Origin of the sequence: Kitasatospora sp. NPDC047058 (assembly GCF_040643935.1) — a bacterium.
In the GTDB taxonomy this organism is placed as follows: Bacteria; Actinomycetota; Actinomycetes; order Streptomycetales; family Streptomycetaceae; genus Kitasatospora.
This window is the reverse complement of record NZ_JBEYVJ010000004.1, coordinates 1-57671: the sequence shown is the minus strand read 5'-3', so window position 1 is coordinate 57671 and position 57671 is coordinate 1. Positions and strand designations below refer to the sequence as shown.

The window sequence follows — 57671 nt, the reverse complement described above, 5'->3', positions numbered from 1 at the left end:
AGGGCTACGAGTTCGTCTACACCCCGCACGCCACCAAGGGGAAGCTCTTCGAGAAGAGCGGCCACCTGGACTGGTACGCGGACGGTATGTACCCGCCCATGCAGCTCGACGAGGGCGTGGACTACTACCTGAAGCCCATGAACTGCCCGATGCACAACCTGATCTTCGACGCGCGCGGCCGCTCGTACCGTGAACTCCCGCTGCGCCTCTTCGAGTTCGGGACGGTGTACCGCTACGAGAAGTCCGGCGTCGTGCACGGCCTGACCCGCGCCCGCGGCTTCACCCAGGACGACGCGCACATCTACTGCACCCGCGAGCAGATGGCGGAGGAGCTCGACTCGACGCTGACCTTCGTGCTCAACCTGCTGCGCGACTACGGTCTGACCGACTTCTACCTGGAGCTCTCCACCAAGGACCCGGTCAAGTACGTCGGCAGCGACGAGACCTGGGAGGAGGCCACCGCGGTCCTCGCCGCCGTGGCCGAGAAGCAGGGCCTGCCGCTGGTGCCGGACCCGGGCGGCGCGGCCTTCTACGGCCCCAAGATCTCGGTGCAGGCGAAGGACGCCATCGGCCGTACCTGGCAGATGAGCACCATCCAGCTCGACTTCAACCTGCCCGAGCGGTTCGACCTGGAGTACACCGCGGCGGACGGCTCGCGCCAGCGGCCGGTCATGATCCACCGTGCGCTGTTCGGCTCGATCGAGCGGTTCTTCGCGGTGCTGCTGGAGCACTACGCCGGCGCCATGCCGCCGTGGCTCGCCCCGGTCACCGTGACCGGTATCCCGATCACCGACGAGCACGTGCCGTACCTGCTGGAGGTCGCGGCCGAGCTGAAGAAGCGCGGGATCCGCGTCGAGGTGGACACCTCGGACGACCGGATGCAGAAGAAGATCAGGAACGCGCAGAAGGCCAAGACGCCGTTCATGCTGATCGCGGGCAACGACGACGTCGAGGCGGGCGCGGTCTCCTTCCGCTACCGCAACGGCGAGCAGAAGAACGGCGTGCCGGTGGCCGAGGCGGTCGCCGAGATCGTGGACGCCGTGGAGCGCCGCATCCAGGTGTGACGCCGTAGACGACGGCGGGTGCGGGGCAGTCTCCTCAGGGAGTCTGCCCCGCACTGCTTTGCAAGCCACGCCGGGCGAATATGCTGATCAGCATGACGACTGAGCCGGAACTGCAGCGGGGCGTCGGCGAGCCGGACGGCTTCCGCCGCCTGTGGACCCCCCATCGGATGGCGTACATCCAGGGCGAGAACAAGCCCACCGGCCCGGCTCCGGACGACGGTTGCCCGTTCTGCTCGATCCCGTCGCTGAGCGACGAGGACGGGCTGGTCGTCGCGCGCGGCGGCGCGGTGTTCGCGGTGCTCAACCTCTACCCGTACAACGGCGGCCACCTGATGGTCGTCCCGTACCGGCACGTCGCCGACTACACCGAGCTAGACGAGGCGGAGACCGCCGAACTGGCGGTGTTCACCAAGAACGCGATGACGGCGCTGCGGGCGGCCTCGGGGGCGCACGGCTTCAACATCGGGATGAACCAGGGTGCGGCGGCCGGTGCCGGGATCGCGGCGCACCTGCACCAGCACGTGGTGCCGCGCTGGGGCGGGGACACCAACTTCATGCCGGTGGTCGGCCACACCAAGGTGCTGCCGCAGCTGCTGGCGGACACCCGGAAGATGCTCGCCGAGGCCTGGCCGCAGGACTGAGCGGATGCGGAAGGGCCGCCGCCGGGGATTTCCGGCGGCGGCCCTTCCGCGTTCCCGGCTCAGCCGGCGTCGTACTGGTCGACCCTGAACGGGCGGCTGCCCTGCACCTCGGACTTGATGATCGAGGCGCGGTTCTTGAAGAAGCGCTCGGTGTCGAGGTCGTGCTCCTGGAGGAACTCCAGCGTGGCGGTGTGCACCGCGCTGAGCACCGGGTTGGCGACGTTGAGCGCGTTGTCGGTCATGGAGCGGGAGTTCCACGGCGGCGCGGCCCAGGCGTGCCGGAAGCCGAAGGGCTCGGGCAGGCCGAGGCCGCCGCCGAGCCAGGCGAGCAGGCCGGGCATCCGCTGGAACGGTGCGCGGACGGCCTGGCGGACCACCTCGTCGTTGTCGATCAGGGGGAGCTGGACGGTCTGCTCCTCCCAGAAGCGCACGGGCTTGGGGACCGTCTTCTCCTTCGGCTTGGGCTTGTCGAAGAAGACCCCGTTGACCGGTCCGAGCGCGTAGCCGGCCACCGTGATGTTCATGGTGTGGGCGAGCAGCACGACGGTGACGGTGAAGGTGATGACCAGCTTGCCGTCGTGGGTGACGAACTGGGTGGCGAGGTAGTGCCGGGGGCCGCCGGCGAAGGTCTGCTTGTCGGCGATGCTCTGGACGGCGAACTCGCGCATCCGGTCGCCGTCCATGTCGGCGCCGTCCGGGCGGCCGATCTCGTCGGCGCCCTCGCCGACCTCCAGCACCACCCACTGCTTGACGGCGACGCCGGGGATCCCGCTGTTGGCGACGTCGCTGATGCCGAGGCCCTTGAGGTGGCCGGAGATCTTGCGGACGAGGTCCCAGGGGTGGAAGGCGCGGTAGTCGGCGTGGCCGTCGGCCGGGCGCAGGTTGTCGACCAGCCGCCACTCGCCCCAGCGGCGACCGACGCCGAGGATGCCCTTGCGGCCGGCGTAGTGCTGGATGTTGGTCTCCTGCTCGGACTCCAGGCGGCCGAGCTTGGCGCGCAGGTCGGCGGCCTTCTTGTCCAGGTCGTCGCGGGGGACGGCCCTGGGGACGGTGGCGGCGACGGCGTTGCCCTCGACCAGGGCCGTCCAGCGGGCGCGCAGGTCCTGGGCGGAGGCGAGCACGATGCGCTTGGCGAGGTACCAGCCGATGACCGGGGCGAGCATGACCAGGCGCAGGTAGATGCCGAGCAGGCCGGCGGCGGGCGGTCGGACGGCGAGCAGCAGGGCGACGGCGACGGCGGCGATGAGCACCAGCGTGCCGTAGAAGGGGGCGTTCTTCGGGTTGTCCCGCTTGAGCCAGGCGCGGAGCTGGAAGGCGCCGAGCCAGAGCAGGGTGCCGGGCAGGAAGAGGAGGCCGGTGATGACGGTGACGGTGGTGAGCCGGCGGTCGCGGGCGGTCCGGAGGTCCTCGGCGGCGAGGCAGTGTTCGACGATCTGGCGGGTGTCGATGCCGAAGGACGGGACGAGCGGTTTGCGGTCGCCGCCGAGGGCGCGTCCGATCACGGCGCGGCTGAAGGCCTCGCCGAGGTTGGGGCGGAAGAGCGCGAACCGGCCCTTCTTCTCGCCGGCGTCGGTGACCGCGGTGACGAACTCGCCGATCTCGCCGTCGCGGTAGGCGGCCGAGGAGAGCGCCTGGGTGACGGCGGTCTGCGGGCCGGCGTCGGTCCGGGGTATCTGCGCACCCGGAGTCATGTCGAGTGTGGTCACGGTGGCGTCCCCTCCTCCCCTTGTCAGCGGCAGGTTACCGTGCCCCGGTAGTGCTGCGCCGATGATCGTCTGAAGTACCGTCACGTTCGGGCCACGTCGGGCTCGTGGGGCATGATGCCCGCCTTTCGCACCGGTGATGCCCCGGTCGGAGGGCCGGTGGGGCGCAATGGGGCACGATGGGCGCATGGAGCGATCCGAGGGAGCTGCGATGCGGGATCCGGTGCTGGTCTTCGACGGGGACTGTGCCTTCTGTACGACGTGCGCGGGCTGGGCGGAGCGGTACCTGCGGCAGACGCTGGCCTCGGGGGGCTGGGACGCGGTGCCGTTCCAGTTCGCGGACCTGGCGGAGCTGGACGCGCTGGCCGGCGGGCGCGGTGAGGTGTCCCGGGAGCGGGCCGGGCGCGAGGTGCTGTGGGTGACGCCGGCGGGCCGGGTGTACGGCGGCGCGCAGGCGGTGGCGCGGCTGCTGATGCGTTCGGGCGGGGTGTGGGCGTACCTGGGCGGGCTGCTGGCGCTGGCGCCGGTGCGGCCGGTGGCGGGCGTGGCGTACCGCTGGGTGGCGGTGAACCGGCACCGGATGCCGGGCGGGACGCCGGCCTGTTCGCTGCCGCGGGCTCAGCGGCCGGCGTCGTCGGTGTAGCGGGCGGCGAGTGCGGCGGGCATGGGTTCGTGGCGTACGTGGGCGCGGGTGAACTCGGCGGTGCCGTGGGTGAGTGAGCGCAGGTCGACGGGGTAGCGGATGAGTTCGAGTTCGGGGACCTCGGCGCGCAGCAGGGTGAGCGCGGGGCCGCCGGTCTCGGTGCCGAGGACGCGGCCGCGGCGGGCGGAGAGGTCGGTGAGGACGGCGCCGAGGTAGTCGTCGGGGAGCAGGACGCTGACGGCGGCGACGGGTTCGAGCAGCCGGATGACGGCGTGTCCGGCGGCGTCGCGCAGGGCGAGGGCGGCGGCGGTCTGGAAGGCGGAGTCGGAGGAGTCGACGGAGTGCGCCTTGCCGTCGGTGAGGGTGACCCGGACGTCGACGAGCGGGTGGCCGGTGGAGACGCCCTTGGCGAGCTGGGCGCGGACGCCCTTCTCGACGGAGGGGATGAAGTGCTTGGGGACGGCGCCGCCGACGACGTGTTCCTGGAACTCGAAGCCGGAGCCGGCCGGAAGGGGTTCGACCTCGAGGTCGCAGATGGCGTACTGGCCGTGGCCGCCGGACTGTTTGACCAGGCGGCCGTGGCCGGCGGCGGCGGTGCCGAAGGTCTCGCGGAGGGCGACCCTGGGTTCGACGGTGTCGACGTGGACGCCGTGCCGGCCGCGGAGGCGGTCGAGGACGACCTCGGCGTGGGCCTCGCCGGTGCACCAGAGGACCAGCTGGTGGGTGTCGGGGTTCTGTTCCAGGCGGAGGGCCGGGTCCTCGGCGACGAGCCGGGCGAGGGCCTGGGAGAGCTTGTCGTCGTCGGCCTTGCTGTGGGCCTCGACGGCGATCGGCAGCAGGGCCTCGGGCAGGGTCCAGGCGTCGAGCTTGACCGGGTGGCCGGGTTCGTGGACGGTGTCGCCGGCGCGGGCGCTGGTGAGCTTGGCGGCGCAGACGAGGTCCCCGGCGACGGCGTGCGGGACGGCGCGCTGGAGTTTGCCGAAGGGGCTGGTGAGGCCGGTGACGCGTTCGTCGCCGTCCTGGTCGGCGGGGTGTTCGGGGCCGGTGAGGTGGATCCGGGTGTCGGGGCGCAGGGTGCCGGCGTAGACGCGCAGCAGGCTGATCCGGCCGACGTAGGCGTCGCCGGTGACGCGGACGACCTGGGCGGCGAGCGGGGCGTCCGGGTCGCAGTCGGGGGCGGGGCGGGTGCGTTCGGTGGGGTCGGGGAACGTGGTGGTGATCAGGTCGAGGAGTTCGGTGGCGCCGAGGCCGGTCTCGCTGGTGGGGACGGCGGGGTGGAGCGTGCAGGCGAGGACTTCGCGCTTCATGCCGGCTTCGAGGGCGTCGGTGTCGAGGGGATCGCCGGAGAGGTAGCGCTCCATGAGGGTGTCGTCCTGGCCGGAGATGGCCTCGACGAGGCTCTCCCGGGCGGGGCCGGTGTCGGGGAGGGGGTCGGCCTGGCCGTAGGTGTGGCCGGTGAGGAGGTCGACGCTGCCGTCGGGGCGGCCGTCGTGGCGGACGGGCAGGAAGAGCGGGCGCAGGGTGTCCGGTCCGAGGTCGAAGGCGTCGTGGCAGGCGGTGAGGATGTCGTCGAAGCTGCTGCGGGCGATGTCGAGCTTGGCGACGGCGATGGCGCGCGGGATGCCTTCGGCGGTGCATTCGCGCCAGAGGGCGCGGGTGGGGGCGGTGACCGGGTCGGTGGCGGAGACGACGAAGACGGCGGCGTCGGCGGCGTGCAGGGCGGCCCGGAGGTCGGCGGTGAAGTCGGGGTGGCCGGGCGGGTCGAGCAGGTTGACCTTGATGCCGTTCCATTCGAGGGGGAGCAGCGAGAGCTGGACGGAGCGCTGCTGCTGGTGCTCGATGTCCTCGTGGTCGGAGACGGTGTTGCCGTCGGTGACGCGGCCGGCGCGGCCGACGGCGCCGGCGGCGTGGGCGAGTGATTCGGCGAGGGTGGTCTTGCCCACGCCGCTGCAGCCGATGAGGACGACGTTGCGCAGTTGGCCGGGGCCGGTGACGGTGGGCGCCTGGCCGGCTCGTGCGGTGCTGCGGTCGGGCATCGGGGTCTCCTCCCGTGGCGCCGGGGCTGACGTGAAAAGTCTAGGTGCGGTGTCCGCGGGGCGCCGGGTCGCGGCGCGCGGGGCGGCGGTCCCGGTGACCGTGCGTGTGCGTCCGTGCGCCGGGGGTGCCGGGCGGGCCGGGGGCCGGGGGCGGTGGGCGGTGCGGTGCGCCGGAGCGTGTCGTCGGCGTGGCTACGATGGGTGCGCCGGTTGGGCTGATCCAGTCGGCCGTCTGCCGCGCACGCCCGCCGCAGGCGGGTACCAGGGAGATCGGAGCGGTCGGGAAGGCCATGCTCAACAAATACGCGCGTGCCTTCTTCACACGTGTCCTGACCCCGTTCGCCGCGTTCCTGATCCGGCTGGGGGTGAGCCCGGACGCGGTGACGCTGATCGGTACCGCCGGTTCGGTGGCGGGTGCGCTGGTGTTCTTCCCGCGCGGGGAGTTCTTCTGGGGCACCATCACGATCACGCTGTTCATCTTCTCGGACCTGGTGGACGGGAACATGGCGCGGCAGCTGGGCCGGACGAGCAAGTGGGGTGCGTTCCTGGACTCCACGCTGGACCGGGTGGCGGACGCGGCGATCTTCGGCGGCCTGGCCATGTGGTACGCGGGGAAGGGCGACAACAACCTGCTCTGCGCGGTGGCGGTGTTCTGCCTGGCGAGCGGTCTGGTGGTGTCGTACACCAAGGCGCGGGCGGAGAGCCAGGGGCTGCCGTGCGACGTGTCGGGGCTGGTGGAGCGGGCCGAGCGGCTGGTGATCAGCCTGGTGGCGGCCGGGGTGGCCGGTCTGTCCACGTTCGGTGTGCCGTACGTGGAGTGGCTGCTGCCGGTGGCGCTGTGGCTGGTCGCGGCGGGCAGCCTGGTGACGGTGTTCCAGCGGATGCTGACGGTGCGCCGGGAGGCGTTCGAGGCCGACCGAGTGGCGGCCGGGAGCTGAAGGGGGCGGGCCTGCGGTGAAGGACCGACTGGTGTACTCGGCGTACGCGCTGGGCTGGGCGGTGCTGAGGCACCTGCCCGAGCCGGCCGCGCGCGGCCTGTTCGACGGGCTCGCCGACTTCGCGTGGCGCAAGCGCGGCAAGCGGGTGCTGCAGTTGGAGGCGAACCTGCTGCGGGTGTGCCCGGGGGTGGAGGAGGCCCGGCTGCGGGAGCTGTCGCGGGCCGGGATGCGTTCGTACCTGCGGTACTGGATGGAGTCGTTCCGGCTGCCGGTGTGGAGCCGGGAGCGGGTGGCCCGGGACGTCCGGGTGGAGGGCTTCGAGCACCTGCGGGAGGCGATGGAGTCCGGTCGCGGCGCGGTGATAACGCTGCCGCACATGGGCAACTGGGACCTCGCGGGCGCCTGGGTGGCGTTGGAGGGGTACCCGTTCACGACGGTCGCCGAGCGGCTGAAGCCGGAGCGGCTGTTCGACCGGTTCGTGGCGTTCCGCGAGAGCCTCGGCATGGAGGTGCTGGCGCTGACCGGCAGCGGGGTCAGTGTGGTCGGCACGCTGGCGCGGCGGCTCCGGGAGGGGCGGCTGGTCTGCCTGGTGGGTGACCGGGACCTCTCGGAGGCCGGGATCGAGGTGTCCTTCTTCGGCGAGGCGACGCGGATGCCGGCCGGTCCGGCGGCGCTGTGCCAGCGGACCGGGGCGGCGCTGCTGCCGGTGACGCTCTGGTACGACGGGCCGGTGATGCGGGCGCGGATCCACCCGGAGGTCCCGGTGCCGGCGGAGGGGGACCGGCAGGAGCGGACCCGGGTGATGGTGCAGGAGCTGGCGGGGGTCTGGGAGCTGGGCATCCGGGAGCACCCGGAGGACTGGCACATGCTGCAGCGGTTCTGGCTCGCCGACCTGCCGGTGCGTGCCACGGTGGAGGCAGCGGCCGGGCGTCCGGCGGCCCGCCCCGCGGCGGCCGCGGAGCCGGCCGGCGAGCCCGCCGCCGAGGCCTCCGGGTCCTGATCACGCCGTCCGACCGGCACCCGTCCCGAGAAAACGTGAGGAACCAGTGAAGATCGGCATCGTCTGCCCGTACGACTGGGACGTGCCCGGCGGGGTGCAGTTCCACATCCGGGACCTCGCCGAGCACCTGATCGGCCTGGGCCACGAGGTGTCGGTGCTGGCGCCGGCGGAGGACGACGAGGCGCTGCCGCCGTACGTGGTCTCGGCCGGCCGGGCGGTGGCCGTCCCGTACAACGGGTCGGTGGCGCGGCTGAGCTTCGGCATCCTGTCGGCGGCGCGGGTGCGGCGGTGGCTGAACGACGGCCGCTTCGACATCCTGCACGTGCACGAGCCGGCCTCGCCGAGCCTGTCGATGCTGGCCGCCTGGTCGGCGACCGGGCCGATGGTCGGCACCTTCCACACCTCGAACCCGCGCTCGCGGGCGATGATCGCGGCCTCGCCGATCCTGCAGCCGGGGCTGGAGAAGATGCGGGCGCGGATCGCGGTGAGCGAGTACGCCCGGCGGACCCTCGTCGAGCACCTCGGCGGGGACGCGGTGGTGATCCCCAACGGCGTGGACGTCGGCTTCTTCGCCGAGGCCGAGCCGGACCCGCGGTGGACCGGCCGTGCGGCCGCGGGGGAGCCCGGCACGATCGGCTTCATCGGCCGGATCAACGAGCCGCGCAAGGGCCTGCCGACGCTGCTGGCGGCGATGCCGGCGATCCTGGCGGAGCGGCCGGGGGTGCGGCTGCTGGTGGCCGGCAAGGGGGACGAGGAGGAGGCCGTCGCCGGGCTGGCGCCGGAGGTCCGCGCGCAGGTGGAGTTCCTCGGCATGGTCAGCGACCGGGAGAAGGCCCGGCTGCTGCGCAGCGTCGACCTGTACGTGGCGCCGAACACCGGCGGCGAGAGCTTCGGGATCATCCTGGTCGAGGCGATGTCGGCGGGGGCGCCGGTGCTGGCCAGCGACCTGGACGCGTTCAAGCAGGTGCTGGACGGCGGTGACGCGGGCGAGCTGTTCCCGGTGGAGGACGCGGAGGCGCTGGCGAAGGCGGCGCTGCGGCTGCTGGGCGACCCCGGCCGGCTGGAGGAGCTGCGCAAGGCGGCGTCCCGGCACGTCCGGCGGTTCGACTGGTCGACGGTCGGCGCGGACATCCTGGCGGTGTACGAGACGGTGACGGCGGGCGCGGCGGCGGTGGTCGGGGAGGACGGGCGCGGCGGTCGGCGCGGCCGGTTCGGGCTGGCCCGGGACTGAGGTCCGCCGCCGGGCGGGAATCCGGGGCGGCCGCGCGGGGTTGGGGTTGTCCCGGAGCGTACCGATCACCCCGACCCCTGGAGGCAACGATGCCGCAGATCTCCGTCGACTACTCGCCCGAGCTGTCCGGCGCGTTCGACCGCCGCGAGCTGGGCCTGGCCATCAACCGGCTCGCCGTGAAGATCATCGACGCCAGGCCCGAGGCCTGCAAGACCATCTTCCGGGAGGTGCAGGGCCTCGTGGTGGGCGAGAGCGAGGGCCCGGACACCCAGGTGTACGTGGAGTTCCAGATCTTCCCGGGCCGCACCCCGGAGGCCAAGGCGGCGCTGAGCGACGCCGTGCAGGCGCTGCTGGCGGAGAAGGTGGCCCCGGTGCCCGGCACCCGGCTGTTCACGGCGGTGAACATCGCGGACATCGACCGGGACAGCTACCGCAGCGCGACCATCGGCGGCTGAACGGCGGGCACCCGGTAGCGTAGCGCCCCGTGACTACCTGGATCTGGGCCGGCGTGGCCGTGGTGCTGTTCGGCATGTACCTGAGTTGGACGGCCGGCCGGCTGGACCGGCTGCACGCCCGGATCGACGCCGCCCGTGCGGCGCTGGACGCGCAGCTGGTCCGCCGGGCGTCGGTGGCGGTCGAGCTGGCCACCTCCTCCCTGCTGGACCCGGCGGCCTCGCTGCTGCTGCTGGACGCCGCGCACGCGGCCCGGCAGGCCGAGGACGAGCAGCGCGAGGTCGCGGAGAGCCAGCTCAGCATGGCGCTGCGCGCGGTGCTGGCCGAGCCGGAGCAGGTGGCCGCGCTGGTCGCGGAGCCGGGCGGCGAGGAGGCGGTGCGGGACCTCACCGCGGCGGTGCGCCGGGTGCCGATGGCCCGGCGGTTCCACAACGACGCGGTGCGGGCGGCCCGGGCGGTGCGGGAGCACCGGCTGGTGCGCTACTTCCGGCTGGCGGGCAAGGCGCCGTTCCCGATGGCGTTCGAGATGGATGACGCGCCGCCGCCGGCGCTCACGCCGGAGGGCGCTCCGGCGTAGACGAACGATGGTCCGGATACGGCCCGTTTGTCGTATCCCGCTGATCGGTCTGGACTGGATGGCGCATGAAGTGGCCCGTTTTTCTGCCTAACATAGGGCGATAGCACTGGTTCATCTTCGAGTGAGGTCTCACGTGTCCACCAGCCCCACCACCGCAGACCAGCCGCAGATCGGTACCGCCCGCGTGAAGCGTGGCATGGCCGAGCAGCTCAAGGGCGGTGTGATCATGGACGTGGTCAACGCCGAGCAGGCGAAGATCGCCGAGGACGCCGGCGCTGTCGCCGTCATGGCCCTCGAGCGGGTCCCGGCGGACATCCGCAAGGACGGCGGCGTCGCCCGCATGTCGGACCCGAACATGATCGAGGAGATCATCGAGGCGGTCTCGATCCCGGTCATGGCCAAGTCCCGGATCGGCCACTTCGTCGAGGCCCAGGTCCTGCAGTCGCTCGGCGTCGACTACATCGACGAGTCCGAGGTGCTGACCCCGGCGGACGAGGTCAACCACTCCGACAAGTGGGCGTTCACCACCCCCTTCGTCTGCGGCGCCACCAACCTGGGCGAGGCCCTGCGCCGCATCGCCGAGGGTGCGGCCATGATCCGCTCCAAGGGTGAGGCCGGCACCGGCAACGTCGTCGAGGCCGTCCGCCACCTGCGCCAGATCAAGAACGAGATCGGCCACCTGCGCGCGCTGGACCACAACGAGCTGTACGCCGCCGCCAAGGAGCTGCGCGCCCCGTACGAGCTGGTCAAGGAGGTCGCCGAGCTCGGCAAGCTGCCGGTCGTGCTGTTCTCCGCCGGTGGTGTGGCCACCCCGGCCGACGCCGCGCTGATGCGCCAGCTGGGCGCCGAGGGCGTCTTCGTCGGCTCCGGCATCTTCAAGTCGGGCGACCCGGCCAAGCGTGCCGCCGCGATCGTGAAGGCCACCACCTTCTTCGACGACCCGAAGATCATCGCGGACGCCTCCCGCAACCTGGGCGAGGCCATGGTCGGCATCAACTGCGACACCCTGCCCGAGACCGAGCGTTACGCCAACCGCGGCTGGTAGTCCCTGCCCGGCGGCCCGCTGCGTGGTGTGATCATCAGCGCGGCGGGCCGCTGCGCGTCGTCCGTACGAGAGTCTGAAGAGGTAGCAGAGTGTCCACTCCAGTCATCGGCGTCCTCGCCCTGCAGGGTGACGTCCGCGAGCACCTGGTCGCGCTGGCCGAGGCCGACGCGCTGGCCCGCCCGGTCCGCCGTGCCGAGGAGCTGGCCGAGGTCGACGCGCTGGTCATCCCCGGCGGGGAGTCGACCACCATGTCCAAGCTGGCGCTGCTGTTCGGCGTCATGGACCCGCTGCGCGAGCGGGTCGCCGCCGGCATGCCGGTGTACGGCACCTGCGCGGGCATGATCATGCTGGCCGACAAGATCCTGGACGGCCGGGACGACCAGGAGACCGTCGGCGGCATCGACATGACCGTGCGCCGCAACGCCTTCGGCCGCCAGAACGAGTCCTTCGAGTCCGGCATCGCCTTCAAGGGCCTGGACGACGCGCCGGTGCACGGCGTGTTCATCCGCGCCCCCTGGGTCGAGGCCGTGGGCGCGGGCGTCGAGGTGCTGGCCGAGCTGCCCGCCGCCGACGGGCCGGAGAGCCGGATCGTCGCCGTCCGCCAGGGCAACCTGCTGGCCACCTCGTTCCACCCCGAGCTGACCGGTGACCACCGGGTGCACGCCTACTTCGTGCGGATGGTCGAGGAGCACCTGGCCGCCTGAACGGCGCGGTGCTGACCGTGTGCGCTCCGGCGGTGACGACACCGGTAAGATCTCTTCTGTTCAATTTCCATTGGCGACGTAAAGGAGCTGGCGATGTCCGGCCACTCTAAGTGGGCTACCACCAAGCACAAGAAGGCCGTGATCGACGCCAAGCGCGGCAAGCTCTTCGCCAAGATGATCAAGAACATCGAGGTGGCGGCGCGCACCGGCGGTCCCGACCCGGCCGGCAACCCGACGCTCTACGACGCCATCCAGAAGGCGAAGAAGAGCTCGGTCCCGATCGACAACATCAACCGCGCCGTCAAGCGCGGTGGCGGCCTGGAGGCCGGCGGCGCCGACTACCAGACCATCATGTACGAGGGCTACGGCCCGAACGGCGTCGCGGTGCTCATCGAGTGCCTCACCGACAACCGCAACCGCGCCGCCTCCGACGTGCGCGTCGCGATGACCCGCAACGGCGGCTCGATGGCCGACCCGGGCTCGGTGTCGTACCTGTTCACCCGCAAGGGCGTCGTCATCGTCCCCAAGAGCGACGGCGTGGACGAGGACAAGCTGTTCGAGGTCGTCCTCGACCAGGAGCCCGAGGAGATCAACGACCTCGGCGACACCTTCGAGATCGTCTCCGAGGCGTCCAAGATGGTCGCCGTCCGCACCGCGCTGGTGGACGCCGGTGTCGACTACGACTCGGCCGAGGCCAACTTCCTCCCGAGCATGCAGGTCGAGCTGGACGTCGACGGCGCCCGCAAGATCCTGAAGCTGATCGACGCCCTCGAGGACAGCGACGACGTGCAGAACGTCTTCGCCAACTTCGACATCAGCGACGAGGTCGGTGCGCAGCTCGACGCCGAGTGACCGTTCGCACTCCCCGGCCCGGTGGTCCCGCGACCACCGGGCCGGTGTCGTCTGCGGCGTTGTCGGACCCGGGCGGTAGCCTTCGCAGGTCGCCGGGTCGGCGGCCCGCGGGCGAGTGGCGACCCCGCCGTGAGCCGAAGGGACGCGCCGGTGCCGAAAGGGAGAGAGCGAGGAGGCCCCGAGGTACGAGGGGCCTTGGAGCGACGACCGTCGGCACCGGGCCCGGAGCGGCCCGGAGGCGAACGGCGACTATCAGAGAGACGGGGCGTGACGTGCGGGTACTGGGTGTGGACCCGGGGCTGACCAGGTGCGGGATCGGCGTGGTCGACGGTGCGCCCGGGCGGCCGCTGCGGATGGTCGGGGTCGGCGTGGTGCGCACCCCCGCCGAGGCGGAGATCGGGCCGCGGCTGCTCCTGGTCGAGCAGGGCATCGAGGGCTGGCTCGACGAGCACCGGCCGGACCTGGTCGCCGTCGAGCGGGTCTTCGCCCAGCACAACGTCCGGACGGTGATGGGCACCGCCCAGGCCAGCGCGGTCGCGATGCTCTGCGCGACGCGGCGCGGCATACCCGTCACCCTGCACACCCCCAGCGAGGTCAAGGCCGCCGTCACCGGCTCCGGCCGGGCCGACAAGGCCCAGGTCACCGCCATGGTGCAGCGGCTGCTGCGGCTCGACGCCCCGCCCAAGCCGGCCGACGCCGCCGACGCGCTGGCGCTGGCCATCTGCCACATCTGGCGCGGTGGCGCGACGAACCGCATCGAGGCGGCCGTCCGCGCGGCCCGCGCCACCCCCCTGAAAGGAAGCAACCGGTGATCGCCTTCGTGCAGGGTCCCGTCGCGGCCGTCTCGGCCGGTGTCGCCGTCGTCGAGGTCGGCGGGGTGGGCATGGCCGTGCAGTGCACGCCGAACACGCTGGCCGGGCTGCGACCGGGTGAGCCCGTCCGGCTCGCGACCTCGCTCGTGGTCCGGGAGGACTCGCTCACCCTCTTCGGCTTCGCGGACGACGACGAGCGGGCCGTCTTCGAGATCCTCCAGGCCGCGCCGGGCGTCGGCCCGAAGCTGGCGCAGGCCATCCTCGGCGTGCACAGCCCCGACGAGCTGCGCGCCGCCGTGGCCGCCGGGAACGAGAAGGCGCTGGTGGCCGTGCCCGGCATCGGCAAGGCCAAGGCGGCCAAGCTGCTGCTGGAGTACAAGGACAAGCTGGGCGCCCCGCACGGCGCGGTGCCGGCGCAGAAGCCGGTCGCGGCCGGCCCGGCGCCGTGGAGCGAGCAGCTGCACTCGGCGCTGACCGGCCTCGGTTACGCTCCGCGCGAGGCGGACGAGGCGGTCGTGGCCGTCACCCCGGAGGCGGAGGCCCAGCAGTCGCCCGACGTCGGCGCCCTGCTCAGGCTCGCCCTCCGCGGCCTCAACCGTGCCCGCTGAAGCCATCTGACGATCTGTCCGTTTGTCGACTTTGGAGCCCAAGCCGATGAGTTTCCACGACTCCGACCCGGCCGACCGGCTGGTGACGGCCGCCGCCGACGGTGAGGACCAGGCGGTCGAGGCGGCGCTGCGTCCCAAGCAGCTGGACGAGTTCATCGGCCAGGAGCGGGTCCGCGAGCAGCTGTCCCTGGTGCTCCAGGCGGCCCGCAAGCGCGGCGCCGCGCCGGACCACGTCCTGCTCAGCGGCCCGCCCGGGCTCGGCAAGACCACCCTCTCCATGATCATCGCGGCCGAGCTGGGCGCCCCGATCCGGATCACCTCCGGGCCGGCCATCCAGCACGCGGGGGACCTCGCGGCGATCCTCTCCTCGCTCACCGAGGGCGAGGTGCTCTTCCTCGACGAGATCCACCGGATGTCCCGGCCGGCCGAGGAGATGCTCTACATGGCGATGGAGGACTTCCGGGTCGACGTGATCGTCGGCAAGGGCCCGGGCGCCACCGCCATCCCGCTGGAGCTGCCGCCGTTCACCCTGGTCGGCGCGACCACCCGGGCCGGCCTGCTGCCGCCCCCGCTGCGCGACCGCTTCGGCTTCACCGGCCACATGGAGTTCTACGCGCCGGCCGAGCTGCAGCGGGTGGTGCACCGATCGGCGTCGCTGCTGGACGTCGAGATAGACCCGGCCGGTGCGGCCGAGATCGCCGGCCGCTCCCGGGGCACCCCGCGCATCGCCAACCGGCTGCTGCGCCGGGTCCGCGACTACGCGCAGGTCCGGCACGACGGCGTGGTCACCGCGGAGATCGCCGCCCAGGCGCTGGACGTCTACGAGGTGGACGCCCGGGGCCTGGACCGGCTGGACCGCGCGGTGCTGGACGCGCTGCTGCGGCTGTTCGGCGGCGGGCCGGTCGGTCTGTCGACCCTGGCGGTCGCCGTGGGGGAGGAGGCCGAGACGGTCGAGGAGGTCGCCGAGCCCTTCCTGGTCCGCGAGGGCCTGCTCGCCCGCACCCCGCGCGGCCGGATCGCCACCGCCGCCGCCTGGCAGCACCTCGGGCTGACCCCGCCGCTGCAGACCCCTCCGGCCCAGGCCGCCCGGGGTGCGGCGACGGCCCAGCCGGAACTCTTCCGGGCCGACGAGGGCTGAACGGGTGACTCCGGGCCCGTCCGAGCGGGCCCGGCCCGGGGCGGGCGCCGGGCGGCGGGAGCGGAAAAGGCCCGGAAGGCCGGGGGAGGCCCGGGGAGAAGCCGGGGGAGAAGTCCGCGGAAACTGTGCAGGCCGAGGCTCGCCACTTTCGGCGGCAGGATGCGATGCTTGGCGTTGTCCGATCAGTTCGGGGTCGCCTAGACTCCGCCGGACCGCCCCTCTCACCTGACGGGCCGACCAATACCACACAGGCCGCCCGCCCGGCGGCCCGTAAAGGACCCTGGCTGTATGAGCTTCATCATCCTTCTCCTCCCCGTCGTCGCGATCGTGCTCATGTTCCGGTCGCAGAAGAAGCGGCAGCAGCAGATGCAGCAGATGCAGACGTCGCTGGAGCCCGGGGCGGGCGTGCGCACCATTGGCGGCCTGTACGCGCAGGTGAAGGCGGTCAACGACGAGACCGTCGAGCTGGAGATCGCGCCCGGCGTGGTCACCTACTTCACGAAGAGCGCGATCGCTGCGGTCCTGGACCCGGCGGAGTACGACGCGATCATCAACGGCCGCCCGGTGGAGGACGAGCTCGCCGAGGCCGAGGCCGAGGGTGCCGACGCCGACGTCGAGCCGGCGGACGAGAAGCCGCTGACGCTCACCAAGGACGGCGCCGCCGAGGCCGCCGAGGGCGGGGCTCCCGCGAGCAAGTAGTACGGTCGGGCACCAGCCCGGCGGCGCGGCACCGTGCCGCGCGCCCACAGGATCTCAGGGCCGCAGATCCGCCACGCCCCCGTCCAGCCACGAGCCGGACGGGGGTCCGGTAGGAGAGGTGGCATGGACAGGGAGAAACGAGCAAGGTGGCAACACCCAAGTCGCGCCCGCGCGACGGTTACCCGGGGCGGGCGCTGGCCCTCATCCTGGTGGTCACCGTCGGCCTGGTCGCCCTCATGTTCGGGACGGGCCACACCAAGCCCCGCCTCGGGATCGACCTCGCCGGCGGCACCAGCATCACGCTGAGCGCGAAGTCGACCGACCCCAAGGCGATCAACAAGTCCAACATGGACATCGCCACCGGGATCATCGAGCAGCGGGTCAACGGGATGGGTGTCTCCGAGGCGGAGGTCCAGACCCAGGGCGACCGGAACATCATCGTCAACATCCCGAAGGGCGGTGACAAGCAGAACGCGGCCGACCAGGTCGGCACCACCGCGAAGCTGTACTTCCGCCCGGTCCTCGCCCTGGCCCCGAGCGGCCTCCAGGCGCAGACCCCGAGCCCGGCCCCCTCGGCGAGCGGCAGCGCCGCCCCGGGCGCGAGCCCCTCGGCGTCGCCTTCGGCCGGCAGCACCGCCGCCGCGCCCGCCGCGACCGGCACCGCGAGCCCGACGAAGCAGGGCCGCCCGGTCGGCGAGGCCCTCGCCCTCGACGCCAGCCCGTCCGCGACCGGCACCGCGAGCACCGCCCCGAGCGCCACCGCCCCGGCCGCCGCGACCCCGGCCGCCTCCGGCTCGGCCGCCGCCACCCCGAGTGCCGCCGCCGCCCCGGTCACGCCGGACCCCGCGGCCGCGATGACGACGGGCACCGTGCCGCCGGAGCTGGCCGCCGAGTTCGCCGGCCTGGACTGCTCCAAGCCCGAGCAGCGCAAGAACCACCAGACCGACGAGGGCAAGCCGACCGTCGCGTGCACCCAGAAGGACGAGCGCGGCATCTACTACAAGCTCGCCCTCGGCCCGGTCGCGGTGAACGGCTCGGACGTCTCCAAGGCGCAGGCCACCATCGACACCCAGCAGGGCGCCGGCTGGCAGGTCTCGCTGCAGTTCAACGGCAAGGGCACCGACGCCTTCACCGCCGTCACCGGCAAGCTGGCCACCCAGCCCGACCCGACCAACCAGTTCGCCATCGTGCTGGACGGCCAGGTCGTCTCCCACCCGTACGTGCGCAGCGCCATCCCCGGCGGTTCCGCCGTGATCTCGGGCAGCTTCAAGCAGGAGGAGGCGCAGAACCTCGCGAACGTGCTGAGCTTCGGCGCCCTGCCGCTCGAGTTCACCACCGACGACGTCACCACGGTCTCCCCGCAGCTCGGCGGCGACCAGCTGGAGGCCGGCCTGATCGCCGGTGCCATCGGCATGCTGCTGGTGGTCGTCTACTCGCTGGTCTACTACCGCGGCCTCGGCCTGGTCTCGATCGCCGGTCTGATCGTCTCGGCGGCCCTGACCTACTCGATCATGAGCCTGCTCGGCGCCGGGATCGGCTTCGCGCTGAACCTGCCGGCCGTCTGCGGCGCGATCGTCGCGATCGGCATCACCGCGGACTCCTTCATCGTGTACTTCGAGCGCATCCGCGACGAGGTCCGCGAGGGCGCCCCGCTGCGCCCGGCCGTCCAGCGGGCCTGGCCGCGGGCCCGGCGCACCATCCTGGTGTCGGACTTCGTGTCCTTCCTCTGTGCCGCGGTGCTCTACCTGGTCTCGGTCGGCAAGGTGCAGGGCTTCGCGTTCACGCTGGGCCTGACCACCGCGCTCGACGTCGTGGTGATCTTCCTCTTCACCAAGCCGCTGATCACGCTGCTGGCCCGCCGGAAGTTCTTCTCCGACGGTCACCCGTGGTCCGGCCTGGACCCGAAGCGGCTGGGCGCCCGTCCGCCGCTGCGCAGCAGCCGCCGCACCCCCTCGTCCACCGCCGTGAAGGGGGCCTGACACCGTGTCGCGCTTCTCCAATCTGGGCCACCGGCTCTACCAGGGCGAGGTCAGCTTCGACTTCGTCGGGCGCCGCAAGCTCTGGTACAGCATCTCCGGCGTGATCGTGCTGGTCGCGGCGGTCGGCCTGGCCATGGGCCTGCACCTGGGCATCGAGTTCAAGGGCGGGTCGGTCTACACCGTCTCCAAGCCGGGGCTGAGCGTCTCCCAGGCGCAGGACGCGGCCGACAAGATCGTCTCCTCGCACCCGCTGGTGCAGTCGGTGGACGAGGGCAAGAAGATCCGCATCCAGGTGTCGTCCGAGGACAGCGTCTCCTCCTCGGTCTTCACGGACAAGCTCTCCAAGGAGCTCAGCGTCCCGGTCGCGGAGATCGACACCCAGGTGATCGGTCCCAGCTGGGGTGAGCAGATCTCCAAGAAGGCGCTCACCGGCCTGATCATCTTCATGATCCTGGTGACGGCGTACCTGGCGATCGCCTTCGAGTGGCGGATGGCGGTGGCCGCGCTGGTCGCCCTCATCCACGACCTCCTGATCACCATCGGGGTCTACGCCCTGGTGGGCTTCGAGGTCACCCCCGGTACGGTGATCGGCTTCCTGACCATCCTCGGGTACTCGCTCTACGACACGGTCGTCGTCTTCGACACCGTGAAGGAGAACACCAAGGGGCTCGCGAAGCAGAACAAGCTCACCTACAGCGAGGCGGCCAACGCGGGCCTCAACCAGACCCTGGTGCGTTCGCTCAACACCACGGTGGTCGCCCTGCTCCCGGTGGCGGCGCTGCTGTTCATCGGTGGCGGCCTGCTGGGCGCCGGCACGCTGAACGACATCTCGCTCGCGCTGTTCATCGGTCTCGCCGCCGGTGCCTACTCCTCGATCTGCGTCGCCACCCCGCTGCTGGCGCAGCTCAAGGAGGAGCAGCCGGAGATGAAGGCGCTGCGCAAGCGCGTCCTCCAGCACCGGGCCGCGGCCGCCGCCAAGAGCGCGGCGGCGGGCGAGGGCGAGGAGATCGCGGACGAGGACCTTCCGGCGGGTATGGTCGGTCAGCGCGGCCGGTCGGCCGGCACCTCGCGTGCCAAGGGCCGTCCGTCCACCAAGCGCTGAGCCCCGACCCTAAGGACAGGACACCGTGACCACCGCCGACACCGCACTGGCCGAGCTGCTGAACAGCCGGATCCGGGACGTCCCGGACTACCCGAAGCCGGGCGTGCTGTTCAAGGACATCGCGCCGCTGCTCGCCGACGCCGAGGCCTTCGGCGCCCTCACCCGGGCGCTGGCGGAGCGGGCGACGGAGCTCGGCGCGACCAAGGTGGTGGGCCTGGAGGCGCGCGGCTTCGTGCTGGCGGCCCCGGCGGCCTTCGCGGCCGGGCTCGGCTTCGTGCCGATCCGCAAGCAGGGCAAGCTGCCCGGCGCGGTGTTCCGCCGCTCCTACGAGCTGGAGTACGGGGAGGCGACGCTGGAGGTGCAGTGCGACGCCTTCGCGCCCGGTGAGCGGGTGCTGGTGGTGGACGACGTGCTGGCCACCGGCGGGACCATCGGTGCCTCGCTGGACCTGGTGAAGGAGGCCGGCGCCGAGCTGGCGGGCGTCGTGGTGCTGATGGAGCTGGGCTTCCTGGACGGCCGCGAGCGGCTGGCCGGGCACCTGGGCGGCGCGCCGCTGGAGACGCTGGTCACGGTCTGAGGGACGGACGGAGGGCGGCGGTCGGATCATCCGACCGCCGCCCTTCGCGTGTCCGGGCCCGGGCGGCTGAACACCGGAGCGCCCGGCTCGGTACCATGAAGATTCATCCCCTCCCGGTTGTCCGTGACGGTTCCAGCCGTACGAGGGGCCGGCCCGGTGCCCCGAGGAGTGTCCTTGCCCGACGAGGTTGTGCCCACGGCCGCAGCGGCCGCCCCCGAAAACCGTCCCACGCCCTCGGGGGCCACCCCGGCACGCCCGGCGCCGACCTCCTCGCGTCCGGTGGCTCCCGCGAGCCGCCCGTCCTCCTCCGGCGGCATGCGCGCCCGCCTGGCCCGCCTCGGCGGCCAGCGCTCCAGCGTGCTCAATCCGGTGCTGGAGCCGCTGTTCCGCTCCATCCGGGCCAACGACCCGAAGGCCGACCCGGCGCTGCTGCGCGACATCGAGCGGGCCTACGCGGTCGCCGAGAAGTGGCACCGCGGGCAGAAGCGCAAGAGCGGCGACCCGTACATCACCCACCCGCTGGCGGTGGCCACCATCCTGGCCGAGCTCGGCATGGACGCCCCGACCCTGATGGCCGGGCTGCTGCACGACACGGTCGAGGACACCGACTACGGCCTGGAGACCCTGCGCAAGGACTTCGGCGACTCGGTGGCCCTGCTGGTCGACGGCGTCACCAAGCTGGACCGGGTCAAGTTCGGCGAGGCCGCGCAGGCCGAGACGGTCCGCAAGATGGTCGTCGCGATGGCCAAGGACCCGCGCGTCCTGGTGATCAAGCTGGCCGACCGCCTGCACAACATGCGCACCATGCGCTACCTCAAGCGGGAGAAGCAGGAGAAGAAGGCCCGCGAGACGCTGGAGATCTACGCCCCGCTGGCGCACCGGCTGGGCATGAACACCATCAAGTGGGAGCTGGAGGACCTCGCCTTCGCGATCCTCTACCCCAAGATGTACGACGAGATCGTCCGGCTGGTCGCCGAGCGCGCCCCCAAGCGGGACGAGTACCTGGCGACCGTCATCGACCAGGTCCAGGGGGACCTCCGCGGCGCCCGGATCACCGCCTCCGTCACCGGCCGGCCGAAGCACTACTACTCGGTCTACCAGAAGATGATCGTCCGGGGCCGGGACTTCGCCGAGATCTACGACCTGGTGGGCATCCGGGTCCTGGTCGACACCGTCCGCGACTGCTATGCGGCGCTGGGCACCATCCACGCGCGGTGGAACCCGGTGCCGGGGCGGTTCAAGGACTACATCGCGATGCCCAAGTTCAACATGTACCAGTCGCTGCACACCACGGTGATCGGTCCCGGCGGCAAGCCGGTCGAGCTGCAGATCCGCACCTTCGACATGCACCGCCGCGCCGAGTACGGCATCGCCGCGCACTGGAAGTACAAGCAGCGCGCGGTGGCCGGCGCCTCCAAGGTCCGCACCGACACCCCGACCCAGGCCCGCAAGGACGACAAGGCCGGCGCCGTCAACGAGATGGCCTGGCTGCGGCAGCTGCTGGACTGGCAGAAGGAGACCGAGGACCCGAGCGAGTTCCTGGAGTCGCTGCGGTTCGACCTCTCCAACAACGAGGTCTTCGTCTTCACGCCCAAGGGCGACGTCATAGCGCTGCCGGCCGGCGCCACGCCGGTGGACTTCGCCTTCGCCGTCCACACCGAGGTCGGGTACCGCTGCATAGGGGCCCGGGTGAACGGGCGGTTGGTGCCGCTGGAGTCGACCCTGGAGAACGGCGACAGCGTCGAGGTCTTCACCTCCAAGGCGGAGAACGCCGGCCCCTCCCGGGACTGGCTGGGCTTCGTCAAGTCGCCGCGCGCCCGCAACAAGATCCGCGCCTGGTTCTCCAAGGAGCGCCGCGAGGAGGCGATCGAGCACGGCAAGGAGGCCATCGCCCGGGCGATGCGCAAGCAGGGCCTGCCGATCCAGCGGATCCTGACCGGCGACTCGCTGGTCACCCTGGCCCACGAGATGCGCTACCCCGACATCTCCTCGCTGTACGCGGCGATCGGCGAGGGCCACGTCGCGGCGCAGAACATCGTGCAGAAGCTGGTGCAGGCGCTCGGCGGCGAGGAGGGCGCCACCGAGGACCTCGCCGAGACCGCCACCCCGACCCACGACACCCGCCGGGCGGTCCGCCGCCGGGCCAAGGGCGACCCCGGGGTCATCGTCAAGGGCGTGGACGACGTCTGGGTCAAGCTCTCGCGCTGCTGCACGCCGGTCCCCGGCGACCCGATCGTCGGCTTCGTCACCCGCGGCAACGGCGTCTCGGTGCACCGGGCCGACTGCGTCAACGTGGAGGCGCTCAGCCAGCAGCCCGAGCGGATGATCGACGTCGAGTGGGCGGCCACCCAGTCGTCCGTCTTCCTGGTGGCCATCCAGGTCGAGGCGCTGGACCGCTCCCGCCTGCTCTCGGACGTCACCCGGGTCCTCTCCGACCAGCACGTCAACATCCTGTCGGCGGCGGTGCAGACCTCCCGCGACCGGGTGGCGATGAGCCGCTTCACCTTCGAGATGGGCGACCCGAAGCACCTCGGGCACGTGCTCAAGGCGGTCCGCGGCGTCGAGGGCGTCTACGACGTCTACCGGGTCACCTCGGCCCGCAAGTAGCGCCGGCCACGCGGAAGGGCCCCGGGCGGATCGCCCGGGGCCCTTCTCGTCCCGCGTCCGGAAAGCGTCCGGAGGCCGTCGGGGGGACCCGTCAGCCGCTGAACTCCTCCTGGCTCTTGTGCGCCTGCTCCAGCAGGGTCTGCACGCCGGCCAGCTCGGACTCCAGCCTGGCCACCTTGCCGGCGTTGCCGGCCGCCCGGGCCTTGTCCAGGTCGGCCTGGATCTTGTCCGCCTTGGCCTGGAAGAGGCCGACCATGCCGGCGGCACGGGCCTTGGCCTCCGGGTTGGAGCGCTTCCACTCGGCGTCCTCGGCCTCGCGGATCGCCCGCTCGACCGCGTTCAGCCGACCGTCCAGCTTCGGCCGGGCGTCGCGCGGCACGTGCCCGATCGCCTCCCAGCGCTCGTTGACCTCCCGCAGCGCGGCCTTGGCCGCCTTCAGGTCGGTGACCGGCAGGATCGCCTCGGCCTCGGCCGCCAGCGCCTCCTTGAGCTTCTGGTTGGCGACCTGCTCGGCGTCACGCTCGCTGAACACGGCGGACCGGGCCTGGAAGAAGACGTCCTGGGCGCCGCGGAACCGCGCCCACAGCTCGTCCTCGACGTCCCGCTGGGCACGCCCGGCGGCCTTCCAGCGCGCCATGAGGTCGCGGTAGCGGGCCGCGGTCTCGCCCCACTCGGTGGACGAGGACAGCGCCTCGGCCTCGGTGACCAGCCGCTCCTTGACCGCGCGGGCCTGGTCGCGCTCGGCGTCCAGGGTCGCGAAGTGCGCCTTGCGGTGCTTGGAGAAGACCGAGCGAGCGTGCGAGAAGCGGTGCCACAGCTCGTCGTCGCTCTTGCGGTCCAGCCGCGGCAGGCCCTTCCAGGTGTCCACCAGCGCGCGCAGCCGGTCGCCGGCCTCCCGCCACTGGGTGGACTCGGCGAGGCGCTCGGCCTCGGCGACCAGCGCCTCCTTGGCCGCCCGGGTCTCGTCCTGGGCCTTGGCGCGGGCCGCCTTGCGCTCCTCGCGACGGCTCTCGATCTCACCGGCGAGCGTGTCCAGGCGCTTGGCCAGCGCGTCGAGGTCCCCGACCGCGTGCCCCTCGGCCACCTGCGCGCGCAGGTGCTCCAGCGCGGTCTGGGCGTCCTTGGCGGCCAGGTCGGTGGTGCGCACCCGCTTCTCCAGCAGGCCGATCTCCACCTCGATGCCCTGGTACTTGCGCTCGAAGTAGGCGAGGGCCTCCTCGGGCGAGCCGGCCTGCCAGGAACCCACGACGCGTTCGCCGTCGGCCGTCCTGACGTAGACCGTGCCCTGCTCGTCGACACGGCCCCACGGGTCGCTGCTCATAGCGCGTCCTCCACATGACGTCGCGCCCGCGCCGGGGCGGTTACGCGTCCGTCGTCCACAGTTGATGTGCGGCGGACCGATGAGTCCGCCGTCCCCGTCCGCCGGGCTTTGCTCGCCGAGGGTGACGGCTAGGCGGATCGGGGCACCCTACACAACGCCAACATAGGCGACCGGGCCCGGTGCTGTCCGCATCCGGGCCGGGCGATTTCGGGCCGGGGCCGCGCCGGGGCGCCTCCAAGGCTCCGCGGCGCGGCCCCGGGACCGGTCAACCCTTCGCGGTGGTCACCGCGTTGAGGGTGACGTCGGCCATCGGGTGGCCGTCCGTCCCGCCCTCCAGGGTGCCCGCGGCGGCGATCTTCTGGAGCACGTCCAGACCGCCGGTGATCTTGCCGAACGGGATGTAGTTCGGGTCGAGCTTGGTGTCCTTGTAGACCAGGAAGAACTGGCTTCCGTTGGTGCCCGGGCCCGAGTTGGCCATCGCCACGGTGCCCGCCGGGTACGTCGCGCCGGTCAGGTTCTCGTCGGCGAACTTGTAGCCCGGGCCGCCGGTGCCGCCCGGGTTGGTGGTGCTGGCCGTCGGGTCGCCGCACTGCAGGACGTAGATGCCGCCCGTGGTCAGCCGGTGGCACTTGGTGTGGTCGAAGTACTGCTCGCCGGACAGGAAGGCGAAGGAGTTCACCGCGTGCGGCGCCTTCGCCGCGTCCAGGGCGATCGTCACCTTGCCGCAGTTGGTGTCCAGCGTCGCGGTGTACGTGCCGCCGGAGACCGTCATGGCCGGCTCGGCCTGCCACTGCTTGCCGTTCGGCGCGCCCGGCGCCGGGTCGGCGCAGCCCTCGACCGGCTTGCGGGTCGGGGTGGTCGGCTCGGCGTCGGCGGTCGGCGCGGCCTGCGCGGCGGACCGGTCGTCCTGCTTGTCCTTCGAGTCGAAGGCACCCGTGCCCACCAGTGCGCCACCGCCCGCGAGCACGACCACGGCGAGCGAGGCGCCGAGGATCGTGTTGCGGCGCTTGCGCGCGGCGTGGGCCTCGGCCCGGCGCTGCGCCTGCCGCTCGTACTTCTCGCGGGCGAGCTGCCGCCGCCGCTGTTCGCTGCTGACCACCGGCCGTGTCTCCTACATATGTGCTGGACTCGTGTACGGATGCTGAAGCGGATCATCGCATCCATCGGTGGCCAAGTGTAGGTACCGCGGCTGTAAGAACGCGGTGAACCTGTCAGGACGAACCGGGCCCGTCGCCCGCATCTGGTTCGCAACCGGACCCGCCCCGCCGGTAGGCTGCGCTTACACGATCCCGTACAGCCGTAGATCTCCAAGCCGCCACTGCCGACCGAATCACGAAGGACGCGCGTGTTCATCGCCGGATTCCCCGCCGGAGCCTGGGGCACCAACTGCTACCTGGTCGCTCCGGCGCCGGGCGAGGAGTGCGTCATCGTCGACCCGGGCCACCAGGCCGCCCGCGGCGTCGAGGAGCTGGTCCGCGAGCACCGGCTGAAGCCCGTCGCGGTCGTGCTCACCCACGGGCACATCGACCACATCGCCTCGGTGGTCCCGGTCTGCGGCGCCAAGGGCGTTCCGGCCTGGATCCACCCCGAGGACCGCTACATGATGGCCGACCCGGAGAAGGCGCTCGGCCGCTCGCTCGGCACCCAGCTCATGGGCGAGCTCACCGTCGGCGAACCCGACGACGTGCGCGAGCTCACCGACGGCAGCGTGCTGGACCTGGCGGGCCTGAAGCTCACCGTCGACCACGCGCCCGGCCATACCGGGGGGTCGGTGACGTTCCGGACGCCCGGCGCCGAGGACCTTCCCCCGGTGCTCTTCTCGGGCGACCTGCTCTTCGCCGGCTCCATCGGGCGCACGGACCTCCCGGGCGGGGACAGCGAGGCGATCATGCAGTCGCTGGCCCGGGTGTGCCTGCCCCTCGACGACGCGACCGTGGTCCTCTCCGGCCACGGCGGACAGACCACCATCGGCCGTGAGCGCGCCACCAACCCCTACCTCAGGCAGGCGGCGGGAGCGCTCGGCGCTCCGGCCTTCCCGCGACGAGGAATGTGACGGAAGAGAAGTTGAGCACCTTCACCGCCCCCAAGGGCACCTACGACCTGCTGCCGCCCAGCTCCGCGACCTTCCTGGCGATCCGCGAGCGCCTGTCCGCGCCCGCCCGCCGGGCCGGCTACGGCTACATCGAGACGCCGGTCTTCGAGGACGTCAAGCTGTTCTCCCGCGGTGTCGGCGAGTCCACCGACATCGTCACCAAGGAGATGTTCTCGCTCACCAAGCGCGGCAAGGAGGACCTCGCGCTGCGCCCCGAGGGCACCGCCTCGGTGCTGCGCGCCGCGCTCCAGGCCAACCTGCACAAGCTGGGCAACCTGCCGGTCAAGCTCTGGTACTCCGGCTCCTACTACCGCTACGAGCGCCCGCAGGCCGGCCGCTACCGCCAGTTCGCCCAGGTCGGCGCCGAGGCGATCGGCGCCGAGGACCCGGCGCTCGACGCCGAGCTGATCATCCTGGCCGACGACGCCTTCCGCTCGCTGGGCCTGAGCGACTACACGCTGCTGCTCAACAGCCTCGGCGACCGCAACTGCCGCCCGGTCTACCGCACCGCCCTGATCGAGTTCCTGGCCGGCCTCGACCTCGACGAGGACACCCGCCGCCGCGCCGAGATCAACCCGCTGCGCGTCCTGGACGACAAGCGCGAGTCGGTGCAGGCCCAGCTCGGCGGCGCCCCGATGCTGCGCGACTACCTGTGCGAGGACTGCAAGGCGTACGACGAGAAGGTCCGCGAGCTGCTCACCGCCAACGGCGTGGCCTTCACCGACGACCCGAAGCTGGTCCGCGGCCTGGACTACTACACCCGCACCACCTTCGAGTTCGTGCACGAGGGCCTCGGCGCGCAGTCCGCGATCGGCGGCGGCGGCCGCTACGACGGCCTGTCCGAGATGATCGGCGGCCCGGCGCTGCCGTCCGTCGGCTGGGCCCTCGGCGTGGACCGCACCTACCTGGCCCTGGAGGCCGAGGGCGTCGTCCTCGACCTGCCGGCCGCGACCTCGGTGTACGCCGTCGCGCTCGGCGAGGAGGCCAAGAACGTCCTGTTCGCCAAGGTGGTCGAGCTGCGCCGGGCCGGCGTGGCCACCGACCTCGCCTTCGGCGTCAAGAGCATCAAGAACGCCATGAAGTCCGCCGACCGGTCCGGCGCCCGCTTCGCCCTGATCGCCGGGGACCGGGACCTCGCCGACGGCGTCGTCCAGCTCAAGGACATGACCACCGGCGAGCAGAACCCCGTCGCCCTCGACGCACTCGTCACCACCCTGAAGGAGAAGCAGCTGTGATCCGCACGCACGACGCGGGCACGCTCCGCCCGGAGCACGCAGGCACCACCGTCACCCTGGCCGGCTGGGTCGCCCGCCGCCGCGACCACGGCGGTGTGGCCTTCATCGACCTGCGCGACGCCTCCGGCACCGTGCAGATCGTGGTCCGCGACCTGGACTCGGTGCACGGCCTGCGCGCCGAGTACTGCGTCAAGGTCGTCGGTGACGTCCGGGTGCGCCCCGAGGGCAACGAGAACCCGGACATCCCGACCGGCGCCGTCGAGGTCGTCGTCAGCGCGATCGAGGTGCTCTCCGAGGCCGCCCCGCTGCCCTTCCCGGTCGCCGAGTACGAGCCCGGCACGGTCAACGAGGAGGTCCGGCTGCGCTACCGCTACCTGGACCTCCGCCGCGAGGGCCCGGCCAAGGGCCTGCGGCTGCGCTCCAAGGTCAACAACATCATCCGCCGGGTGATGGAGGAGAACGACTACCTCGACATCGAGACGCCGTACCTCACCCGCTCCACCCCCGAGGGCGCCCGCGACTTCCTCGTCCCGGTCCGCCTGCAGCCCGGCCACTGGTACGCGCTGCCGCAGTCGCCCCAGCTGTTCAAGCAGCTGCTGATGGTGGCCGGCATGGAGCGCTACTACCAGATCGCCCGCTGCTTCCGCGACGAGGACTTCCGCGCCGACCGCCAGCCGGAGTTCACCCAGCTGGACATCGAGGCCTCGTTCGTCGACCAGGAGGACATCCTGGCCCTCGGCGAGAAGATCATCGGCTCGGTCTGGCGCGAGGTGCACGGGTACGAGATCCCGAACCCGCTGCCCCGGATGACCTACGCGGACGCCATGGCCCGCTACGGCTCCGACAAGCCGGACGTCCGCTTCGGCCAGGAACTCACCGACCTCACCGAGTACTTCAAGGGCACCGCGTTCCGCGTCTTCCAGGCCCCGTACGTCGGCGCCGTGGTCATGCCCGGCGGCGCCTCGCAGCCGCGCAAGGCGCTCGACGCCTGGCAGGACTGGGCCAAGGCGCGCGGCGCCCGCGGCCTGGCCTACGTCGTCATCGACGCCGAGACCGGCGAGCTGCGCGGCCCCGTCGCCAAGAACCTCTCCGAGGAGCACCTGGCCGGCCTGGCCGCCGCGGCCGGTGCCAAGAACGGCGACGCGATCTTCTTCGCGGCCGGCAAGGAGCGCCCCTCGCAGGAGCTGCTCGGCGCCGCCCGCCTGGAGATCGGCCGCCGCTGCGACCTGATCGACGCGTCGCAGTGGGCCTTCCTCTGGGTCGTCGACTTCCCGATGTTCGAGCCGATCGAGGACGACAAGGGCGAGTTCCAGGGCTGGCACGCGGTGCACCACCCGTTCACCGCGCCGACCGCCGAGTCGCTGGCCACCTTCGACACCGACCCGGGCACGGCCCTGTCCAACGCCTACGACCTGGTCCTCAACGGCTCCGAGCTGGGCGGCGGTTCGATCCGTATCCACCAGCGGGACGTGCAGAAGCGGGCGTTCGACGCGATCGGCCTCTCCGAGGAGGAGGCTGCTTCGCAGTTCGGCTTCCTGCTCGACGCCTTCAACTACGGCCCGCCGCCGCACGGTGGTGTCGCCTTCGGCCTCGACCGGATCGTCACGCTGCTCGGTGGGTACGACACCATCCGGGACGTCATCGCGTTCCCGAAGACGTCCACCGGCGGTGACCCGCTGACCGGTGCCCCCACCCCGATCACCCCGGCGCAGCGTCGCGAGGCCGGCGTCGACGCCCAGCCGAAGGTCCGCGAGGACGCCAAGTCCGAGGGCCAGCCCAAGGCCTGACGTTCCCCTCGGCTAACCTTTCACGGCCCCGGACGGCGCAGCAGCCGTCCGGGGCCGGTCCACAACGGTGTGCGACGAAGAGAGGCTCCCCATGAAGGTCAGCACCAGAGTCGAGTGTCCGGACGACGCCCCGGCCACCAGGCGGGTCCACATGGCCGCCTTCCCCGGACCGGACGAGGCCGACCTGGTGGACGCGCTGCGCCGCGACCCCGCCTGGCTGCCCGGGCTCTCGCTGGTGGCGGTGGACGAGTCCGGCCTGGTGGTCGGCCACGCCCTGCTCACCCGGCTGCGGGTCGGCGACGGCCAGGGCCTGGCGCTGGCGCCGGTCGCGGTCGCGCCCGAGTGGCAGCGCAAGGGCGTCGGCGAGCTGGTGGTCCGGGCCGCGCTGGCCGCCGCCGAGGACGCCGACGAGAAGCTCGTCGTGGTGCTCGGCGATCCGGGCTACTACGGCCGGTTCGGCTTCATCCCGGCGCAGCGGCACGAGGTCACCGGCCCGTTCGAGGTGCCGGAGGCGTACTTCCAGGCGCTCGCCCTGCCCGCGTACGACGGTAGCCCGCGCGGGCTCTGCAGCTACCCCGAACCGTTCGGCGAGGTCTGATCCCCCTCCCGGCCGGAGCCGTCGTCGCGCGGGGCCTGCTGACCGGCCGCCGGCCCGACCGTCGCCCGGCAGCTGCGGACGAACGCGGCCATCGCCGGGGTCAGCTCCCGCCCCCTCGGCCAGTACAGCCCGACCCGGCTCGGGCTCAGCCCCCGCACCGGCCGGTAGGCGATGTCCTCCCGCGGTGCCAGCCGGCTCATCGTCTCCGGGGCGAAGCCGATGCCCTGGCCGCACACCACCGCGGCCAGGTACTCGTCGGCGTTGTGCGCCACCGCGCCGATCCGCACCGGGCGGCCGTCCCGCTCCCGCACCGCCAGCCAGTAGTCGCGCCAGAACCCGGCCTCGTGCGGGATCGCCACGAAGGGCTCGTCCAGCAGCTCCCCGAAGTCGATCACCGCGCGCCCGGCCAGCCGGTGCCCGGCCGGCAGCGCCACGCAGCGCGGCTCCTCGCCCAGCACCGCGACGTTGTACTGCTCGGACAGCCAGGGCGGGGCGTGCCACAGCGTCAGGTCGATCTCCCCGGTGCCCAGGCCCGAGGTCGGGTCGAACCAGTTGTTCTGCCGCAGCTCCACCTGCCAGCCGGGCATCCGCCGGCTGAAGTCCGCCACCGTGCGCTGGGTCATCACGTTGATCGTGCCGCCCTCGAAGCCCACCCGCAGCGTCGAGCCCTGCTCGGCCGCCGCCGCCCGGGTCGCGCGCAGTGCCTCGTCCCAGCCGGCCAGCATCGGGCCGGCGTGCTCGGCCAGGGCGCGGCCGGCCCGGGTCGGCGCCATGCCCCGGCGGGAGCGTTCGAATAACTCCACCCCGAGCAGCGCCTCCAGCTGGCGGATCTGCTTGGTCAGTGTCGGCTGGGAGACGAACAGCCGGGCCGCGGCGGCGGTCAGCTGCCCCTCCTCGCAGACCGCGACGAAGCTGCGTAGCAGGCGGGTGTCCACATCCATGCCGCAAGGTTATGGAACGGGATATTGGACCGGTCGGGCAGGTCTGGGACAAGGTTGATCACTCGGCCTCCGGGCCGGTCCACGGGGGACCCCGGGCAGCGGCGGTTCAGGGGGCCGCCGCTGCCCGGCCGCCGGCGGACCTGCGGGAACCGCGTGCAGCGCCTACGGTGAGTGGTCATCAGCACTCTCGGACGGAGGCACCCCAGGTGGCAGCCCAGCCCAAGCGCGAGCAGGACGGCCCTCCCCGGCGGCTGGCGAGGAAGCCGTACGAGCAGGAGCTGCTGCGGCTGCAGAACGAGCTGGTGAAGCTCCAGGAATGGGTGCGCGCCGAGGGCGCCCGGCTGGTGGTCGTCTTCGAGGGCCGCGACGCGGCGGGCAAGGGCGGCGCGATCAAGCGGGTGACGGAGTATCTGAACCCGCGCATCGCCCGGGTCGCGGCCCTGCCCACCCCCACCGAGCGCCAGCGCACCCAGTGGTACTTCCAGCGGTACGTCGAGCACCTGCCGGCCGCCGGGGAGATCGTCCTGTTCGACCGCAGCTGGTACAACCGCGCCGGGGTCGAGCGGGTGATGGGCTTCTGCACCGACGAGGAGTACTGGCAGTTCATGCACCAGTGCCCGATGTTCGAGCGGATGCTGACCGAGGCGGGCATCCTGCTGCGCAAGTACTGGTTCTCGGTCAGCGACACCGAGCAGCAGCGGCGCTTCCGGGACCGGCTGGAGGACCCGATGAGGCGCTGGAAGCTCTCGCCGATGGACGTCGAGTCGATCACCCGCTGGGAGGAGTACTCGCGGGCCAAGGACGAGATGTTCGTCCACACCGACATCCCGGACTCGCCGTGGCACGTGGTGGAGAGCGACGACAAGCGCCGGGCCCGGATCAACATGATCGCCCACCTGCTCTCCACCGTCCCGTACCACGAGGTGGAGCCGCCGATGCTGGAACTGCCGCCCCGCCCGCCGTCCCGCGGCTACCGGCGGCCCCCGCGTGACCTGCAGAAGTACGTGCCGGACCACGCGGCGGGGATCGGGTAGCCGGGTCCTCCGAACGGCTCTTCGGCGTTGCCCGGCCGGGTGCGGCGGCGTCCCATGGACGTGCTCACCAACGGCGCGGGCGCGCGGCACGGCGCCCGCCGGACGTCAGGAGACCCGCCCATGTTCGTTCGCACCGTCTACGCCACGGGGGACCCGGCCAAGCTCGACCGGACCCTGGACGGCTTCCGGGCCGAGGCGGTCGGCCTGCTGACCGGGCAGCCCGGCTACCGGGGCTACGGACTCTTCGCCAACCGGGAGCTCGGCATCATCACCATGGGCTCCTGGTGGGAGAGCCGGCAGGCCGAACAGGACAGCGACGCGCAGCTGAAGCAGCGGCGCGCCGAGCTGCTGGCACCGTTCGACGGGACGGTGACCACGGACGCCTGGGAGGCGGTGGTCGCCGAGCGGCCCGCCCAGGCCGGTCCGGGCGCCTGGTTCCGGCTGACCAGGTTCGACTTCGAGCGCGCCGGCGCCGGCCGGCTGGCCGACGCCTTCCGCACTCTCGCGCTGCCCGCGATGCGGCAGCTCGACGGCTTCCTCGGCAGCTCGATGCTGCTGAACCTGGAGGACGAGCGCGGTGCGGTGGGCGGCCTCTTCGCCGACCGGGCCGGCTTCGAGGCCTCCCGCGGCACGGTCGCCGAGGCCCGGTCGAAGGCGGTGGCCGCCGGCGGGGTGACGCTGCGCTCGCTGGAGGAGTTCGAGGCCGTCCTGCTCGACCTCCCGTCCCGCTCCTAGTCCCGGCTCCTGGCCCGGCGGCCGGGGGTCGGCTCCGCATCCGGCCCGGGGTCGGCTCCCGGTCCCGGCTCCCGGTCCGGCCGGGCGGGGCTGTCGGCGGGCTCGCATAGGCTTCCGGTGTGGACGAACCGGACCTCTTCACCGCCGCCGCCGAGGAACGCCAGGCCAAGGAGCCCGGCCGGGCCCCGCTCGCCGTACGGATGCGCCCGCGCACCCTGGACGAGGTGGCCGGGCAGCGGCAGCTGCTGAAGCCCGGCTCGCCGCTGCGCCGCCTCGTCTCGGGCGCGCGCGGGCCGGCCGCGACCAGTTCGGTGATCCTCTGGGGCCCGCCCGGCACCGGGAAGACCACCCTCGCCCACGTGATCAGCCAGGCCGTCGAGGGCCGGTTCGTCGAGCTGTCGGCGATCACCGCGGGCGTCAAGGAGGTCCGCGCGGTGATCGACGGCGCCCGGCGGGCGGTCGGCATGAGCGGCAAGGAGACCGTGCTCTTCCTGGACGAGATCCACCGCTTCTCCAAGGCCCAGCAGGACTCCCTGCTGCCCGCGGTGGAGAACCGCTGGGTGACGCTGATCGCGGCGACCACGGAGAACCCGTACTTCTCGGTGATCTCGCCGCTGCTGTCGCGTTCGCTGCTGCTCACGCTGGAGTCGCTGACCGACGAGGACATCCGTGCCCTGCTGCGCCGCGCGGTGGCCGACGAGCGCGGGCTGGAGGGCGCGCTGGAGCTGTCCGAGGAGGCCGAGGACCACCTGGTCCGGCTGGCCGGCGGGGACGCCCGGCGGGCGCTCACCACGCTGGAGGCGGCGGCCGGGGCGGCCCTGGAGAAGGGCGAGGCGAGCATCACGCTGGCCACCACCGAGACGGCGGTGAACCACGCGGCGGTCCGCTACGACAAGGACGGCGACCAGCACTACGACGTCGCCAGCGCGCTGATCAAGTCGATCCGGGGCAGCGACGTCGACGCCACCCTGCACTACCTGGCCCGGATGATCGAGGCGGGGGAGGACCCGCGGTTCATCGCCCGGCGGCTGATGATCTCGGCCAGCGAGGACGTCGGCCTGGCCGACCCGACGGCCCTGCCGACGGCGGTGGCGGCGGCCCAGGCGGTGGCGCTGATCGGCTTCCCGGAGGCGCGGATCATCCTCTCCCAGGCGGCCATCGCGCTGGCCCTGGCGCCCAAGTCCAACGCCGCCTACCTGGCGATCGACGCCGCGTTGGCGGACGTCCGGCAGGGCCTGGCGGGCGCGGTGCCGCCGCACCTGCGGGACGCGCACTACGGCGGCGCCGGCAAGCTCGGGCACGGCCAGGGCTACCGGTACCCGCACGACCTGCCGGAGGGGATCGCGGCCCAGCAGTACGCGCCGGACGCGGTGCACGGCAAGGAGTACTACCAGCCGACCCGGCACGGCGGGGAGGCCCGCTACGCGGACATCGTCGAGTGGACCAGGGGCCGGCTCCGGGGCGAGTGAGTGGCGGGTGAGCACGGGTGGGCTGCGGGTAAACCCGCGGCCGGCTCCCGGTATACTCGGTCGGAGTGCCGTATCCCGGGACGGCGGCGGGGGAGACCCAGCCGACCGGCCGCACCAGCGGGACACCGGCCACGGGCCCTTCGCGGGGCCCGCAGGAGCGTCGCGCACCGTTTCGGTGTCGCGTGCAGCCCACCAGCCTCGGCTCGGTGGGCCACTCGTGTGCTTGCACTTCCGTGCCCGGCCTCGGAGAGCGGCTGATCACACTGCCCCCGGGCGGTGGGGTTTTTCTCCGGACCGCGACGAGCGACCTCCGTCAACACCTGGTGAAGCCGTATTCGTAAGCAAGGAAGGTTTGGTTCATGGCGAACCAGAAGCGTCCCAAGGTCAAGATCGCGCGTGCGCTCGGCGTGCCGCTGACCCCGAAGTCCGTCAAGTACTTCGAGGCCCGCCCGTACCCGCCCGGCCAGCACGGCCGTGGCCGCAAGCAGAACTCGGACTACAAGGTCCGTCTGCTCGAGAAGCAGCGTCTTCGCGCCCAGTACGACCTGAGCGAGAAGCAGCTGTCGCGTGCGTTCGACCGCGCGAAGAAGGCCGAGGGCAAGACCGGTGAGGCGCTCGTCGCCGAGCTGGAGACCCGTCTGGACTCGCTGGTGCTGCGTTCGGGCATCGCCCGCACCATCTACCAGGCCCGCCAGATGGTCGTCCACGGCCACATCGAGGTCAACGGTGGCAAGGTCAACAAGCCGTCGTTCCAGATGAAGCCGGGCTACGTCGTGACCGTTCGCGAGCGTAGCAAGGAGAAGGTCCCGTTCCAGGTCGCCCGTGAGGGTGGCTACGCGGGTGAGGGCCAGACCCCGAAGTACCTCGAGGTCAACCTGAAGGCCCTGGCCTTCCGCCTGGACCGTGCGCCGCAGCGCAAGGAGGTCCCGGTGATCTGCGACGAGCAGCTCGTCGTCGAGTACTACTCGCGCTGACCCGCGAGCGGTACGCCTGCCGTACCCAGCGAGCCCCCGTCGCCTTCCAGGCGGCGGGGGCTCGCCCCTTTGCTGTGAATCGCCCGCTCGCCTCCGGGCGCTCGGACCCGACGCCGACGCTCATCGCTCCCGCGCTCCCTCCTGCGTCGGTCGCTTCCTCGCTCCCTCGCTTTCGGCGCCGGCGCGCCCTTCGGCTCGGGGCGATTTGCCCGCTCGGGGGTCAGAGGTCCTCGCCGGTCATCGCGGCGGCCAGCTTGAGGTGCGGGCGGGCCTCCTCGGCGCGGCCCTGGCGTTCCAGCGTGCGGCCGAGCATCAGCCGGGCGTAGTCCTCGGCCGGGGAGGCGTCCAGGATCCGGCGCAGCTCGGCCTCGGCACGGGAGAGCTGCGCCGAGTGGTAGTAGCTGCGGGCCAGCAGCAGCCGGACCGACAGGTTGGCCGGCTCCTCGGCGAGGACGCCCTCCAGCATGCGGGCGGCGTCGGAGTAGGCCTTGGACTCGAAGTAGAACGTCGCGAGGCGGTACTCGTCGGCGGCGGTGTGGATCGCCACGGCTGCTCCTTCCGGGTTCGCCCGGCGTCCGCGCCGGGCGCGGTGCCGAGTGGTTGCTGTCCCCGCCAGCAATGGACAAGATTCAACTATTCCCGACCGGGGCGGGCTGCGGCGCCGGCGGCACCGAGCAGGGGCCGGGCAGCGCACCGGGCCCCTCGGCCCGGCCGTCGCCGCCGAGCGCGCGCTGGACGGCGGCCGCCAGGTCCAGCCGGGTGCCGCGGTCGAACCAGTCGGTGAACTCCTGCTCGGTCAGGCCGGCCCGGGCGCGTTCCTCGCAGGCCCGGTGCGGGCCGTTGAAGGTGCGCGAACCGAAGAACGGCTTGCCCACGGTCTGCCAGATCCGGTGGGCGGCGCCCTGCAGCACCCGGGCCTCCCGCAGGTCGCCCGGCTCGCCCGGCCCGGCCGGCTCGGTCTGCAGCAGCGCCAGCAGGTCGATCGCCAGCACGATGCCGAGCAGGTCGTGGAAGAGGTGGTTGAGCCGGACGCTCTCCCGGGCCTGCGCACGGGCCAGCCGGACGTCGCCGTTCAGCCAGTGCGAGTACGCCAGCGCGTAGAGCCCGTACGCGTACGCCCACTGCTCGCCGTGCTCCTCGCACACCTCGCGGACCTGGCCGAGCCAGGCCTCGCCGCCCTCCTGGTCGCCCTGGAACAGGTAGGCGATGCCCAGTTCGAACATGGCCATCAGGACGTTGCTGTTGAGCTCGCCGATCGCCCGGTAGTGCCAGATCGCCTCCTCGAACAGCTCGGCCGCGCGGGCCGGCTCGTCGCCGATCAGGGCCGCGCAGCCCTGCCGGTGGACGGCGTAGGCGAGCGCCCGGTCGTCGCCGGTGTCCAGGGCCTGGCGGCGGCACTCCTCCAGTGCGGGGCGGGCGGCGACCAGGTCCCCCTGGAGGGTGGCCATGTAACCGGTGACCCAGAGCGCCTTGGCGCGGGCCCCGGTCGGCTCCGGGTCGAGGGCGAGCGCCCGGTCCAGCCAGTGCCGGCCCTCGCCGAGGTGGCCGCAGCCGACCCAGTAGAACCAGAGCGTGCTGGCCAGTAGCAGGGCGACCTGCTCCTCGCCCGGCTCGGCGAGGCAGAACTCCAGCGCCGCCCGGAGGTTGGCGTGGGCGAGCCCGGTCCGCTCGGCGGTCTCGAACTGCCGGGGGCCGAACCACTCCACCTCGCCCCAGGTGGCCAGGCCCAGGTACCAGTCGCGGTGGCGGCGCAGCAGCCGCTGTTCCTCGCCCGCGGCGCGCAGCCACTGCAGGCCGTACTCGCGCAGCGTGTCGAGCAGCCGGAACCGGACGCCGAAGGCGCACTGCTCGCGCAGCACCACGGACTTGCCGACGAGGTCGGACACCAGGTCGAGCAGCTCGTCCGGTTCGAGGCCCGCGCCGGCGCAGACGTACTCGGCGGCCTCCAGGTCGAAGCTGCCGGCGAAGACCGAGAGGCGGGCCCAGAGCAAACGTTCCTGCACCGTGCAGAGCTCGTGACTCCAGCCGACCGTCGTGCGCAGGGTCTGATGGCGCGGCAGGCCCGTCCGGTCGCCGCCGGTGAGCAGCCGGAAGCGGTCGTCCAGCCGGGCGGTGATCTGCTCGACCGAGAGCGCGCGCAGCCGCCCGGCGGCCAGCTCCACGGCCAGCGGGATGCCGTCCAGCCGGCGGCAGAGCTGGGCGATGCCCTCGGCCGTGGCCGGAGTGACCTCGAAGGACGGCAGCACCGCCCGGGCCCGGTCGGCGAACAGCCGCACCGCGTCCGGCAGCGCGCCGGGGCCCACCCGGCCCACCGGCAGCGGGGCCAGGGTGAGGAGGTGCTCGCCGCAGGCGCGCAGGGCCGCCCGGCTGGTGGCCAGCACCCGCAGGCCGGGCACCGCGCGCAGCAGCGCGTCGGCCAGCTCCGCGCAGGCCTCCACCAGGTGCTCGCAGCCGTCCAGCACGATCAGCAGCCGGCGCCCGGCGAGCTGCTCGGTCAGCACGTCCAGCGGCGGGCGGGCGGTGCCGTCGGTCAGCCGCAGCGCCTCCAGGACGGCGTGGCCGATGAGCAGCGGGTCCTGCACCGGCGCGATCTCGACCAGCCAGGTGCCGTCCGGGAAGGCGCCGGCCGCCCGGGCCGCCGCGCGCAGCGCCAGCCGGCTCTTGCCCACCCCGCCCGGCCCGGTCACGGTCACCAGCCGGGAGGCCGCCAGCAGCCGGGAGAGGGCGGTCAGCTCCTCGTGACGCCCGACGAAACTGGTCACCTCCGCGGGCAGCCGGCCGGGCGCGGGCGAGTGCCGCGCCGCCGTCCCCCTCCGCTCCGCTGTCGAGTCGCCGGCCACGCGCTGCTCCCGGGTCCTGGCCCGGGCCCTCGCGGCCCGGACGTGCTGGGACCGTCCCGGCGACGGTCCGCCCGGAAAACGAGGTGACCGGCCGGTAGGTTACGCGGGCCGGTCGTACACCCGACCGGATCCGCACCGCGACCGGCCGGACGCCCCGGGCGGAGAACCCGGTCCGGAAACCGGCCATGGTCGCGATAGGGTTCCTTCCGGAGAACAGCAAGGCGAGGGAGCGCACAAGGTGTCCGTGGGAGAGCTGGCCGGGTTGCTCGTCGCCGTGTTCTGGGCGGTCCTGGTCACCCTGCTCGCCGTGGTGCTGGTCCGGCTCTCGCGGGTGCTCAAGGAGGCCACCGTCCTGGTCTCCGCCGTCACCGAACAGGCCGTGCCGCTGCTGACCGAGGCCGGCGCCGCCGTGCGCAGCGCCAACGAGCAGCTGGAGCGGGTGGACGAGATCACCGCCAACGTGCAGGACGCCGCCGCCAACGCCAACGCGCTCTCGTCCACCGTCGCGGCCACCCTGGGCGGGCCGCTGGTCAAGGTCGCGGCCTTCAGCTACGGCGTCCGCAAGGCCGTCGCCAAGCAGAACGGCACCCTGACGCTGCCCACCCAGCCGGGTGAGCGCGAGGAGCTGGCCCGGCTGATCCGGGCCGAGGTGCGTGCGGCGACCGCGCCCAAGAGCGGTCTGCTGGCCCGGGTCCGGCGCGCGGTGAGGGGCTGACGGCATGGTGCGACGCATCTTCTGGATGGCGGTCGGCGCCGGCGCCACCGTCTGGGCCATGAACAAGGCCAACGAGGCCGTCCACCGGCTCACCCCGGACAGCCTCTCCGGCACCGCCGCGCGCGGTGCGCTGCACCTGGGCGACGTGGCCAAGCGGTTCGCCCAGGACGTGAAGGCCGGCATGGCCGAGCGCGAGGAGCAACTGCGCGAGGACCTCGGGCTGGACGGCACCGCCGTCGTCGAACCGCGCCGCCGACGCGTCCTGCGCGGCGAGCCGCAGTACCGAGCTATCTCGGCGGCGCCCGGGAGCCCGGCCGCCGCCCTGCCCCCGTCCCGCGGTGCCCGCGCATCGTCCGACGGTGCCCGCACCACCCCAGCCATCGAAAAGACGCCCCGCCGCGCGCTGCCGCAGCCGGGCGGTACACCGAACCGGAAGGACCACTAATGGAGTCGGCAGAGATCCGCCGCCGCTGGCTGCGCTTCTTCGAGGAGCGCGGCCACACCGTCGTTCCGTCGGCGTCCCTGGTCGCCGACGACCCCACCCTGCTGCTCGTCAACGCCGGCATGGTGCCCTTCAAGCCGTACTTCCTGGGCGAGGTCAAGCCGCAGTTCTCGCGCGCCACCAGCGTCCAGAAGTGCGTGCGCACGCTGGACATCGAGGAGGTCGGGAAGACCACCCGGCACGGCTCCTTCTTCCAGATGTGCGGCAACTTCTCCTTCGGCGACTACTTCAAGGAAGGGGCCATCAAGTTCGCGTGGGAGCTGCTCACCACTCCCGTCGCGGACGGCGGCTACGGCCTGGAGGCGGAGAAGCTCTGGATCACCGTCTACCAGGACGACGACGAGGCCGAGCAGATCTGGCGGGACGTCATCGGCGTGCCGTCCGAGCGCATCCAGCGCCTCGGCATGAAGGACAACTTCTGGTCGATGGGCGTCCCCGGCCCGTGCGGCCCGTGCTCGGAGATCAACTACGACCGCGGCCCCGCGTACGGCGAGGAGGGCGGCCCGGCGGTCAACGGCGAGCGCTACCTGGAGATCTGGAACCTGGTCTTCATGCAGTACGAGCGCGGCCACGGTGACGGCAAGGACGGCTTCGAGATCCTCGGCGACCTGCCGAGCAAGAACATCGACACCGGCCTCGGCCTGGAGCGCCTCGCCGCCATCCTCCAGGGCGTCGACAACCTCTTCGAGATCGACACCAGCCGGATGATCCTCGACCGCGCCGCCGAGCTGACCGGCCACACCTACGGCGCCGACCACAAGTCGGACGTCTCGCTGCGCGTGGTCACCGACCACATCCGCACCGCCCTGATGCTGGTCGGCGACGGCGTCACCCCCGGCAACGAGGGCCGCGGCTACGTGCTGCGCCGCATCCTGCGCCGCGCCATCCGCAACATGCGCCTGCTGGGCGCCACCGAGCAGGTGGCCAAGGAGCTCATCGACATCGCCATCAAGGCGATGGCCCCGCAGTACCCCGGGCTGGAGGCCGACCGCAAGCGCATCGAGACGGTCGTCGTCGGCGAGGAGAACGCCTTCCTGCAGACGCTGAAGGCCGGCACCAACCTGCTGGACACCGCGGTCACCGAGACCAAGCAGGCCGGCGGCGTGGTGCTCTCCGGCGAGCAGGCGTTCAAGCTGCACGACACCTACGGCTTCCCGATCGACCTCACCCTGGAGATGGCCGAGGAGCAGGGCCTCCAGGTGGACGAGGCCGGCTTCCGCCGCCTGATGCAGGAGCAGCGGGACCGCGCCAAGGCGGACGCCAAGGCCAAGAAGATGGGCCACGCCGACGTCGCCGCGTACCGCGAGGTCGCCGACAAGTCCGGCGCCAGCGTCTTCACCGGCTACACCCTGATCGAGGGCGAGGCCACCGTGGTCGGCCTGCTGGTGGACGGCGTCCCGGCGCCGGCGGCCAGCGAGGGCGACGAGGTCGAGATCATCCTCGACCGCACCCCGTTCTACGCCGAGGGCGGCGGCCAGCTCGCCGACCACGGCCGGATCCGGCTGGAGTCCGGCGCGGTCGTCGAGATCCGCGACGTGCAGCAGCCCGTCCCCGGCGTGATCGTGCACTCCGGCGGGGTGCTGTTCGGCGAGGTCGTGCTCGGTTCCTCCGCGTACGCCACGATCGACGTGGACCGCCGTCGGGCGATCGCCCGCGCCCACTCGGCCACCCACCTGACCCACCAGGCGCTGCGGGACGCGCTCGGCCCGACGGCCGCGCAGGCCGGCTCCGAGAACGCCCCCGGCCGCTTCCGCTTCGACTTCGGCTCGCCGGCCGCCGTGCCCGGCAGCGTGCTGGTCGACGTCGAGCAGAAGATCAACGACGTGCTGACCCGCGAGCTGGAGGTCACCGCCGAGGTCATGACGATGGACCAGGCCCGCAAGGCCGGCGCCATCGCCATGTTCGGCGAGAAGTACGGCGACGAGGTCCGGGTCGTCACCATCGGTGACTTCTCCAAGGAGCTCTGCGGTGGTACGCACGTCGGCAACACCTCCCAGCTGGGCCTGGTGAAGCTGCTCGGCGAGTCCTCGATCGGCTCCGGCGTGCGTCGCGTCGAGGCGCTGGTCGGCGTGGACGCGTACAAGTTCCTGGCCCGCGAGCACACCGTGGTCTCCCAGCTCACCGAGCTGGTCAAGGGCCGCCCGGAGGAGCTGCCGGAGAAGATCTCGGGCATGCTCGCCAAGCTCAAGGACGCCGAGAAGGAGATCGAGCGCTTCCGCGCCGAGAAGGTGCTGGCCGCCGCGGCGGGCCTGGCCGACTCGGCCGAGGACGTGCACGGCATCGCCGTGGTCGCCGCCCAGGTCGCCGACGGCACCGGCGCCGACGAGCTGCGCAAGCTGGTCCTGGACGTGCGCGGCCGCCTGGGCTCGCGCCCGGCCGTGGTCGCCGCCTTCACCGTGGCCAACGACCGCCCGCTGACCGTGATCGCCACCAACGAGGACGCCCGCGGTCGGGGCATCAAGGCCGGCGAGCTGGTCCGGGTCGCCGCCAAGACCCTCGGCGGCGGCGGCGGTGGCAAGGACGACGTCGCCCAGGGCGGCGGCTCCAACCCGGGCGCGGTCGGCGAGGCCATCGCCGCGGTGCGCGGCCTGGTCGCGGAGCGCGCCAGCTGATGGAGGAGCCACAGGCCGTGGAACGGCCCTTCCGGCGGGGGCGGCGGATCGCCGTCGACGTCGGCGACGCCCGGATCGGGGTCGCGTCCTGCGACCCCGACGGGGTGCTCGCCACGCCGGTGGAGACCGTCCCCGCCGGGGTGAAGTCGCAGGCCAGGATCGCCGCGATCGTGGACGAGTACGGCGCGATCGAGGTGATCGTCGGCCTGCCGCGCTCGCTCAGCGGCAAGGAGGGGCCGGCCGCCGAGAAGGTCCGCGCGTACGCCGCCCGGCTGGCCGCCCGGCTCTACCCGGTGCCGGTCCGGCTGGTGGACGAGCGGATGTCCACCGTCACCGCGACCCACGGCCTGCGGGCCTCCGGGGTCAAGGCGAAGAAGGGCCGCTCGGTGGTCGACCAGGCCGCCGCGGTGGTGATCCTGCAGACCGCCCTTGAGTCCGAACGGGTGAGCGGACGACCGCCCGGCGAGAGCGTCGAGGCGGCCGGCTGACCGGCCTGTTCTAACGTCCCGGTGAGGGGCCCGTGCGGACGCGTCCGCACGGGCCCCTCGCTCCGTTTCCGGGACCGCCGAGGGGGCGCCATGACCGACCTGGACCTCACTCCGGGGCTCACGCCCGGCCACCTCGGTGCGCCGGTCACGGAGCCGGAGGGCCGTCCGCCGGGCACGCTCCGGCCGCGCCCCGAGCCGCCGGACCCGCACCGCCGGCGCAACGGCCTGGCCTGCGGGCTGACCGCGCTCGCCCTGATCGCCGTCTTCGGCGGGCTCGGCCTCACCGGCTACAGCTGGCTGCAGGGCCAGCGGAAGCCGCCTGCCGCCGCCGACTACGCGGGCGCGGGCAGCGGCGAGGTGCAGGTCTCGGTGCCCGAGGGCGCCGGGCTCACCCAGATCGCCTCCGCGCTGGTCCGCAACGGCGTGGTGGCCAGCTCGCTCGCCTTCACCCGGGCGGCCCGGGGCAGCGCGGCCGCGGCCGGGCGGATCCAGCCGGGCACCTACACGCTGAAGCAGAAGATGTCGGCGGCCGCCGCGCTGGCGATCCTGGTCGACCCGGCCAACGCCAACGGCCTGACCATCCCCGAGGGGTGGCGCGGCAACCAGATCTACACGGCGATCGACAAGAAGCTGAACCTGCCCGAGGGCACCGCCCAGAAGGCCGCCCAGGAGCAGGCCGGCGAGCTGGGCCTGCCGGAGTTCGCCAAGGGCAGCCCGGAGGGGTACCTCTTCCCCGCGACGTACAGCGTGACCGAGGGCACCACGGCGGTGGACCTGCTGAAGCAGATGGTCGAGCGGGCGGGGAAGGAGTTCGCCCGGGACGACGCGGACACGGTCGCGCAGACCCTCGGGCAGAGCCTGTACGGGCTGGTCACCATCGCCAGCATGGTCCAGGGCGAGGCGGACAACACCGAGGACATGGCCAAGGTGGCCCGGGTCATCTACAACCGGCTCGCCAAGGGCATGCCGCTGCAGCTGGACTCCACGATCAACTACGCGCTCGGGCGCTCGACCCTGAACACGACGGTGACGGACACCAGGCTGGACTCGCCGTACAACACCTATCTGCACCCGGGGCTGCCGCCGCCGCCAGCAGGATCCGCTCGCACTCCAGCTTCGCCCGCCCGTACGCGCTGACCGGCGCGGTGTCCGGGCCGCCCTCCGGGACCTCGGCCGTCGGCGGCCGCCCGTAGGCGTCGGTGCTGCTGACGAAGACGAAGGCGCCGCCCCGCCAGCCGTCCACCAGGACGCGCATGGCGGCCACGTCGGTGGCGTGCTCGGTGAAGGTGCAGGCGGCGTGGACGACCGCGTCGACGCCCTCGACCGCGCGGCGCAGGCTGTCGGGGTCGGCGAGGTCCCCCTCCGCGACCTCGGCGCCGCTGCGGGCCACCAGGTGCGCCGACTCGGGCCGCACCAGCGCCCGCACCGGGCGGCCCTGGGCCGTCAGCTCCTGCAACAGGGCCGCGCCGACGCCGCCGGTCGCGCCGGTGAGCAGGACGGTCCCGGCGCGGGTGGCCCGGGTGGTGCGCGCCGGTGCGCCGGACGGGCGGGCGAGGGCGGCGCGGCGCTCGGCGGCGCGGGTGGCGAGCAGGGCGGCGAGGGACTGCGGGGTGCGCTGTTCCAGCACGTCCAGCCCGGTCAGCGGCAGGCCCGTGCGGGTGCGCAGGCGCTCGGCGAGCTGGACCGCGACGAGTGAGTGGCCGCCGAGCTGGAAGAAGTCCCCGTCCGCGGGCGGGCGGGTGCCCAGGAGTTCGGCGAAGGCGGTCCGGACGGCGTCGAGCGGGCCGGGGTCGGCGGCGGGTGCGCCCGGGCCGGCGGCGGGTGCGCCGGGGAGGCGGGTGGCGTCGAGGGCGCCGTCGGGGTGGCGCGGCATGGTGTCCAGCAGGGTGACGGCGGCGGGGAGCAGCTCCGGCGGGAGGTGCCGGCGCAGGGCGGCGCGCAGGGCGGCGGGGCTCGGCGCGGACGGGCCGCGGACCACGGCGTAGGCGAGGAGCCGCCCGCCGTCCGGGGCCAGGACGGCGGCGTCGGCGATCCGGGGGTCGGCCCGCAGCGCGGTGACGGCGGGGTGGGGGGTGGGGTCGGTGGCGGCGGCTCCGGCGGTGACGGTGGCGGTGAGGCGGGTGCCGGGCAGGCCGCTCAGCCGGCGGTCCGGGTCGGCGGCGACGGCCGCGAGCAGCTCGGCGAACCCGGTGAGCAGCCGCCGGGCGTCCGGCTCGGCGACGGCCGCCGGGTCGTGCTGCAGCAGGCAGCGGGGCTGCGGGCCGTCCTCGACCAGCAGGGTGAGGCCGAACTTGGCCAGGCCGAGGTCGACCTCGACCGCCTCGGCGGCCAGGCCCGGCAGCGCGAGCGGTTCGGCCGGGCGGACGAGGTCGCAGCCGACGGCGAGCAGCGGGGTGCCGTCGGCGCCCCGGGCGGCGGCGCCGAGCCGCTGGACGATCAGGTCGAACGGGACGTCCTGGTGCTGCTGCGCGTCGAGCAGGGCGGTGCGGACCTCGGCGAGCAGCCCGGTGAAGGCCGGGTCCCCGGCGAGGGCGGCGCGGACGGGGAGGGTGTTGACGTTCAGGCCCACCAGGCGGCGCAGTTCGGGCCGGGCGCGGTGGCCGCCGGCGCAGCCGACGGTGAGGTCGGTCTCGCCGGAGGCGATCCGCAGGGTGGCGAAGGCCGCCGCCAGCACCACGGTGAACAGGGTGGCGCCGTGCCGGGCGCCGAGCCGCCGCAGGGCGTCGAGGGTGCCGGCGGTGAGCGGGGCGGTGTGCAGTGCGGCCGGCCGCTCCGGGGTGCCGGGCGGGACGGGCCGCAGCAGCGGCAGCGGCCGGACGCCGGCCAGGTGGGCGGCCCGGGTGTCGGCCGCGGCGGCGAGTTCGCCGTCACGGGAGCGCTCCCAGCGGGCGTAGTCGGCGTACGGCAGGCCGGGCTCGGGCAGGTCGGCCGGGCGGCCCTCGCACTCGGCCGCGTACAGGGCGGCCAGGTCGGCGGCGAGCACGGGCAGGGAGCCGCCGTCGACGGCGATGTGATGGATCGTCAGGAGCAGGGTGTGGTCCTCGGCGGCGTGCCGGAGGAGGAGGGCGCGCAGGACCGGGCCGGTGGCGAGGTCGAACGGGCGGGCCGCCTCCGCGTGCAGCAGGGCGGTGGCGGCCGCCGGGTCGGCCGGGACCACCGGCAGCGGGACCGGGGTGACCGGGCCGGCCTCCTGGTGCGGGCGCTCGTCCGCGCCCTGCCCGTAGCGGGTGCGGAGCACGGCGTGGCGGGCGGTGAGCGCGGTGAGGGCGGCGGCGAGCGCCCCGGTGTCGAGCGGGCCGCGCAGCCGGGTGGCGAGCGGGACGTGGTAGCGGGCGCCGCCCTGGCCGAGCCGGTCCATCAGCCACATCCGCTGCTGGGCGTGGGAGAGCGGGGCCGGGCCGGACGCCGCCGTCCGGGGCAGTGGGCGGGTGGTGCGGTCGCGTTCGGTGCCGGCCCGGCGGCGGGCGCGGTCCAGCAGCCCGGCCTGGCGGGCGACGGGGTCGGCGCCCGGGCGGGCGGCGGGGGTGGTGGTCATCGCGTGTGCTCCAGGGGGTGCGCGGCGGGCCCGGTGCCGGGGTCGCCGGGCGACGTGGCGTCGGCGGCGTGGACGTCGCCAGCGGGGGCGTCGTCGGTGGCCAGGAGGGCGCGTTCGATCAGGTCGGCCTGGCCGGCGACGGTGGGGTGGTCGAGGAAGTCGCCGAGCGGGACGTCCACGCCGAGGTCCTCGCGCAGGTCGTCGACGATCCAGAGGGCGAGCAGGGAGTGGCCGCCCTCGGCGAAGAAGTCCGCGTCCGGCGCGGTCACCGGGCGCCCGAGGGCGCGGGACCAGGCTTCGGCGACCACCTGCTGGATCGGCGTCAGCGCGGCGGGCTCCACGGCAGGGTCACCCGCGAGGGCGGGCGCGGGGGCGGTCTCCCCGGTTCCGGCCGGGCCGTCGTCGGCGGCCAGGGCGCGGCGGTCCACCTTGCCGCGGCCGGTGAGCGGCAGGGCGTCCAGCAGGGTCCACGCGGTGGGCACCAGATGGGCCGGCAGCAGCCCGGCCAGCCGCCGGCGGAGCGCCTCGGGCACCGGCCGGGCGCCGTCGGCGGGCACCAGGCACGCGGTGAGCGCGGCGTCCTCCTGCCCGGCCCGCCGGACCACCACGGCCGCGTCGGCCACCTCGGGGAAGGCCCGCAGCGCGTGCTCGACCTCCCCGGGCTCGATCCGGAAGCCGCGCACCTTGACCTGGTCGTCGGCCCGGCCGTGGAACTCCAGGGTGCCGGCCGGGCGGCGGACCGCCAGATCGCCGGTGCGATAGGCGCGGCCGGGGCCGGGCAGGTCCCGGAACCGCTCGGCCGTCAGCTCCGGCCGGCCGACGTAGCCGAGGGCCAGCCGGTCGCCGGAGATCCAGAGCTCGCCGCGGGTGCCGTCCGGCACCGGGGCCTGCCGCTCGTCCAGGACGTGGGTGCGGGCGCCGCCGAACGGGCGGCCGATCGGCACCGGGCCCGCGCCGTCGGCCGGGTCGACGCGGTGCAGGGTGGTGAAGGTGGTCGCCTCGGTCGGGCCGTACGCGTTCACCAGCTCCAGCCAGGGGAAGGCCCGCAGGACGGCGTGCGCGTGCTCGGCGGAGAGCGCTTCGCCGCCGACCACCAGGGTGCGCAGGACGCCGAACAGCCGGGACCGCCGGGCCGCCAGGTGATGGAAGAGCGCGGTGGTCAGCAGCGCCGTAGTGACGCCGAACCGCTCGATGTCGCGGGCGAGTTCCTCCCCGGAGGGCCGCTCGGCCGGCGACACGGCGACGGCGGCGCCGCAGGCCAGCGGGGCCCAGAGCTCGAAGGTGGCGGCGTCGAAGGTGGTGGGCGAGTGGAAGAGCACCCGGTCGCCGGGGCGCAGCGCGATCGCGTCGGCGGCGGTGACCAGGTCGGCGATGGCACCGTGCGGCACCTGGACGCCCTTGGGGCGGCCGGTGGAGCCGGAGGTGTAGAGCACCAGGGCGACCTGCGCCGGGCCGGGGGCGGCCGGCAGCGCCGCCGACGTGGCGGTGGCGGGGTCGGCCGGCCCGGTCTCGGTCAGGACGAGCACCGGCCCGTCGGACAGTCCGGCGTCGGCGAGCAGCGCCTTGTCGCCCAGGGTGAGCCGGACGCCGGCGTCCTCGGTCATCGCGGCGATGCGCGGGCGCGGGTGGGCCGGGTCCAGCGGGACGACGTGGCCGCCGGCCCACCAGACGGCGAGCTGGGCGACGACCAGGCGGGTGGCGCGGGCGCAGAGCAGTCCGACGGCGGTGCCGGGGCGGACTCCCCGGGCGGCCAGTTCACCGGCCAACCGGCGGGCGGCGTCGGTGAGTTCGCGGTAGGTCAGGGTGGTGGTGCCGTCGGTGACGGCGAGGGCGTGCGGGCTCTGCTCGGCGTTGCGGGCGATCAGGACGGGGAGGGTGGCGGCCATGGCGGCCGGGTGCTCCGGGGTGGGAGCGGTCATGGGTCATCCCTTTCCGGGCGCCCCGGTGGCGGCCGGGGCGCCCTGTGGTCACGACGGTTACGGCGTGGACGGGCCGGGCGTCAGGCGGTGGCGACCGGCAGCCGCTCGGCGGCCAGCCGCTGCTCGACCAGCCGGCCGACGGCGCGCAGGTCCGGCTGGCGCAGCAGCTGCGGCGCGCGCAGCCGGACGCCGCACTCCTCCTCCAGGGCCGCCAGCAGCCGGGCCGCGGTGATCGAACTACCGCCCGCTGCCATGAAGTCGTCGTCCGGGCCGAGGTCGTCACGGCCGAGCAGGCCGCGGCAGAGCCGCAGCACGGTCCGTTCGGCCGGCGTCGCGCCCGGGTCTCCGGCGCCCCGCTCCCCCCGGCGCCCCGGCGTCCGGACCGGCGCCGTGGTCCGCCGCGAGCAGTGCCGCCCGGTCCACCTTGCCGTTGGCGTCCAGCGGGAAGGCGTCGACCAGCCGGGCGAGGGCCGGCACGGCCTGCTCCGGCAGCCAGGGACGGACCTCGTCCAGCAACTCGGCTCCCGTCAACGGGCCGGCGTCCGCGGCCGGTTGGACGAAGGCGAGGAGCTGGACGCCGCCGGCCGGGGCCGGGCGGGCGGCGACGACGGCGCGCCGCACCCGCGGGTCGCGCTCGAAGGCGGCCTCGACCTCGGCGGGCTCGATCCGGACGCCGCTCACCTTGACCTGGTCGTCCAGCCGGCCCAGGAACTCCAGCACGCCGTCCGGGCGCATCAGCACCCGGTCGCCGGTGCGGTAGACCCGGTCCGTGCCCTCGACGGCGTCCGGTGCGCCGACGAAGCGGCGGGCGGTGAGCTCGGCGTCCAGGTAGCCGATGGCCAGACCGCGGCCGCCGACCAGCAGTTCGCCCGCCTGCCCGCGCGGCACCGGGCGGCCGTCCGGGCCGGCGACCAGCACCACGGCGCCGGGGACCGGGAGGCCGATCGGCGGCGGGCCGGCGTCGTGGCCGCCGCCCGGCGGCATGGTGTGCACGGTGGTGACGACGGTCGCCTCGGCCGGGCCGTAGGCGTTGTGCACGGTCACGGTGACGTCCGGGCCGGGGGCGCGGCGCAGCCGGTCGCCACCGATGGTGAGGTGGCGCAGCGGCGTCCCCTCGGGCCACGGGCGGTCGAGGACCGGTTCGGCGAGCGGGGTGGGCAGCACGGCGACGGTGATGCCGGCCTCGCGCCACCAGTCGGTGAGCGCGGCCGGGTCCCAGCGGACGGCCTCGGGGGCGACGCTGAGCGCGGCGCCCGCGGTGAGGGCGGCCCACAGCTCCTTCAGGTGCGGGTCGAAGGAGACGCCGATCAGCAGGCTGTGCCGGTCGCCGGGGCCGAGGCCGGTCAGCTCGCGGTACCAGTGCAGCATCGCGCCGAGCGAGGACTCGCCGACGGCGACGGCCTTGGGGGTGCCGGTGGAGCCGGAGGTGAGGACGGCGTAGTGGGTGCCGGTGGGGGCCCGGACGGGCTCCGCGCCGTCCGGGCCGGCGACGGCGAACGCGGCGACCACGGTGGCGGCGGCGTTGGCCCCCTCGGCGGGGACGGGCAGCGGCAGTTGCGCGCCGTCCCGGTGGGTGGGCGGCAGCAGGGCCGGGTCGCCGATCAGGCAGGCCGGGCGGAGCTGCTCGGCGACGGCCTGGAGCCGGCGTTCGCCGGGGCGCGGGCCGAGCGGCAGGTGGACGGCGCCGAGCCGGGCGACCGCCAGGGTGGCGGCGACCAGCGCGACCGAGTGGCCCAGGCAGAGGCCGACCAGGTCGCCGGGGCGCACCCGGCCGGCGATCCGGTCGGCCACGTCCGTGGCCAGCCGGTCGAGTTCGGCGTAGCTCCAGCTGCGCTCGCCGTCGATCAGGGCGGGGGCGTCCGGGGTGCGGTGGGCCCAGGTGGTGAAGAGGTCGAGGACGGCGCCGTCGTGGTGCGGCCGGCCGTACGCGATGCTGAGGTCCTGATGGTCGGTCATGTCGGTTTCTCCGAGGGTTGATTGCGGTTGCCGACGGGCACGGCTCAGCCCAGGCCCATGGCCCGGGCCACGATCACCTTCTGGACCTCGGAGGTCCCCTCGATGATGGTCGTCATCCGGACGTACCGGTACAGGAACTCCAGCGGGTGCCCGCGCACCCAGCCGGTGGCGCCGTGCACCTGGAGCGAGCGGTCCACCGCGCGGACGGCGGTCTCGGAGGAGGTGAGCTTGGCCAGCGCCGCGTTCTCCGGCGCCTCGGTGCCGTCGTCCACCAGCCGGGCGCAGGCCAGCGTCAGCAGCTTGGCGGCCTCCACCTCGGCCCGGGTGGCCACCAGGTGTTCCTGGACGTGCTGGTAGTTCCCGATCGGCTCGCCGAAGGCCTGCCGCTCCCGGGCGTACTCGACGCCGAGGCGCAGCGCGTACTCGGCGATGCCGTTGCACATCGCGGCGACCACCAGGCGGCCCCGGGAGAGGCTGTCCATGGCGAGCGCGGTGGCGGCGCCGACACCGGCCGCGCCGCCGATCACCGCGTCCATCGGTGCCCGGACGGCGTCCAGGGTGAGCTCGAACAGCGGCTCGCCGGACATCCCCTCGTAGCGCTGGCCGATCCGCAGGCCGGGGTGGTCCATCGGGAGGACGAAGGCGGTGGCGCCGGCGGTCGGCCCGGCGCCGGTGCCGAGGTCGGTGGCGGTGACCACCAGGGCGAGGTCGGCGTGCTCGGCGTTGCTGACGAAGGTCTTGCGGCCGTTCAGCAGCCAGCCGTCGCCGTCGCGGACGGCGGTGGTGCCGAGCCGGAACGCGTCGGAGCCGGCCTGCGGCTCGGTGAGGGCGAGGCAGCGGGTCAGCTCGCCGCGGACCAGCGGCACCAGGTGGCGTTCGATCTGCTCGGGTGTGCCGTGCCGCAGCAGCGGGCTGGGCCCGTCGGAGCCGGCCAGCGCGTACGGGGCGAGCGGGCAGCCGCTGCGGCCGGCGGCGTGGTGCAGCAGGACCACGGCGGTGAACGGCATGCCGGAGCCGCCGAGTTCCTCGGGGTAGTCGCCAGCGTAGAAGCCGAGGGCGGCGGAGCGCTTGCGGACGTAGGCCCGCAGGTCGGCCGGGGGCAGGTCGGCGGTCTCGGACAACTCGGCGGCCAGCGGCACGAGTTCGCGGCGGACGAAGCTCTCGAAGGCGTCCACGAGTTCGCGGTGGCCGTCCTCCAGGACGGCGGAGGGGGCGGAGAGGCTCATGCGCCCGCCTCGATCTGCTCGGTCACCGGGCGGCCGCCGGTCAGCGCGAGCGCCTGGTCGGCCAGGACGGGGTGCTGGAAGAGGGTGCGCAGCTGCGGGCGGCTGCCGAGCCGCGGTTCCAGCCAGGCGGCGAGCCGGGCGGCGAGCAGCGAGTGGCCGCCGACCTCGAAGAAGTGCGAGCCCGCCGTGAACCGGTCGTGGCCGAGCACCTCCCGCCAGGCCTCGGCGACCAGCGCCTGACCGGGGTCGGTGAACGCCTGGGCTTCCGGGGCGGCCTCACCGGGGGCGGGGGTCTCGGCGGCGAGCCGGGCCAGGGCGGCCCGGTCGGGCTTGCCGCCGGGCAGCACCGGCATCGTGTCCAGTGCCGTCCAGGTGGCCGGGACCAGCCCGGCGGGCAGCCGCCGGGCGAGGGCGGTGTGCAGCGCGGCCTGGTCGGGCCGGTCGGTGCCCTCCAGGAAGCCGAGCAGCCGGGGGCCGGCGGCCGGGTCCTGGTGCAGGACGACCGCGCAGGACCGGCCGCCGAGTTCGGCGGAGGCGGCCGCCTCGATCTCCTCCAGCTCGATCCGGTGGCCGCGGAGCTTGACCTGGTTGTCCCGCCGGCCGAGGAACCGGAGCCGGCCCCGCAGGTCGCGGTAGCCGCGGTCGCCGGTGCGGTACACCCGCTCGCCGCCGAGCGCGGGGACCGTGGTGAACCGGGCCGCGGTGGCCTCGGGCAGGCCGAGGTAGCCGTCGGCGAGCGCGCCGCCGCCGATCGCCAGTTCGCCGACGGCGCCGGCCGGCAGCGGCTGCAGGCCGTCGTCCAGGACGTGCACCCGGGTGCCGGGCAGTTCGGTGCCGAGCGGGATCTCGTCGTCCTCGGCGAGGTCCTCCGCCGTCACCTCGTGGACGGTGGAGGTGACGGTCGCCTCGGTGACGCCGTAGGCGTTCAGCACGGTCACGGCGGTGCCGTCGGCCGGTCCGGCCAGCGCCCGCGCGGGCAGCCGCTCCCCGCCGAGCACGAGCAGCCGCGCGGAGGCCCACCGGTCGTCCCGCAGCGCCTCGCCCAACTCCTCGCGGACGGCGAGGTAGTAGCTGGTCGGCAGGTTGGCGACGGTGACGCCGCGGGCGGCGAGCACCGCGACCAGCTCGGGCCCGGTCGGCACCTCGCGCTGCGGCAGCACCAGGGTGGCGCCGGCGGCCAGCGAGGGGAGCGCCTCCTCCAGCGCGACGTCGAAGGAGGGCCGGGCGAAGAGCAGGACCCGGTCGGCCGGGCTCAGCGCGTACCGCTCGGCGATCGCGCCGACGTAGCGGGCGAGCGCGTCCCGGCCGACCAGCACCGGCTTGGGCACGCCGGTGGAGCCGGAGGTGTGGATGAGGTAGGCGGCGCCGTCGAGCCGGGCGGAGGGCTCGGCCTGCGGGAACGCCGGGCCGTCGAGCAGCGCCGGGGTGACGCCCTCGGCGGGCAGTGCGAGGGCGCTCTGCCGGGTGGCGAGCACGAGGGCCGGGCCGAGCCGGTCGAGGAGCAGGCCGAGGCGGGCCGCCGGGTCCTCGGCGGAGAGCGGGGCGTACACGGCGCCGTGCCGCAGGCAGGCGAGCAGGGCGACCAGGCTGTCCACCCCGCGCGGCAGGACGGCGGCGACCGCCCGGCCGGGCGTCACGCCGGCGGTGCGCAGCCGTTCGACGAGGGCGGCGACGCGGCGGTCGAGCTCCCCGTAGGTGAGCCGCTCGGTGCCGGCGATCACGGCCAGGGCGGAGGGGTCGTGGCCGGCGACGGGGTCGAGGGTGGCCGCCGGCGCGGGTGCCTCGCCCTCGCCGGCCCCGGGTACCGCCCCGGCCAGCTCGGCGAGCGGCGCCTCCGGCCGGTCGAGGTAGCGGCGCAGCAGTTCCAGCAGGCGTTCGGCGAGCAGCCCGGCGACGTCCTCGCCGAACAGGTCCGCGTCGTAGTCCCAGACCAGGGTCATCCCGGCGGCGCCGTGCTTCTCGCCGACCACGCGGCGGTCGTCCGGCAGCAGCACCACGTCCAGGTCGAAGCGGGTGGTGCCGGTGTTGAAGCCCTCGTACAGCGAGATCTCCAGGCCAGGCGCCGCGATGTCGGGCAGCGGCGCGTCGTGCGCGCTGAACATCACGCTGAACAGCGGGTTGTCGGCGCCGGTGGTGTGCCGGCCCAGTGCCCGGGTCAGCTCCTGGACCGGCACGTCCTGGTGGGGCAGCGCGCGGAAGAGCACGTCGGTGACCTCGTCCACGGCCTCGGTGCCGGGCGCGGCCGGGTCGAGCCGCAGGCGCAGCGGGACCGTGTTGACGAACATGCCGACGGTGCCCTCGAAGCCGGGCGGACGGTTGCCGACGGCCGTGCCGACCACCAGCTCGGGGTGGCCGCTGTGGCGGCGCAGCAGCTCGGCGAAGAGCGTGAGCAGGGTGGAGAACGGGGTGTGCCCGTCCGCCCGGCTGCGCTCGCGGAGCCGCTCGGCCAGGTCGGCGCCGACCGACTGGCGCAGCTGCCCGCCCCGGTGGCGGCGGGCGGCCCCGGGCCGGGCCAGCCCGGGCAGTGCCAGGTCGAGCGGGGCGTCCTGCAACTCGCGCTTCCAGAAGGCCAGTCCGCGTTCGCGCTGCTCGGCCCGGGAGGTGTCGGCGTCGAGCCGGGCGTGCTCCTCGTACGAGCGGGCGGCGGGCAGGCCGGGCTCCTCGCCGAGCACGTGGGCGCGGTAGACGGTGAAGAGGTCGCGCAGCAGGATCGCGAACGAGTGCCCGTCGTGGATCAGGTGGTGCTCGACGTGGACCAGCCGGTGGTGGCCGTCGGCGAGCCGGGCCAGGTGCCAGCGCAGCAGCGGCGCCTCGGTGGTGTCGAGCGGCTCCGCGGCCTCGGCGGCGAGCAGCGCCTGGAAGGCGGCCTCGGGGTCGGCCTCGGTGCTGAGGTCGGTGGTGCGCAGCCGCGGCTCGGTACGGGTGCCGACCCGCTGACCGGGCAGGCCCTCCGGCCGGGGCACCAGTTCGAGCCGCAGGCCCGGGTGGTGGCCGAGCACCGCGGTCAGGCCGGCCCGCAGGGCGTCGGCGTCGAGCGGGCCCCAGAGGTCGAGGGCGGCGGTGAAGTTGTACGCGCGGCTGCCCGGCTGCAACTGCTCGTGCAGCCAGACGATCTCCTGCGAGGAGGAGAGGGCGAACATGACGGCTCCCTTGTGGTGGCGGGTGGGTGTGCGGTCGGACGGCGGAGCGGGCCTGGTGGGCCCGCCGCCTGGTCGGGTCGGATGCCGGGGGTGGTGGCGTCCGGCCTCGGGAGGCTTGCGGTCGTGGGGGGCCGGGCGTGCCCGGGGGCGGGTTGGCGGCGGGTCAGTCGCCCGCCGCCGGGTGCAGGTGCCGGCGCAGGGTGTCCAGCAGCGCCCGGAACGCGGCCTCGGCGGCGGCGTCCGGGTGGCGGTCGCGGTCCCAGGCGAGGCGGACGAGCAGGTCGGCGCCGTGCGAGGCGGAGACCGCCAGCGGTGCGGCCAGCGGGCGCCCGGCCAGGTGGGTCTCGCGGCCGGGCGTGCCGCCGAGCACGAGGGGCGGGCGGCGTTGCAGGTCCTCGAAGGTGAGCAGCCCGTCCAGCGCTCCCGTCCAGGACGCCCCGGCCGAGCGGGCGGCGTGCAGCACCTCGTCGAACGGGGTGTCCGCGTGGTCGAGGTCGTCCCACCAGGCGGCGCTGAGCTCGTCCAGGCCGGCGGCCGGGCCGGGCGGGACGGGGTGCACCAGGGTGTTGAGGAAGCAGCCGACCACCGGCGGCGCGCCGGGCGGGCGGCCGCCCCAGGGGTAGCCGAGCGCGAGCACCCGGTCCGGGCCGGAGAGCCGGCGGGCGGCGGCGCCGACGGCGTCGAGCAGGGCGGGGAAGACGCCGCTGCGGGCGGCGCCGGTGGGGGCGGGCAGCCGGTCGGTGAGCATGCCGGTGGTGCGGGCCACCGTGCCGGACGCCCCCGGACCGGCGGGCGCGCCGGGGTCTCCCGGCCCGCCCGGGCCGCCGAGCCGGGCGGACCAGTGGGCGTGCGCGGCGGCGTTCGCGGCGGCCGCCTCGGCCGACAGCTGGAGCTCCACCGCCTCCCGGTAGGAGGCCAGGCCGTCGTCGTCCCCCGCCGGCCCGGCGCCGTCGTCCTCGGCGTAGGCCGTGGCCAGTCCGGCGGTGACCAGGCCGAGCGACTGCTCGTCGCAGGCGGCGTGGTCCAGGGCGACGGCCAGCAGCTCCTCGTCGTCGTCCGGCGCGGCCGCCAGCAGCAGCCGCAGCGCCGGTCCGTCGGCCGGCCAGTCGAGCAGGGCGCGGCGCAGCGCGTCCGCAGCCGTGCTGCCGGGACCGGTCTCCGCCCGGGCGGCCTCGACCGAGGGTGCGCCGAGCCGCAGGACCGGGGTGCCGCGGACGGTGCTGAAGCCGCCGCGCAGCACCGGGTGGTGCGCGGCGAGCCGGACGGCGGCGCGGTGCAGGCGCGGGAGGTCGACGGTGCCGCGGGGGTAGGCGAAGAACAGCGGCACCACGTCGGTGCGGCTCTGCGGGTCGCGCCGGCGGGTGATCAGGAAGCGGCGCTGGGCGCCGGTGAGCGGGAGCAGCTCCGCCGGCGGGTCGGAGGAGGCGGCGACGGACCGGAACCGGGTGAGGTAGGCGGCCGTGATGCTGGTGTGCACGGAAGGTCTCCGCTTTCGGTTCGGGGCGGATCGGCGGGCGGTCGGGGCGGATCGGACCGTCGGATCGAGGCAGGGCGGACCGGCGGGCGGGGCGGATCGGGGCACGGCGGAGCGGCCGTTGGCCCCGCGGCGGGCGGCAGCAGGCCGGGCGGGCGCAGATGGGTGGGCGGATCGGGGCAGGTCAGCGGGCGGGTCAGCGGGCGGGTCTCGCGGGATCGGTGAGGTCGTCGGCGGCAGCGGCAGCGGCAGCGGCAGCAGCAGCGGCAGCGGCAGCAGCGTCCGCGGGCTCGCCGGCCGGCGCGTCCCCGTCCGCGTCCGCCCCGGCCGGCAGCTCGCGCAGGCGGCGCAGCGGCGAGCGCAGCAGCGGCACCGGCACCGTCAGGAACCCGGCGGCACAGAGCCAGAGCGCGGCACGCGGACCGGCCGCGTCGGCGACGGCACCGCCGAGCAGCGCGCCCAGCGGCAGCGTGCCCCAGACCAGGAACCGCATGGTGGCGTTCATCCGGCCGAGCAGCCCCGGCGGGCAGACGCTCTGCCGGAAGCTCACCTGGGCGACGTTGTAGGCCACCGCCCCGAACAGGACGGTGCCCGAGCCGAGCGCGAACAGCACCACCCCGGCCCCGCCGCCGGCCAGCGGCCAGAGCACCGCGAACGGCCCGGTCACGACGGGCGCCAGCCAGATCAGCCGGGCCTGGCCGACCCGGCGGGCCAGCCGTCCGGCGCAGAGCGCCCCGGCCAGGCCGCCGACGGCCGAGACCGAGAGCAGCACCCCGATGGCGGCCGGTGAGAGTTCCAGCACCCGGACCCAGAAGACGGTCTGGACGGCCATCAGGACGGCGGCGAACAGGTTGGAGACGGCGGTGGCGGCGGCGATCACCCGCAGCAGCGGGTGCCGGAGCACGAACCGGACGCCTTCGGCGACCTCCGTGCGCAGCGAGCGCCCGGGTTCCGGCGCGGGCGGGGCCTCCTCCTCGGCGCGGATCCGGGAGAGCACCACCGCCGAGGTCAGGTAGCCGACCGCGTCGGCGACGATCGCCAGCGGCGCGCCGAGCAGCTGGACCAGGGCGCCGCCCAGCCCCGGGCCGGCGATCTGGGCGGCGGAGCGGACGGTCTCGACCGCACCGTTGCCCTCGACGAGCCGGTCGCGCGGCAGCAGTGCCGGCAGGTAGGACTGGTGGGCCACGTCGAAGAAGACCGTGGCGACCCCGGTGACCAAGGCCACGGCGTAGAGCTGGGCCATCGTCAGGCCGCCCAGCGCGGCGGCCGGCGGGATCGACCCGACGGCGAGGCAGCGCACCGCGTCGGCGCGGATCAGGACGGGCAGCTTGCGCATCCGGTCCAGCCAGGCGCCCGCGGGAAGGCCGACCAGCAGGAAGGCCGCGGTCTCCGCCGCGGTCAGCAGGCCGACCTGGAACGGGGTGGCGTCCAGCTCGACCACCGCGACCAGCGGCAGTGCCACCAGGGTCACCTGGCTGCCCAGTTGGGCCGCGACGGCACCCGACAGGAGGAGCCGGAAGTCACGGAAGCCCAGCAGGCGGTTGCGTGTCGAAGGAGGCGTGTGGTTCATCAGTACGACTCTCGGTCACCGATTCGACACCGGGCAACCAGCCGGTCCGTTTCCGGCCTCACGGCAGAACGGCCGGTTCCCGCCCTTCCCCCGACCTGCGCTTATACCCTTCTTACGCCGCCCGGCGGGGGCGCGGCGCCGCCCGGGGAGGCGGACCAGCAACGTCCCGCCCCGGCGGACTTCAAACCCGGAGCTCCGTCACACCGTCCGGAATCCGGACATGCGCGTTCCCGCCACCGGACGGCGGCCTTCAACATGGCCGGATCCGGTGAAGCACTGACCGTGCGTCACCCGCCCGTGGCCTCCGCGTGCTACCACGGCACGGCCCCGGACAGGGATCCCGCCCGGGGCCGGTACCGCCGGCCGCCCGTCCGCCCGTCCGGCGGCGCGTCAGGCCGTGATTCGACGCCGCTCTTCGTCAGACCGCGGTTCGAGCCGGCTCTTCGCCACGCAGCTCTTCCTCACACCGCGGTTCGTCACACCGCGGTTCGTCACACCGCGGTTCGTCAGGCCGTGCCGAGGACGGCGTCCGGGGTGCGGCCCGTCTGGGCCTGCTCGACCCGCTGGACCAGCATCGCGGCGAGCCGCCGGGTGGCCGCGGGGTCGGCCGGGCCGCCCTCGGTGGTCACCGTCGCGACCACCGTGCCGGAGCGCAGCACGATGCTGACGCCGTCCCGGCCGGCCAGCTGGCCCTGGAAGGCGCGGCTCTCGCTCCCCAGCGCGGCCAGGTCGACGGTGTGGTACTTGGCGGTGTCGCCGTAGGCCGCGTAGGTCTCGGTGAGCCGGTCCTTGGCGGCCGCCTTGCTCGGCAGGGTGTCGACGGCGAAGCGCACGGTCACCTCGCCGGTGGCGAACCGGGCGGTGCCGCTGAGCGGCTTGCCGGTGCAGGAGCCGGAGCCGCTGCAGGTGGTGGCGTGGTCGGCGGTGTCGACCTTGCGCTTCTCCTCCTCCCAGCCGGTCATCGCCTTCTGGTCGGGCAGCAGCTGGAGCAGGAGCTTGTCGTCCAGGAGCAGCGTGTCGGAGTCCGCCCCGGCCGGCTGTGCGGCCCCGCCGCCCGTGCCGGCGCCGCCGCCGGGGGCCGGCGTCCCGGGCGCGGCCG

47 protein-coding genes and 1 pseudogene (1 of these 48 running past the window's edge) are annotated in these 57671 nt (G+C 74.0%); 32 read left to right on the top strand and 16 right to left on the bottom strand.

What is annotated here, in order from left to right:
• Positions 1-1064: the 3' portion of a threonine--tRNA ligase gene (gene thrS / locus ABZ885_RS01270; RefSeq protein ID WP_360181778.1), read on the top strand. It extends 916 nt beyond the left edge of the window; only the last 1064 of its 1980 coding nucleotides appear in the window; its start codon lies off the left edge, out of view; it ends in the stop codon at positions 1062-1064.
• Positions 1065-1144: 80 nt separating this feature from the next.
• Positions 1145-1705 carry an HIT domain-containing protein gene (locus tag ABZ885_RS01265; RefSeq protein WP_360181775.1) on the top strand — a complete coding sequence of 187 codons (561 nt, stop codon included), beginning with the start codon at positions 1145-1147 and terminating at the stop codon, positions 1703-1705.
• Positions 1706-1764: 59 nt separating this feature from the next.
• On the opposite strand, the gene ABZ885_RS01260 is transcribed toward ABZ885_RS01265, so the two are convergent.
• On the bottom strand, positions 1765-3411 hold the full coding sequence (locus ABZ885_RS01260) for a hypothetical protein (RefSeq protein ID WP_360181772.1): 1647 nt from the start codon (positions 3409-3411) through the stop codon (positions 1765-1767).
• A gap of 184 nt (positions 3412-3595) precedes the next feature.
• Between ABZ885_RS01260 and ABZ885_RS01255 the strand changes: the two genes are divergently transcribed.
• Complete coding sequence (locus tag ABZ885_RS01255) at positions 3596-4051, top strand: DUF393 domain-containing protein (RefSeq protein WP_360181769.1); 456 nt, start codon at positions 3596-3598, stop codon at positions 4049-4051.
• Here ABZ885_RS01255 and ABZ885_RS01250 read toward each other — a convergent pair.
• Complete coding sequence (locus tag ABZ885_RS01250) at positions 4027-6087, bottom strand: elongation factor G-like protein EF-G2 (protein WP_360181766.1); 2061 nt, start codon at positions 6085-6087, stop codon at positions 4027-4029. The two genes, ABZ885_RS01255 and ABZ885_RS01250, sit on opposite strands and share 25 nt — an antisense overlap.
• A 290-nt stretch (positions 6088-6377) precedes the next feature.
• Between ABZ885_RS01250 and pgsA the strand changes: the two genes are divergently transcribed.
• The 16 genes from pgsA (at position 6378) to ABZ885_RS01170 (ending at position 22409) form a co-directional block, all read left to right on the top strand.
• Positions 6378-7025, top strand: coding sequence for a phosphatidylinositol phosphate synthase (pgsA, locus tag ABZ885_RS01245; RefSeq protein ID WP_360181763.1), 648 nt, complete (start codon positions 6378-6380; stop codon positions 7023-7025).
• A 16-nt stretch (positions 7026-7041) separates the two neighbouring features.
• Positions 7042-8025, top strand: a complete 984-nt coding sequence (locus ABZ885_RS01240) for a phosphatidylinositol mannoside acyltransferase (RefSeq protein WP_360181760.1) — start codon at positions 7042-7044, stop codon at positions 8023-8025.
• A gap of 46 nt (positions 8026-8071) precedes the next feature.
• Positions 8072-9256, top strand: a complete 1185-nt coding sequence (locus ABZ885_RS01235; protein WP_360181757.1) for a glycosyltransferase family 4 protein — start codon at positions 8072-8074, stop codon at positions 9254-9256.
• Positions 9257-9345: 89 nt separating this feature from the next.
• Positions 9346-9711, top strand: coding sequence for an isomerase (locus ABZ885_RS01230; protein WP_360181754.1), 366 nt, complete (start codon positions 9346-9348; stop codon positions 9709-9711).
• Positions 9712-9785: 74 nt separating this feature from the next.
• Positions 9786-10286 (top strand): hypothetical protein, encoded by a 501-nt coding sequence (locus ABZ885_RS01225; RefSeq protein ID WP_360181818.1) that lies wholly within the window; start codon positions 9786-9788, stop codon positions 10284-10286.
• Between the two features lie 133 nt (positions 10287-10419).
• Positions 10420-11331: a pyridoxal 5'-phosphate synthase lyase subunit PdxS gene (gene pdxS, locus ABZ885_RS01220; protein WP_224278753.1), complete on the top strand. Its 912-nt coding sequence runs from the start codon at positions 10420-10422 to the stop codon at positions 11329-11331.
• An 89-nt stretch (positions 11332-11420) separates the two neighbouring features.
• A complete protein-coding gene (gene pdxT / locus ABZ885_RS01215) occupies positions 11421-12035 on the top strand; it encodes a pyridoxal 5'-phosphate synthase glutaminase subunit PdxT (RefSeq protein WP_360181750.1) in 615 nt (204 codons plus the stop codon).
• A 93-nt stretch (positions 12036-12128) separates the two neighbouring features.
• Positions 12129-12887, top strand: coding sequence for a YebC/PmpR family DNA-binding transcriptional regulator (locus ABZ885_RS01210; RefSeq protein WP_360181747.1), 759 nt, complete (start codon positions 12129-12131; stop codon positions 12885-12887).
• 272 nt (positions 12888-13159) lie between these two features.
• Positions 13160-13699, top strand: coding sequence for a crossover junction endodeoxyribonuclease RuvC (gene ruvC / locus ABZ885_RS01205; protein WP_360181744.1), 540 nt, complete (start codon positions 13160-13162; stop codon positions 13697-13699).
• Positions 13696-14307, top strand: coding sequence for a Holliday junction branch migration protein RuvA (gene ruvA / locus ABZ885_RS01200; RefSeq protein ID WP_360181741.1), 612 nt, complete (start codon positions 13696-13698; stop codon positions 14305-14307). The genes ruvC and ruvA overlap by 4 nt, the downstream gene beginning before the upstream one ends.
• 46 nt (positions 14308-14353) lie before the next feature.
• Entirely contained in the window at positions 14354-15445 is a 1092-nt protein-coding gene (ruvB, locus tag ABZ885_RS01195; protein WP_360181738.1) for a Holliday junction branch migration DNA helicase RuvB, read from the top strand.
• Positions 15446-15733: 288 nt separating this feature from the next.
• Complete coding sequence (gene yajC, locus ABZ885_RS01190) at positions 15734-16144, top strand: preprotein translocase subunit YajC (RefSeq protein ID WP_360181735.1); 411 nt, start codon at positions 15734-15736, stop codon at positions 16142-16144.
• A 236-nt stretch (positions 16145-16380) separates the two neighbouring features.
• Positions 16381-18123, top strand: a complete 1743-nt coding sequence (secD, locus tag ABZ885_RS01185) for a protein translocase subunit SecD (protein WP_360181814.1) — start codon at positions 16381-16383, stop codon at positions 18121-18123.
• A gap of 4 nt (positions 18124-18127) precedes the next feature.
• The gene (gene secF / locus ABZ885_RS01180; protein ID WP_360181732.1) at positions 18128-19225 is read left to right on the top strand and encodes a protein translocase subunit SecF; all 1098 of its coding nucleotides are present in this window, start codon (positions 18128-18130) and stop codon (positions 19223-19225) included.
• Between the two features lie 25 nt (positions 19226-19250).
• Complete coding sequence (locus ABZ885_RS01175) at positions 19251-19802, top strand: adenine phosphoribosyltransferase (protein WP_360181729.1); 552 nt, start codon at positions 19251-19253, stop codon at positions 19800-19802.
• A 189-nt stretch (positions 19803-19991) separates the two neighbouring features.
• Complete coding sequence (locus ABZ885_RS01170; RefSeq protein WP_360181811.1) at positions 19992-22409, top strand: bifunctional (p)ppGpp synthetase/guanosine-3',5'-bis(diphosphate) 3'-pyrophosphohydrolase; 2418 nt, start codon at positions 19992-19994, stop codon at positions 22407-22409.
• 91 nt (positions 22410-22500) lie between these two features.
• Here the strand turns inward: ABZ885_RS01170 and ABZ885_RS01165 are convergent, their stop codons facing one another.
• Together ABZ885_RS01165 and ABZ885_RS01160 are read right to left on the bottom strand one after the other, a co-directional pair.
• On the bottom strand, positions 22501-23730 hold the full coding sequence (locus tag ABZ885_RS01165; protein ID WP_360181726.1) for a DUF349 domain-containing protein: 1230 nt from the start codon (positions 23728-23730) through the stop codon (positions 22501-22503).
• Positions 23731-23995: 265 nt separating this feature from the next.
• Positions 23996-24829 carry a peptidylprolyl isomerase gene (locus tag ABZ885_RS01160; protein ID WP_360181723.1) on the bottom strand — a complete coding sequence of 278 codons (834 nt, stop codon included), beginning with the start codon at positions 24827-24829 and terminating at the stop codon, positions 23996-23998.
• Positions 24830-25075: 246 nt separating this feature from the next.
• Between ABZ885_RS01160 and ABZ885_RS01155 the strand changes: the two genes are divergently transcribed.
• The 4 genes from ABZ885_RS01155 (at position 25076) to ABZ885_RS01140 (ending at position 29442) form a co-directional block, all read left to right on the top strand.
• A complete protein-coding gene (locus ABZ885_RS01155; RefSeq protein ID WP_360181720.1) occupies positions 25076-25783 on the top strand; it encodes an MBL fold metallo-hydrolase in 708 nt (235 codons plus the stop codon).
• An 11-nt stretch (positions 25784-25794) separates the two neighbouring features.
• Positions 25795-27057, top strand: a complete 1263-nt coding sequence (gene hisS / locus ABZ885_RS01150; RefSeq protein ID WP_360181717.1) for a histidine--tRNA ligase — start codon at positions 25795-25797, stop codon at positions 27055-27057.
• The gene (gene aspS / locus ABZ885_RS01145) at positions 27054-28844 is read left to right on the top strand and encodes an aspartate--tRNA ligase (RefSeq protein ID WP_360181714.1); all 1791 of its coding nucleotides are present in this window, start codon (positions 27054-27056) and stop codon (positions 28842-28844) included. The genes hisS and aspS overlap by 4 nt, the downstream gene beginning before the upstream one ends.
• Positions 28845-28935: 91 nt before the next feature.
• Positions 28936-29442, top strand: a complete 507-nt coding sequence (locus tag ABZ885_RS01140) for an N-acetyltransferase (RefSeq protein ID WP_360181711.1) — start codon at positions 28936-28938, stop codon at positions 29440-29442.
• Here the strand turns inward: ABZ885_RS01140 and ABZ885_RS01135 are convergent.
• Positions 29415-30383, bottom strand: a complete 969-nt coding sequence (locus ABZ885_RS01135) for a LysR family transcriptional regulator (RefSeq protein ID WP_360181709.1) — start codon at positions 30381-30383, stop codon at positions 29415-29417. The two genes, ABZ885_RS01140 and ABZ885_RS01135, sit on opposite strands and share 28 nt — an antisense overlap.
• 206 nt (positions 30384-30589) lie before the next feature.
• On the opposite strand from ABZ885_RS01135, the gene ppk2 reads away from it, so the two are divergent.
• From ppk2 to rpsD, 4 genes are all read left to right on the top strand, one after another.
• Positions 30590-31417 carry a polyphosphate kinase 2 gene (ppk2, locus tag ABZ885_RS01130; protein WP_360181706.1) on the top strand — a complete coding sequence of 276 codons (828 nt, stop codon included), beginning with the start codon at positions 30590-30592 and terminating at the stop codon, positions 31415-31417.
• A gap of 120 nt (positions 31418-31537) precedes the next feature.
• Complete coding sequence (locus ABZ885_RS01125; RefSeq protein WP_360181703.1) at positions 31538-32152, top strand: antibiotic biosynthesis monooxygenase; 615 nt, start codon at positions 31538-31540, stop codon at positions 32150-32152.
• 119 nt (positions 32153-32271) lie between these two features.
• A complete protein-coding gene (locus ABZ885_RS01120) occupies positions 32272-33621 on the top strand; it encodes a replication-associated recombination protein A (RefSeq protein WP_360181700.1) in 1350 nt (449 codons plus the stop codon).
• 359 nt (positions 33622-33980) lie between these two features.
• Positions 33981-34595, top strand: a complete 615-nt coding sequence (gene rpsD / locus ABZ885_RS01115) for a 30S ribosomal protein S4 (protein WP_270148363.1) — start codon at positions 33981-33983, stop codon at positions 34593-34595.
• Between the two features lie 220 nt (positions 34596-34815).
• Here the strand turns inward: rpsD and ABZ885_RS01110 are convergent, their stop codons facing one another.
• Together ABZ885_RS01110 and ABZ885_RS01105 are read right to left on the bottom strand one after the other, a co-directional pair.
• Positions 34816-35142, bottom strand: coding sequence for a tetratricopeptide repeat protein (locus ABZ885_RS01110; RefSeq protein WP_360181697.1), 327 nt, complete (start codon positions 35140-35142; stop codon positions 34816-34818).
• A gap of 82 nt (positions 35143-35224) precedes the next feature.
• A complete protein-coding gene (locus tag ABZ885_RS01105) occupies positions 35225-37357 on the bottom strand; it encodes a regulator (protein ID WP_360181694.1) in 2133 nt (710 codons plus the stop codon).
• 316 nt (positions 37358-37673) lie between these two features.
• On the opposite strand from ABZ885_RS01105, the gene ABZ885_RS01100 reads away from it, so the two are divergent.
• The 5 genes and pseudogenes from ABZ885_RS01100 to ABZ885_RS01080 form a co-directional block, all read left to right on the top strand.
• A complete protein-coding gene (locus ABZ885_RS01100) occupies positions 37674-38150 on the top strand; it encodes a DUF948 domain-containing protein (protein WP_360181691.1) in 477 nt (158 codons plus the stop codon).
• Positions 38151-38154: 4 nt separating this feature from the next.
• The gene (locus ABZ885_RS01095; RefSeq protein WP_360181688.1) at positions 38155-38595 is read left to right on the top strand and encodes a DUF6167 family protein; all 441 of its coding nucleotides are present in this window, start codon (positions 38155-38157) and stop codon (positions 38593-38595) included.
• Complete coding sequence (alaS, locus tag ABZ885_RS01090) at positions 38595-41264, top strand: alanine--tRNA ligase (protein ID WP_360181685.1); 2670 nt, start codon at positions 38595-38597, stop codon at positions 41262-41264. The genes ABZ885_RS01095 and alaS overlap by 1 nt, the downstream gene beginning before the upstream one ends.
• A 17-nt stretch (positions 41265-41281) precedes the next feature.
• Positions 41282-41752 (top strand): Holliday junction resolvase RuvX, encoded by a 471-nt coding sequence (gene ruvX / locus ABZ885_RS01085; protein WP_360181682.1) that lies wholly within the window; start codon positions 41282-41284, stop codon positions 41750-41752.
• A gap of 90 nt (positions 41753-41842) precedes the next feature.
• Positions 41843-42796, top strand: a pseudogene (locus ABZ885_RS01080) (endolytic transglycosylase MltG); the annotation flags it as partial.
• Here the strand turns inward: ABZ885_RS01080 and ABZ885_RS01075 are convergent.
• From ABZ885_RS01075 to ABZ885_RS01035, 9 genes are all read right to left on the bottom strand, one after another.
• Positions 42741-45287 (bottom strand): condensation domain-containing protein, encoded by a 2547-nt coding sequence (locus ABZ885_RS01075; RefSeq protein WP_360181679.1) that lies wholly within the window; start codon positions 45285-45287, stop codon positions 42741-42743. The pseudogene ABZ885_RS01080 and the gene ABZ885_RS01075 sit on opposite strands and share 56 nt — an antisense overlap.
• Positions 45284-47206, bottom strand: a complete 1923-nt coding sequence (locus tag ABZ885_RS01070; RefSeq protein ID WP_360181676.1) for a non-ribosomal peptide synthetase — start codon at positions 47204-47206, stop codon at positions 45284-45286. The genes ABZ885_RS01075 and ABZ885_RS01070 overlap by 4 nt, the downstream gene beginning before the upstream one ends.
• Positions 47207-47286: 80 nt before the next feature.
• Positions 47287-47520 (bottom strand): acyl carrier protein, encoded by a 234-nt coding sequence (locus ABZ885_RS01065; RefSeq protein WP_360181673.1) that lies wholly within the window; start codon positions 47518-47520, stop codon positions 47287-47289.
• Complete coding sequence (locus ABZ885_RS01060; protein ID WP_360181670.1) at positions 47486-49162, bottom strand: amino acid adenylation domain-containing protein; 1677 nt, start codon at positions 49160-49162, stop codon at positions 47486-47488. Before ABZ885_RS01060 ends, ABZ885_RS01065 begins: the two co-directional genes overlap by 35 nt.
• Positions 49163-49206: 44 nt before the next feature.
• On the bottom strand, positions 49207-50388 hold the full coding sequence (locus ABZ885_RS01055) for an acyl-CoA dehydrogenase family protein (protein WP_360181667.1): 1182 nt from the start codon (positions 50386-50388) through the stop codon (positions 49207-49209).
• Positions 50385-53528, bottom strand: a complete 3144-nt coding sequence (locus tag ABZ885_RS01050) for an amino acid adenylation domain-containing protein (RefSeq protein ID WP_360181664.1) — start codon at positions 53526-53528, stop codon at positions 50385-50387. The genes ABZ885_RS01055 and ABZ885_RS01050 overlap by 4 nt, the downstream gene beginning before the upstream one ends.
• 163 nt (positions 53529-53691) lie before the next feature.
• A complete protein-coding gene (locus tag ABZ885_RS01045) occupies positions 53692-55005 on the bottom strand; it encodes a condensation domain-containing protein (RefSeq protein ID WP_360181661.1) in 1314 nt (437 codons plus the stop codon).
• Between the two features lie 193 nt (positions 55006-55198).
• Positions 55199-56572 (bottom strand): MFS transporter, encoded by a 1374-nt coding sequence (locus ABZ885_RS01040; RefSeq protein ID WP_360181658.1) that lies wholly within the window; start codon positions 56570-56572, stop codon positions 55199-55201.
• Between the two features lie 506 nt (positions 56573-57078).
• Positions 57079-57671 (bottom strand): hypothetical protein (locus ABZ885_RS01035; RefSeq protein ID WP_360181655.1); only part of this gene is annotated, 593 nt, incomplete at its 5' end.

Bases quoted from the DNA above. Each gene is read 5' to 3' on its own strand.
- ABZ885_RS01265 (WP_360181775.1), top strand. From the start codon at position 1,145: ATGCTGATCAGCATGACGACTGAGCCGGAACTGCAGCGGGGCGTCGGC.
- ABZ885_RS01255 (WP_360181769.1), top strand. From the start codon at position 3,596: ATGGAGCGATCCGAGGGAGCTGCGATGCGGGATCCGGTGCTGGTCTTC.
- ABZ885_RS01250 (WP_360181766.1), bottom strand. From the start codon at position 6,087: ATGCCCGACCGCAGCACCGCACGAGCCGGCCAGGCGCCCACCGTCACC.
- pgsA (WP_360181763.1), top strand. From the start codon at position 6,378: ATGCTCAACAAATACGCGCGTGCCTTCTTCACACGTGTCCTGACCCCG.
- ABZ885_RS01230 (WP_360181754.1), top strand. From the start codon at position 9,346: ATGCCGCAGATCTCCGTCGACTACTCGCCCGAGCTGTCCGGCGCGTTC.
- ABZ885_RS01225 (WP_360181818.1), top strand. From the start codon at position 9,786: ATGTACCTGAGTTGGACGGCCGGCCGGCTGGACCGGCTGCACGCCCGG.
- ABZ885_RS01210 (WP_360181747.1), top strand. From the start codon at position 12,129: ATGTCCGGCCACTCTAAGTGGGCTACCACCAAGCACAAGAAGGCCGTG.
- ruvB (WP_360181738.1), top strand. From the start codon at position 14,354: ATGAGTTTCCACGACTCCGACCCGGCCGACCGGCTGGTGACGGCCGCC.
- yajC (WP_360181735.1), top strand. From the start codon at position 15,734: ATGAGCTTCATCATCCTTCTCCTCCCCGTCGTCGCGATCGTGCTCATG.
- secD (WP_360181814.1), top strand. From the start codon at position 16,381: ATGTTCGGGACGGGCCACACCAAGCCCCGCCTCGGGATCGACCTCGCC.
- ABZ885_RS01165 (WP_360181726.1), bottom strand. From the start codon at position 23,730: ATGAGCAGCGACCCGTGGGGCCGTGTCGACGAGCAGGGCACGGTCTAC.
- ABZ885_RS01140 (WP_360181711.1), top strand. From the start codon at position 28,936: ATGAAGGTCAGCACCAGAGTCGAGTGTCCGGACGACGCCCCGGCCACC.
- ABZ885_RS01135 (WP_360181709.1), bottom strand. From the start codon at position 30,383: ATGGATGTGGACACCCGCCTGCTACGCAGCTTCGTCGCGGTCTGCGAG.
- ABZ885_RS01125 (WP_360181703.1), top strand. From the start codon at position 31,538: ATGTTCGTTCGCACCGTCTACGCCACGGGGGACCCGGCCAAGCTCGAC.
- rpsD (WP_270148363.1), top strand. From the start codon at position 33,981: ATGGCGAACCAGAAGCGTCCCAAGGTCAAGATCGCGCGTGCGCTCGGC.
- ABZ885_RS01095 (WP_360181688.1), top strand. From the start codon at position 38,155: ATGGTGCGACGCATCTTCTGGATGGCGGTCGGCGCCGGCGCCACCGTC.
- alaS (WP_360181685.1), top strand. From the start codon at position 38,595: ATGGAGTCGGCAGAGATCCGCCGCCGCTGGCTGCGCTTCTTCGAGGAG.
- ABZ885_RS01075 (WP_360181679.1), bottom strand. From the start codon at position 45,287: ATGACCACCACCCCCGCCGCCCGCCCGGGCGCCGACCCCGTCGCCCGC.
- ABZ885_RS01070 (WP_360181676.1), bottom strand. From the start codon at position 47,206: ATGACCGCTCCCACCCCGGAGCACCCGGCCGCCATGGCCGCCACCCTC.
- ABZ885_RS01060 (WP_360181670.1), bottom strand. From the start codon at position 49,162: ATGACCGACCATCAGGACCTCAGCATCGCGTACGGCCGGCCGCACCAC.
- ABZ885_RS01055 (WP_360181667.1), bottom strand. From the start codon at position 50,388: ATGAGCCTCTCCGCCCCCTCCGCCGTCCTGGAGGACGGCCACCGCGAA.
- ABZ885_RS01050 (WP_360181664.1), bottom strand. From the start codon at position 53,528: ATGTTCGCCCTCTCCTCCTCGCAGGAGATCGTCTGGCTGCACGAGCAG.
- ABZ885_RS01040 (WP_360181658.1), bottom strand. From the start codon at position 56,572: ATGAACCACACGCCTCCTTCGACACGCAACCGCCTGCTGGGCTTCCGT.